The 57,671-nt window shown below is 69.0% G+C and carries 45 protein-coding genes (2 of these 45 running past the window's edge); 15 read left to right on the top strand and 30 right to left on the bottom strand.

Annotation, left to right across the window (positions count from 1 at the left end; translation table 11 throughout):
* From AC1DW0_RS19000 to AC1DW0_RS18970, 7 genes are all read right to left on the bottom strand, one after another.
* Positions 1-419 carry the 5' portion of a hypothetical protein gene (locus AC1DW0_RS19000; RefSeq protein ID WP_477947366.1) on the bottom strand. Its footprint begins 94 nt before the window's first position, so the window shows 419 of its 513 coding nt (coding positions 1-419); its start codon is at positions 417-419; the stop codon falls past the left edge of the window.
* A complete protein-coding gene (locus AC1DW0_RS18995; protein ID WP_477947364.1) occupies positions 416-1,552 on the bottom strand; it encodes a hypothetical protein in 1,137 nt (378 codons plus the stop codon). Before AC1DW0_RS18995 ends, AC1DW0_RS19000 begins: the two co-directional genes overlap by 4 nt.
* Complete coding sequence (locus tag AC1DW0_RS18990; RefSeq protein WP_477947362.1) at positions 1,545-3,056, bottom strand: GspE/PulE family protein; 1,512 nt, start codon at positions 3,054-3,056, stop codon at positions 1,545-1,547. Before AC1DW0_RS18990 ends, AC1DW0_RS18995 begins: the two co-directional genes overlap by 8 nt.
* Complete coding sequence (locus AC1DW0_RS18985; RefSeq protein ID WP_477947360.1) at positions 3,053-4,249, bottom strand: type II secretion system F family protein; 1,197 nt, start codon at positions 4,247-4,249, stop codon at positions 3,053-3,055. The genes AC1DW0_RS18990 and AC1DW0_RS18985 overlap by 4 nt, the downstream gene beginning before the upstream one ends.
* Complete coding sequence (gene gspG, locus AC1DW0_RS18980) at positions 4,249-4,671, bottom strand: type II secretion system major pseudopilin GspG (RefSeq protein WP_457352291.1); 423 nt, start codon at positions 4,669-4,671, stop codon at positions 4,249-4,251. Before gspG ends, AC1DW0_RS18985 begins: the two co-directional genes overlap by 1 nt.
* Before the next feature lie 127 nt (positions 4,672-4,798).
* A complete protein-coding gene (locus AC1DW0_RS18975; protein WP_457352289.1) occupies positions 4,799-5,413 on the bottom strand; it encodes a PEP-CTERM sorting domain-containing protein in 615 nt (204 codons plus the stop codon).
* Positions 5,414-5,551: 138 nt separating this feature from the next.
* Positions 5,552-6,925: a TIGR03790 family protein gene (locus AC1DW0_RS18970; protein ID WP_457352287.1), complete on the bottom strand. Its 1,374-nt coding sequence runs from the start codon at positions 6,923-6,925 to the stop codon at positions 5,552-5,554.
* Between the two features lie 536 nt (positions 6,926-7,461).
* Here AC1DW0_RS18970 and AC1DW0_RS18965 point away from each other — a divergent pair.
* Positions 7,462-8,223 carry a TSUP family transporter gene (locus tag AC1DW0_RS18965; RefSeq protein ID WP_457352285.1) on the top strand — a complete coding sequence of 254 codons (762 nt, stop codon included), beginning with the start codon at positions 7,462-7,464 and terminating at the stop codon, positions 8,221-8,223.
* A 36-nt stretch (positions 8,224-8,259) separates the two neighbouring features.
* Positions 8,260-9,078, top strand: coding sequence for an HDOD domain-containing protein (locus tag AC1DW0_RS18960; RefSeq protein WP_056200578.1), 819 nt, complete (start codon positions 8,260-8,262; stop codon positions 9,076-9,078).
* A gap of 230 nt (positions 9,079-9,308) precedes the next feature.
* On the opposite strand, the gene AC1DW0_RS18955 is transcribed toward AC1DW0_RS18960, so the two are convergent.
* The 6 genes from AC1DW0_RS18955 to AC1DW0_RS18930 all read right to left on the bottom strand — a co-directional run bounded on the left by AC1DW0_RS18955 (position 9,309) and on the right by AC1DW0_RS18930 (position 15,870).
* Positions 9,309-10,295, bottom strand: a complete 987-nt coding sequence (locus AC1DW0_RS18955; protein WP_056200581.1) for a GGDEF domain-containing protein — start codon at positions 10,293-10,295, stop codon at positions 9,309-9,311.
* A 116-nt stretch (positions 10,296-10,411) separates the two neighbouring features.
* On the bottom strand, positions 10,412-11,302 hold the full coding sequence (locus AC1DW0_RS18950) for an amino acid ABC transporter substrate-binding protein (protein WP_457352282.1): 891 nt from the start codon (positions 11,300-11,302) through the stop codon (positions 10,412-10,414).
* A gap of 100 nt (positions 11,303-11,402) precedes the next feature.
* Positions 11,403-12,509: a GGDEF domain-containing protein gene (locus AC1DW0_RS18945; RefSeq protein WP_477947355.1), complete on the bottom strand. Its 1,107-nt coding sequence runs from the start codon at positions 12,507-12,509 to the stop codon at positions 11,403-11,405.
* Positions 12,506-13,414, bottom strand: a complete 909-nt coding sequence (locus tag AC1DW0_RS18940; protein WP_457352278.1) for a pseudouridine synthase — start codon at positions 13,412-13,414, stop codon at positions 12,506-12,508. The genes AC1DW0_RS18945 and AC1DW0_RS18940 overlap by 4 nt, the downstream gene beginning before the upstream one ends.
* Before the next feature lie 3 nt (positions 13,415-13,417).
* Complete coding sequence (locus AC1DW0_RS18935; protein ID WP_457352276.1) at positions 13,418-14,416, bottom strand: TIGR02285 family protein; 999 nt, start codon at positions 14,414-14,416, stop codon at positions 13,418-13,420.
* Between the two features lie 152 nt (positions 14,417-14,568).
* Positions 14,569-15,870 carry a UDP-N-acetylglucosamine 1-carboxyvinyltransferase gene (locus tag AC1DW0_RS18930; RefSeq protein ID WP_056200595.1) on the bottom strand — a complete coding sequence of 434 codons (1,302 nt, stop codon included), beginning with the start codon at positions 15,868-15,870 and terminating at the stop codon, positions 14,569-14,571.
* 241 nt (positions 15,871-16,111) lie between these two features.
* Here AC1DW0_RS18930 and AC1DW0_RS18925 point away from each other — a divergent pair, with 241 nt between their 5' ends.
* Entirely contained in the window at positions 16,112-18,022 is a 1,911-nt protein-coding gene (locus AC1DW0_RS18925) for a TOL_0244 family TonB-dependent receptor (RefSeq protein ID WP_457319868.1), read from the top strand.
* Positions 18,010-18,558, top strand: coding sequence for a TOL_0243 family YfiR-like periplasmic protein (locus AC1DW0_RS18920; RefSeq protein WP_477947352.1), 549 nt, complete (start codon positions 18,010-18,012; stop codon positions 18,556-18,558). The genes AC1DW0_RS18925 and AC1DW0_RS18920 overlap by 13 nt, the downstream gene beginning before the upstream one ends.
* 11 nt (positions 18,559-18,569) lie before the next feature.
* Here AC1DW0_RS18920 and trhO read toward each other — a convergent pair whose 3' ends face one another.
* Complete coding sequence (gene trhO / locus AC1DW0_RS18915) at positions 18,570-19,355, bottom strand: oxygen-dependent tRNA uridine(34) hydroxylase TrhO (protein ID WP_457352272.1); 786 nt, start codon at positions 19,353-19,355, stop codon at positions 18,570-18,572.
* 33 nt (positions 19,356-19,388) lie between these two features.
* On the bottom strand, positions 19,389-19,754 hold the full coding sequence (locus AC1DW0_RS18910) for a VOC family protein (protein WP_457319865.1): 366 nt from the start codon (positions 19,752-19,754) through the stop codon (positions 19,389-19,391).
* 88 nt (positions 19,755-19,842) lie between these two features.
* Here AC1DW0_RS18910 and AC1DW0_RS18905 point away from each other — a divergent pair, with 88 nt between their 5' ends.
* Together AC1DW0_RS18905 and asd are read left to right on the top strand one after the other, a co-directional pair.
* Positions 19,843-20,151, top strand: coding sequence for a helix-turn-helix domain-containing protein (locus AC1DW0_RS18905; protein ID WP_056200609.1), 309 nt, complete (start codon positions 19,843-19,845; stop codon positions 20,149-20,151).
* A gap of 29 nt (positions 20,152-20,180) precedes the next feature.
* Entirely contained in the window at positions 20,181-21,017 is an 837-nt protein-coding gene (gene asd / locus AC1DW0_RS18900; protein WP_457352270.1) for an archaetidylserine decarboxylase, read from the top strand.
* Here the strand turns inward: asd and AC1DW0_RS18895 are convergent.
* From AC1DW0_RS18895 to AC1DW0_RS18860, 8 genes are all read right to left on the bottom strand, one after another.
* On the bottom strand, positions 20,959-23,256 hold the full coding sequence (locus tag AC1DW0_RS18895) for a putative bifunctional diguanylate cyclase/phosphodiesterase (protein ID WP_477947349.1): 2,298 nt from the start codon (positions 23,254-23,256) through the stop codon (positions 20,959-20,961). The genes asd and AC1DW0_RS18895 overlap by 59 nt on opposite strands.
* Positions 23,257-23,356: 100 nt before the next feature.
* Positions 23,357-24,760, bottom strand: a complete 1,404-nt coding sequence (locus AC1DW0_RS18890) for a glycoside hydrolase family 30 protein (RefSeq protein ID WP_457352266.1) — start codon at positions 24,758-24,760, stop codon at positions 23,357-23,359.
* 7 nt (positions 24,761-24,767) lie between these two features.
* Positions 24,768-25,823 (bottom strand): ABC transporter ATP-binding protein, encoded by a 1,056-nt coding sequence (locus tag AC1DW0_RS18885; RefSeq protein WP_457352264.1) that lies wholly within the window; start codon positions 25,821-25,823, stop codon positions 24,768-24,770.
* Complete coding sequence (locus tag AC1DW0_RS18880) at positions 25,820-26,674, bottom strand: carbohydrate ABC transporter permease (protein WP_457319855.1); 855 nt, start codon at positions 26,672-26,674, stop codon at positions 25,820-25,822. The genes AC1DW0_RS18885 and AC1DW0_RS18880 overlap by 4 nt, the downstream gene beginning before the upstream one ends.
* Complete coding sequence (locus AC1DW0_RS18875) at positions 26,671-27,549, bottom strand: carbohydrate ABC transporter permease (RefSeq protein ID WP_457352262.1); 879 nt, start codon at positions 27,547-27,549, stop codon at positions 26,671-26,673. Before AC1DW0_RS18875 ends, AC1DW0_RS18880 begins: the two co-directional genes overlap by 4 nt.
* Positions 27,550-27,551: 2 nt before the next feature.
* Positions 27,552-28,784, bottom strand: coding sequence for an ABC transporter substrate-binding protein (locus tag AC1DW0_RS18870; RefSeq protein WP_457352260.1), 1,233 nt, complete (start codon positions 28,782-28,784; stop codon positions 27,552-27,554).
* A 133-nt stretch (positions 28,785-28,917) separates the two neighbouring features.
* The gene (locus tag AC1DW0_RS18865; RefSeq protein ID WP_457352258.1) at positions 28,918-30,282 is read right to left on the bottom strand and encodes a GH1 family beta-glucosidase; all 1,365 of its coding nucleotides are present in this window, start codon (positions 30,280-30,282) and stop codon (positions 28,918-28,920) included.
* A 60-nt stretch (positions 30,283-30,342) separates the two neighbouring features.
* On the bottom strand, positions 30,343-33,090 hold the full coding sequence (locus tag AC1DW0_RS18860; protein ID WP_157281853.1) for a TonB-dependent receptor: 2,748 nt from the start codon (positions 33,088-33,090) through the stop codon (positions 30,343-30,345).
* 218 nt (positions 33,091-33,308) lie between these two features.
* On the opposite strand from AC1DW0_RS18860, the gene AC1DW0_RS18855 reads away from it, so the two are divergent.
* The 6 genes from AC1DW0_RS18855 (at position 33,309) to AC1DW0_RS18830 (ending at position 42,832) form a co-directional block, all read left to right on the top strand.
* Entirely contained in the window at positions 33,309-35,237 is a 1,929-nt protein-coding gene (locus tag AC1DW0_RS18855; RefSeq protein ID WP_457352255.1) for a glycoside hydrolase family 3 protein, read from the top strand.
* Positions 35,238-35,268: 31 nt separating this feature from the next.
* Positions 35,269-36,291 carry a LacI family DNA-binding transcriptional regulator gene (locus AC1DW0_RS18850; RefSeq protein ID WP_056200633.1) on the top strand — a complete coding sequence of 341 codons (1,023 nt, stop codon included), beginning with the start codon at positions 35,269-35,271 and terminating at the stop codon, positions 36,289-36,291.
* 36 nt (positions 36,292-36,327) lie between these two features.
* Positions 36,328-37,611 carry a tryptophan--tRNA ligase gene (locus AC1DW0_RS18845; RefSeq protein WP_477947343.1) on the top strand — a complete coding sequence of 428 codons (1,284 nt, stop codon included), beginning with the start codon at positions 36,328-36,330 and terminating at the stop codon, positions 37,609-37,611.
* Between the two features lies 1 nt (position 37,612).
* Entirely contained in the window at positions 37,613-38,197 is a 585-nt protein-coding gene (locus AC1DW0_RS18840) for an ECF-type sigma factor (protein WP_056200637.1), read from the top strand.
* Positions 38,197-41,007 carry a serine/threonine-protein kinase gene (locus AC1DW0_RS18835; RefSeq protein ID WP_477947341.1) on the top strand — a complete coding sequence of 937 codons (2,811 nt, stop codon included), beginning with the start codon at positions 38,197-38,199 and terminating at the stop codon, positions 41,005-41,007. The genes AC1DW0_RS18840 and AC1DW0_RS18835 overlap by 1 nt, the downstream gene beginning before the upstream one ends.
* A 124-nt stretch (positions 41,008-41,131) precedes the next feature.
* The gene (locus AC1DW0_RS18830) at positions 41,132-42,832 is read left to right on the top strand and encodes an AMP-binding protein (protein ID WP_457352249.1); all 1,701 of its coding nucleotides are present in this window, start codon (positions 41,132-41,134) and stop codon (positions 42,830-42,832) included.
* A gap of 48 nt (positions 42,833-42,880) precedes the next feature.
* Here AC1DW0_RS18830 and AC1DW0_RS18825 read toward each other — a convergent pair whose 3' ends face one another.
* Both AC1DW0_RS18825 and AC1DW0_RS18820 read right to left on the bottom strand, forming a co-directional pair.
* Positions 42,881-44,491, bottom strand: a complete 1,611-nt coding sequence (locus AC1DW0_RS18825) for an outer membrane protein assembly factor BamB family protein (RefSeq protein ID WP_477947339.1) — start codon at positions 44,489-44,491, stop codon at positions 42,881-42,883.
* A gap of 185 nt (positions 44,492-44,676) precedes the next feature.
* A complete protein-coding gene (locus AC1DW0_RS18820) occupies positions 44,677-45,582 on the bottom strand; it encodes a LysR family transcriptional regulator (protein ID WP_477947338.1) in 906 nt (301 codons plus the stop codon).
* 158 nt (positions 45,583-45,740) lie between these two features.
* On the opposite strand from AC1DW0_RS18820, the gene AC1DW0_RS18815 reads away from it, so the two are divergent.
* Complete coding sequence (locus tag AC1DW0_RS18815) at positions 45,741-47,921, top strand: malate synthase G (protein WP_477947336.1); 2,181 nt, start codon at positions 45,741-45,743, stop codon at positions 47,919-47,921.
* 55 nt (positions 47,922-47,976) lie between these two features.
* A complete protein-coding gene (locus AC1DW0_RS18810) occupies positions 47,977-48,480 on the top strand; it encodes a hypothetical protein (RefSeq protein ID WP_477947335.1) in 504 nt (167 codons plus the stop codon).
* A gap of 4 nt (positions 48,481-48,484) precedes the next feature.
* On the opposite strand, the gene AC1DW0_RS18805 is transcribed toward AC1DW0_RS18810, so the two are convergent.
* A complete protein-coding gene (locus AC1DW0_RS18805; RefSeq protein ID WP_477947333.1) occupies positions 48,485-50,311 on the bottom strand; it encodes a putative 2OG-Fe(II) oxygenase in 1,827 nt (608 codons plus the stop codon).
* Positions 50,312-50,409: 98 nt separating this feature from the next.
* Positions 50,410-53,334 carry a TonB-dependent receptor domain-containing protein gene (locus AC1DW0_RS18800; protein WP_477947331.1) on the bottom strand — a complete coding sequence of 975 codons (2,925 nt, stop codon included), beginning with the start codon at positions 53,332-53,334 and terminating at the stop codon, positions 50,410-50,412.
* Between the two features lie 344 nt (positions 53,335-53,678).
* Between AC1DW0_RS18800 and AC1DW0_RS18795 the strand changes: the two genes are divergently transcribed.
* Positions 53,679-54,911: an NAD(P)/FAD-dependent oxidoreductase gene (locus tag AC1DW0_RS18795; RefSeq protein WP_477947329.1), complete on the top strand. Its 1,233-nt coding sequence runs from the start codon at positions 53,679-53,681 to the stop codon at positions 54,909-54,911.
* Positions 54,912-54,970: 59 nt separating this feature from the next.
* On the opposite strand, the gene pcaF is transcribed toward AC1DW0_RS18795, so the two are convergent.
* The 3 genes in view from pcaF to AC1DW0_RS18780 are tightly spaced (each overlapping or abutting the next) and all read right to left on the bottom strand, a layout consistent with a single transcriptional unit that may run on beyond the window.
* The gene (pcaF, locus tag AC1DW0_RS18790) at positions 54,971-56,173 is read right to left on the bottom strand and encodes a 3-oxoadipyl-CoA thiolase (RefSeq protein ID WP_477947327.1); all 1,203 of its coding nucleotides are present in this window, start codon (positions 56,171-56,173) and stop codon (positions 54,971-54,973) included.
* The gene (locus AC1DW0_RS18785) at positions 56,170-57,582 is read right to left on the bottom strand and encodes an FAD-dependent oxidoreductase (RefSeq protein WP_056200665.1); all 1,413 of its coding nucleotides are present in this window, start codon (positions 57,580-57,582) and stop codon (positions 56,170-56,172) included. Before AC1DW0_RS18785 ends, pcaF begins: the two co-directional genes overlap by 4 nt.
* A protein-coding gene (locus tag AC1DW0_RS18780; protein ID WP_457389863.1) for an enoyl-CoA hydratase-related protein crosses the window boundary here: on the bottom strand, positions 57,579-57,671 show its 3' end. 705 nt of this gene lie beyond the right edge of the window; 93 of the gene's 798 nt are visible here — the last part of the coding sequence; its start codon lies off the right edge, out of view; the stop codon is at positions 57,579-57,581. Before AC1DW0_RS18780 ends, AC1DW0_RS18785 begins: the two co-directional genes overlap by 4 nt.

Genomic DNA, 57,671 nt, shown 5'->3' with positions numbered 1-57,671 from the left:
CTCAGCGCCGGATCGTGTTCCAGCGCGGCGCCGATGAAGCGGCGCACTTGGCGGTAGCTGCCGGTCACGGGCATGGTCACGCGCAGCCTCTCCAGCCCCTCGCTGGTGGACAGCCGGTGCTCGGTGCGCGCGCCGTTCAGGTCCAGGCGGATGCTGAGCTCCAGCAGGTCGGCCAGGCGCTGCTGGCGGGCGCTGGAAGGCGGCAGCGTGGCCTGCCATTGCTGCACGCTGACCGGCGCCGATGCTGCCGCCATGGCGGGCCGGGCCTTGGCACGCAGCTCGCGGGCTTCGGCCTGCAGCTTGACGGCTTGGGCGTCCCAACGCTGGCCGAGCACGACGGCGGCCACGGCGAGCGCCAGCGCGGCGAGGCCGGCCAGGCCGGGCCATCCGAGGGCCTTGATGAGAGCGGGCCGCTTCACGAGCCGCCTCCGGTCGCCACGCGGGCATTGATCTCGAAGCGCTGGCCAACCAGGCCCGTCTCGGCGGCCGAGAAGCGCGACAGCACGACCTGGCGCCAGCCCGGCGTCGTGCCAAGCTGCTCGGCCAGCTGCAGGGCCAATAACTTGTCGGGCGTCAGGCCTTCCAGGCGCAACTCGCCGCGGCCGGCGCTGGCGTCCAGGCCCAGCCAAGCGATGGTCTTGGCCTCAGCGCCCGCGGTCTCGACACGGGTCAGCAGTGGCTCCCAGGGCATGGCCAGCAAGGCGCGGGCTTCATTGGCCGAGCGGTTCTCGGCCGGTTCGGCGCGGCCGCGCGCGGCGGGCTTGGGTACCGATGCCGGGCGCAGCGTGGCGACGCGGTCGCGCGCGGCCTGGGCGACGTCGAGGCCGCGATGGCTGTCGACGGCACTCCATGCGGCCGTGGCCAGCACCAGAGCGCCGGTTGCGGCCAGCGGCCAGGCCAAGGGCGAGCGGCCGCTGCGCGGCAGGAAATCAGGCTGCGGCGTGACGGGGCCGGGCTGGGGAATGAGTTCGTCGGCGGGCGTGCCGACGGCGAGGGGCGCGTCGCCACCGAGATCGGCGATCTGCTGTACGCGGCGCGACTGCAGGCCGGTGACATGGCCGCGGTCGAGCTGGATGACGACGGCGATGTCGCCCTCATGCCAGACCGCGCGGCCCGAGCCGGCACGCGTTGCGGCGGGCAGCGACGCCAGCCAGGTGGCCCAGGCCGGCCGCACGGCGGCGAGGCGCACATTCGCAGTCTCGGCCTGGGTGCGCAGTGCGGCCAGGTCCAGCCCATGCAGAGCGGACGCGCCAGCCGTCTCGCCCAGCTTCCAAGGCGCAATCGCAAAGCGTTGCGCAGCGCTGCCGAAGTAATGGGCGAACTGCTGCTGGGCATAGGCCTGCACGGCGTCCAGATCGGCCAGCGGCAAGCCCGGCTCGGTGACCAGCTCGTGCAGGGCACGCGCGCTGACGACCACCTCCACGGCCGTGCCCGGTAGATCGCGGCACCAGGCCGCGAACTCGTCCCCGCCGGGCGTGACGAAGAGCCGCCGCGGCTTGGCCAGGCGCGCGGAAACTTGCTGGCGCAGGCGCTGATGCAACGATTCACTCATCGAGGGTGACACGTTCCAGCTCCTCGAAAGTGGTGTCGCCGCGGCAGACCGCCGCCAGCGCCATCTCGCGCAGCGACTTCATGCCGCGGGCCTTGGCGGCCGCCTTGATCTCGGACATCGGCGCGCGCGCGGCAATCAAGTCGCGCAGGCCGTCGTCGAGCTTGAGCAACTCAGCCACCGCGCGCCGGCCTTTGTAGCCGGTGCCGCGGCAGTGGCCGCAGCCCTCACCCTTCAGGAAGTTGCCGTTGATGACGCCATGTCTTGTCAGGGTCGCGGCATCGGGCGTGAACGGCCGGGCGCAGTGCTTGCACGTCAGGCGTACGAGCCGCTGGGCCAGCACGGCGTTCAGCGCCGAGACCACGTTGTAGAGATCCAGCCCCATGTGCATGAAGCGGCCGATGACATCAAACGCGTTGTTCGCATGCACGGTACTGAACACCAGATGGCCCGTCAGCGCGGCCTGCACGGCGATCTGCGCGGTCTCGGCGTCGCGGATCTCGCCGACCATGACGCGATCCGGGTCGTGGCGCAGGATGGAGCGCAGGCCGCGCGAGAAGGTCAGGCCCTTCTTCTCATTGACCGGGATCTGCACAACACCGGCGAGCTGGTACTCGACCGGGTCTTCAATCGTGATGATCTTGTCGGCGCCGGTGTGGATCTCGGCCAGCGTCGCGTATAGCGTCGTCGTCTTGCCGGAGCCCGTGGGGCCGGTGACCAGCAGCATGCCGTGGGGCTGGCGCGCCTGGTGCCGGATGGCAGCGCGCTCGTCGTCGCCAAAGCCCAGCGAATCCAGCGTCAGCGAACCGGCGCGGGCGATGGCGGCGCGGTCCAGGATGCGGATGACGGCGTCCTCGCCGAACACGCTGGGCATGACAGAGAGGCGGAAGTCGATCTCGCGGCCCTGCACGCGCAGCTTGAAGCGGCCGTCCTGCGGCAGCCGGCGCTCGCCGATGTCCAGCTCGGCCATGACCTTGAGGCGCGACACCAGCTGCTCGGCCACCTGCGGGCTCTCGACCTGGCGCACCACGGCCATGACGCCATCGACACGGAAGCGGATCATCGCGCCGCGGGCCGTGCATTCGATGTGAATGTCCGACGCCGTGTCCTGCAGCGCGTCGTAGATGGTGGCGTTGAGCAGGCGCACGACGGGGCTGGCCTGCTCGCTCAGCGCCAGCGCCGACAGCTCCTCGGTGTGGTCTTCCACAGCGGTCAGCGCATCCTCGACGTCAGACAGCGCGCGGAAGTCGGCCTCGCCGGCGCCCAGGAAATGCGTCACCGCCTCGCTTGAGGCACGCTGCCAACCCACAGGCGCATTCAGCCGCGACTCGACGCTCTGCAGCAGCATCGCGTCCTCATCGCGCTCGGCGAGCAGCACGCGCCTGTCGTCGGCGCCCACGGCGAGCACCGCGCGCCAGCGTTGGGCCTGGGCCTGCGGCCACTGTTCGAAGTCCAGGTGCCAGGGGCCTTGCTCGGCCGGCAGCCAATCCGCCAGGGAGGTCGTCATTGGACTTGCTCCACGAGCTGGAAGATCGGCAAGTACATCAGCACGATGATCCCGCCGATCAGCACGCCCATGATCAGCATCAGCGCCGGGTTCACCAGGCGCGACAGCAGGTCGGTCAGCCGCGCTGCCTCTTCGTCGTGGAAGGCGGCAGCGCGCTCCAGCATGGCCGCCACCTCGCCGCTGCGCTCACCCACGCGCAGCATGCGACGGGCGACCGGCGTGGCCAGGTCCTGCGAGTCAAAGGCGGCCGACAGGCGCTCGCCGCGCTCGATCTGCGCAGCTGCGGCCTGCACTGCGGCGCGCCACGGTGCGGCGACCACGTCGACGACGATGCGCAGCGCCGCCAAAGCCGGCACGCCCGAGGCCAGCAGCATGGCGAGAGACCGGTAAAGCCGCGCCAGCGCCAGCACGCGCAACCGCGGGCCCAGGCCGGGCAGCGTCCACAGCGCCGCCTGGGCGCGCTGGCGCACGATGGGCTGGCGCAGCAGCGTGAAGATCGCAAAGCCCACGGCTGCGATCCCGCCGATGACGAGACCGGGATGCGCGCCGGCCGTCTGGCCGAACTCGATCAGCACACGCGAAGCCCACGGCAGGTCGGCGCTGGTCTGCTCCAGGATGCCGGCAAAGCGCGGCAGCACGTAGAGCAGCAGGAAAAGAATGACGAGGGAGCCGACACCGAGCAGCATCAGCGGATAGACCAGGGCCGCGACGAGGCGCGAGCGCAGCGCATCGACCCAGGCCAGGTAGCGTGCATGCTGAGCCAGCGCGGTCGACAGCTGGCCGGTCTTCTCGTTGGCGGCGACGATGGCGCAGATCAACTCGTCGAAGGCCTGCGGCTGCTGGCGCAAGGCAACGGACAGCGGTTGGCCCTGCTCGATCTGGGTGGTGACGGCGTCGAGCGCCGCGCGCACGCCGGGCTGGCCTTCCTTCTCGCGCAGCGTGCTCAGCGCTTCGAGCAGGGCGATGCCGGCATCCAGCAGCACGGCCAGTTCCTGGCTGAAGAGCTGCAGCGGGAATTTGCTGTTGCGGCGCCAGGGCTTGGCGCTCTCGGTGGCGGCAGCGATCTCGCGCACCTCCAGCACATGCTGGGGCGACACACCCAGCACGGCAGCGACGGCAGCGCGGTCGGGCGCCTCCACGCGCTCGGTGCTGACGGCACCGGCGCGCAGCACACGGGTTTGGAATTGGGGCATCACCAGGACGTCAGATCGGCGTCCTCACCCTCGCCGCCGGGGCGGCCGTCCTTGCCGAAGCTCAGCAGGTCGTATTCGCCATGCTCGCCGGGGCTGCGGTATTGGTATTCGTTGCCCCAGGGGTCCTTGGGCACGGCCTTGGAGAGATAGGGCCCCGCCCATTTCGGCTCGTCGGCAGGCCGGGTGACCAAGACGGCCAAGCCCTGCTCCGTGCTGGGGTAGCGGCCGACGTCCAGGCGGTATTGGTCGAGCGACTTGGTCAGCGCGTCGATCTGGGCGCGGGTCGCCTTGACCTCGCTCTTGCCGATCTGGCCGAAGAACTTCGGGCCGACGTAACCGGCCAGCAGGCCGATGATGACCATGACGACCAGAAGCTCAAGCAGGGTGAAGCCACGTGGGCGGGCAGGACGGGGTCGGAACATGGGGAGGCAGGGTACAGCGGGAGGGCGACTGTTCACCGGCGGGCGCCGTCGGGCAATCGGGATTTGACCGACCCGCATTCTCGCCGCGCCCCGCGCCCGCTCGGCAAGGCCGGCGCCGGTCGTCTGCCTACTGGGCGCGACCGCGGTCGCCGCGCTTCGCCAGCCCACACAGCAGGAGCACTCCGAGAGCCGCCAGCCACCACGTCCCAGGCTCGGGAACGGCTGCAGCCGCCGGGGCGAAGACGGCGAAGGCCACGGTTTCGTTGGTGAGCCAGATGCTGCATTGACCCGTCAGGACCGCGCTGGCATCCAGTACGGCACAGGCGCCCTGAAAGGCACCCTGGGGGTTGCCGTTGAAGTAGTCGTAGGCCACGGGCAAGTGCAGGATGGTCTCGTACCGGGGATCGCGGCCCACGTCGAAGAACTTCGTGTCGGCGCTCGTCACACCCAGCTGCCCGTTCAGCGTAGACGTGATCGCCAGCATCGCCGCGTTGGCGAAGTTTGAATCTGCCCATGAGGCGAGCTGGTGGTCGGGGTCGACAAACAGCTCGGAGAACTTGCCCACCGACACGGTAAGGTCGTAGTGCTGACCCAGGATCAGCAGATCCTTGATGCCGGTGACGCACCGGAAGCTGGTCTGGCTCGCGCAGGTGGACGCCTGGATGGCCGTGTCGGCCTTCGCGGCGATGGGCGACAGGCCCAGCACCAAGGCCAAAGCAAAGATGAAACGCTGAAGATTCATGGAACACTCCCCGAAATAGACGCTTTGGCGGGCGCGCGCGTCTTGTTCTTTACATTGTCTCCGCGTTGCCGCCTCGAGCTCGGGCGATTGATCACCGCCCCTCCGAATTGAGGGCCGGGAAACCACCCAAGCTGGCAGTCAGGGCGACTGCGCAATCGTGCAGGTGGTCGCGGCGTTGTCCGGGCAGGGCCCCTGCCAGCGGATGCGCGTGGCCGCAGCTGGCGGCAAGGGCGAACGGCCGTCCAGCGCCTGGCCCCGTACGCCGGTGAAGCTGGCCAGCGTCGTCCAGGTTGAGCCCTGCAGGTATTGCAGGCTGTAGCGACTGCCCGGCCGCAGGCTTCGTGTCTTGATCTGGTATTCGCCGGCGACGATGGCAAAGCTGGGCGTATCGCGGAAGGGCTGGGCCAGCGGCTCGCCGACAAACAGCCCCTGCCCCGGCCACTGCACCGCCTTCCAGTAGGCCTCGACGGCCGTCGCGCCGCGCCAGTACTGGTCGATGAGGACCGAGGCGCGCGAGAACTTCTGCTGCAGGTTGCAGGGCTCCTCCACCGTGCCGTAGCTGGCGGTTGCACCCGCGTCCAGCCAGGCCGTGATGGGCATCTGGCCGCCGCCCGAGGGCAGCACGCCGCCCGTTGAGGTCAGCGTGTCGGCCAGGGCACCGGCGCGGAATTGCAGCGACGACAGATTGGCGACGCTGCTCAACCCCGTCAGGTAGAACAGCATGCCGCTCTTGCCGGACAGCGCATTGGCGCTGGCCGGGCCGGCGCTGTTGTCGACATAGTTCAGCGCCAGGGCGCCGCTCCAGGCCGCCGGCAGGCCGGCGAAATCGTTCCAGCGCGCGCTGCGGTCGTCGTCCGTCGTGCGCACCAGCCAGCCCTCGCCGGCTGGCCGGCTGCCATCGGCCGCAACGCCGCGGTTGATCAGCGCCTGGGCGGCCGCCAGCGTGCGTGCACCCAGCAGCATGGAGGGGCGCATCTGCAATTCGGCTTGCGGCCGGCGCGCCTCGCTGTCATAGAGCGGCGAGGCGGCCGTGTTCGCGCAGGCCTCGGTCAATGGGCTGGGGTTGCAGTAGCGCGTGTCAAAACCGAAAGCCATCGCGCTGGTGATGCCCATGCTGCAGGCGCCAGTGACCCGGCTGGGGGCAGCCCAGGTCAGCAGCGTGGCCTGGATGCCGGCCGGCAATCTGGCATCGATGTCGGATTTCAACAACGCAAAGTCGGCCGCGGAAATCGCGTCCTGGGCTGTATTAACCCTTACGCGGATCAGATTCGCCGCCGGCACGCCACGCGCTGCCAGATAGGCGGCGCCGACGGCCTCGCTGAGGACATCACCCTCGGCCACGATGACGGCCAGGTCGGCCGGCGTCAGGCCGTTGGCGGGCAGGGCCAGCGTCAAGGTCTGCCCCATGCCACCACCCCCGCCGCCGTCCCCTCCCGTGCCGCCGCCTCCGCCGCCGCAGGCACTCAGCAAGGTCATCAACAACGGCGGCAGCAAGCGGTTCAAAGGGCTCATGGGGGCCATTCTTGCAGCGCAGGTCGACCGTTAGTTGCGCACAATTTTGGTGCCCGTCCGCACCTTTCGCGGCCAGAGAACCCGGGCTTACCCCAGTGTCGTGCACCGTGGCGGGGCAATACATTTTCAGCACTCGACGCGGTTCCGGGCTCTGGTTCAGGACCGCCGGGCGGGTTGTGAGGAGACAAGACAAGCGCCAAGCGCACATGGTTGCTTCGTAACCCCGAAGACAATCCACCGGCCACCAAGGCACCCCTTGGTGGCCGTTTTCTTTGTGGGGCCGAAGGCCCCTCGCCTGGTCTCGCACGCTGAACGCGGCGTGCCCAGTCGGTCTTGCAGACCGCGCTGCGGCAGTGCCGCAGCTCTTCGGCAGGCACATCGCGCCCACTGGGCGTAATGTGTCCGGCCTCAGCCCCCGAGGGGACGGCGATTGACCGGGCATCAAGCCCGGTCAACATCGCCCGACGGGCCGGCTCGGGAGCGGCCCAGCGCTCGGCCCGGCGAAGGCACGACGGCCGCCTGATGGAATCAAAGACATGCTCGAACTCGCCACGGTTGCCCTCGCCTCCCTGCTCGCAGGCTTCATTGACGCAGTAGCCGGCGGCGGCGGCCTGGTGCTGGTACCGGCGCTGTTCAGCACCTTCCCCAATGCCGCACCAGCCACGCTGCTGGGCACGAACAAGGGCGCGTCCGTGTGGGGCACCGGCTGGGCGACGCTGCAATATGTGAAGCGGGTCGACCTGCCCTGGAAGCGCCTGATGCCGGCGGCGGTGCTTGCCGGCGTGGGCAGCTTCGCCGGCGCCTGGGTCCTGACCCTCGTCAGCGCCGACGGCCTGCGCAAGGCCCTGCCGCTGGTGCTGGCGGCGGTGCTGATCTACACCCTGGCCAAGAAGGACCTCGGCCGCGAGCACACACCGCGTTTCACGGGCCGTGCCGAGGTGCTGGTGGCCGGCGGTATCGCGCTGGCCGTGGGCTTCTACGACGGTTTCTTCGGGCCCGGCACGGGCAGCTTCTTCGTCTTCCTGTTCGTGCGGCTGCTGGGTTACGACTTCCTGCACGCCTCGGCGACGGCCAAGCTGATGAACCTGCTGACGAATGCGTTCGCGATCGCCCTGTTCGTCAGCAAGGGCCACATCTGGTGGCAGGTCGCGGCGGTGATGGCGGTAACCAACGTGGCGGGCAGCCTGCTCGGCACCCGGCTGGCCCTGAAACATGGCGCCGGCTTCGTGCGCGGCGTCTTTGTCATCGTCGTCGGCGCTCTCATCCTCAAAACAGCCTGGGACGCCTTCTTCCGCTGATCTACCATCAAGCATTCCCTAGCGCCCTTATTCACCATGCCCGTCGATCCTCAACTGCGCAATCTGGACATCGAGATCCCGACCCAGCCCGAGGTCCTGGTCAAGCTCTCGCTGCTGATGGCAGCCGAGGACATCGACCTGCAGGCCATGTCCTCCCTGGTCGAGACCGACATGGCCCTGGCGGCCGCCGTCATGAAGGCGGTCAACTCCTCGCTGTACGGCCTGCGCGGCCGCGTGCAGACCGTGCACCAGGCGCTGACCTACCTGGGTATGCGCGAGGTCGCGGCCATCACCTTCGAGATGGGTCTGCGCGCCGCCTTCCCAGCCGCAGCCGAGCTGGAGCAAGTCTGGTCGCGCGCCTCGCAGCGTGGCCTTCTGATGGGCCGCATGGGCCAGATGCTGGGCGTCGACCCCTGGGCCGCCCACTCGGCCGGCCTGTTCGAGGAATGCGGCAAGGCGGTGCTCTATCGTCATGCGCCGACGCACTACCCGGCCATGCTGCGCGCCGCCCCCCGCGATGCCGAACTGGTGGAGCTGGAGAGGACGGCTTTTGGCGTCAGCCATGACGCCCTGGGTGCGGCCCTTTGCGAGAGCTGGGGCCTGGCCCCGGCGGCTGTGGCCAGCGTGCGCTATCACGTCGAGATCCAGGCCTCGCTGACCATGCCGGAAAGCCTGGCCCGGCGCAGCGTCGCCGCCATCTCGACGGTCGCCTGGGCCCTGCTCGGCCATCCGGACCAGCTCGATGAGATTGCCAGTCAGATCGCACCCCAGGCGCAGCTGGACGAGACCCTCGTGTTGCGCGCGGCCCGCCGCGTCAACGAGCAACTGCTGGCTGCTCAAGAACACGGTCGCTGAAGCGTCCGGGCCGAGCGCCGGGCCGCTCCCAAGCCGGCCCGTTTGGCGATGTGCTTGCGGCTCGAAGCCGCAAGCATCGCCGTCCCCTCGGGGGCTGAGGCCGGACACATTACGCCCAGTGGGCGTGATGTGCCTGCCGAAGAGCTGCGGCACTGCCGCAGCGCGGTCTGCAAGACCGACCAGGTTGGCGCGCGTTCAGCGCCGCCAGACTGGGCGAGGGGCCAGTGGTTTCAGGCCGCGAGGCTGAGCCGGTCTCGCCCGGCGTGCTTGGCGATATAGAGCGCCTCGTCAGCCGCCTGCAGCAGCGCTTGTGCGCTCAGATACGGATGGGCCGGGCTGGCCGCCGCCAGGCCGACGCTCAGCGTCAAACTGCCCTGGCCATCCGGCAGGCGCAGCGCCCGCAGTTCATCCCGCAATGACTCCAGCACGCCCTGGGCCTCGGCCATGCCGAAGCCGGGCAGCAGAGCGACGAACTCCTCGCCGCCCAGGCGGGCGACGACATCGGTGTCGCGCTTGAAGCGCTCGCTCAGCAGGCTCGCGACGCGCTGCAAGGCCGTATCGCCGACGGCCGTGCCATGGATGAGGTTGAACTGCTTGAACTGGTCCAGGTCCAGCACCGCCAGCGCCAACAGGCCTCGCAGCCGCTGGGCCCGCTTGAATTCACGGCGCAGGGCCTCGTCGAAGGCGCGTTGGTTGGCGATGCCGGTCAGCGCATCGATGCGTGCGAGGCTGGCGAGCTCGCGTTGGTTGGCCTCCAGGGCGCTGTGGGCCTCCTGCAGCAGATGACGCTGCTGGGCCAGCTCGCGCCGGAGCTCGCGGGCGGCCTGGTCCTGCTGCCACAGCGAGCCGCGGGCGCGCAGCATGGCGTGGCCGATACGGTCCAGCTCGGCGGCGAGGCCGGGCGTTGGCACAGCGGCTTCGGGCGTCAGCGGCACCGGGGCAGATTCCATCGCCTCGCAGCCGGCCGCCAACCGGCGCAACGGCCGCAGCAACAGGGCCTCGATGAGGATGAGCTGGGCGGCGCTGAGCAGCAGCACCAGCCAGGCCGTGCGGGCCAGCCCCTCGGCCGGAGACTCGTAATTCCCCAGGCTCCACTCGAAGACAGCGACGATGGCAGCGGTCAGCAGGGGCACCGCGAGCGTCAACCGCAGCCGCAGCGAACCCAGCCGGCGCGTGCTGACGTGGTTCAGGGGTTCGGCAAGGGAATCGGTGCTCATCGGTGAGGCGGACTGCGGAACAAATTGTCACGGCCGCAGCGCGCCCTGTGCGGGCTGTTGTCTCGGGGTTTGTCAGGGGTCGCGACGCCTCGAGAAACCCAGGTGGCTTCGCTCCCTCAGTAGGGCACCTGATCCGACGGGTACTTCCAGAAGTCCTTGAGCAGGTAATTCATCGGCAGGTTCAGCGCCTTGTTCTTGGGCGGAATCGGCTTCATGAACCAGCGCTCGTAGATGGCGTGCGCCTCATGGCTGGTGATGAGGCGCTTCATCTCGTCGTCAACGATGGCCTTGAGCTCCGGGTCGTTCTTGGGCAGCACGATGGCCAGAGGCTCGATGGTCAGGAACTTGCCGACGACGCTGAACTTGGCCGCATCGGGCCGCGCCGAGACGATGCCGTAGAGCAGCACGTCGTCCATGACGAAGCCATCCGCCTGGCCGGCGGCCAGCATCTCCATGGCCTTGGCGTGGTCGGGGGCTTCGATGATGTTGATGTGCAGGGCGCGCTCGTTGTTGGCCTGGGTGATGGACTTCAACGGCGTCGTGCCCTTGGTGGAGACCAGCGTCTTGCCGTCGAACTGGGCCAGCTCAGCAATGCCGCTGTCAGCCCTGACGAGGTAGCGCGCACCGGTGATGTAGTGCGGCACCGTGAAGGCGACCTTCTCGCGGCGCTCGGCGTTGTTGGTCGTCGAGCCGCATTCCATGTCGGCCTTGCCGTCGGCCACCATCTGGATGCGGTTGGCCGGCGTCACCAGCAGGAACTGCGGGTTCAGCGTGCTCATCTTCAGCTTCTTGCGCACGCCTTCGGCAAGCTTGAGGCAGAGATCCACCGCATAGCCGACCGGCCGGCCATCGGGCAGCAGATAGCTGAAAGGCACGGACGACTCGCGATGCGCCAGCACGATGCGACCGCTGGCCTGGATGCGCTCCAGCGCCGGGCCGGCTTCGGCCGTGGCAGCAGCGCCGAGGCCGGCGGCGAGGGCGAGGAGGAGCGGCGACAGGGTTTTCATGGCCGAGCCATTGTGATCCAGACCCCTGGAATTGAGCCATGCGAAGTTGGTGTCGGTTGATGCTTGCGGCCCCCGGCCCAACAAGCCGCGGCGGCATCGTTCACGATGCGGCGGCAGTGGCGGCGCCAATATCCTCTGTCACCGTGCGGTTGCGCCCCGCCCGCTTCGCTTCGTAGAGCGCCTTGTCCGCCGCGGCCAGCAGGTCGGTGAAGCTCGTGGCGCTGGCCGGCAGCATGGCCAGGCCGACCGATAGCGTCGCGCCGACGGTGCCACCATCGGGCGTCACGAAGGGCGCCTCCTGCACCATCAGGCGGATGCGCTCCGCCACCTCGCAGGCACCCGTCAGGTCGGTGCGTGGCAGCAACACGATGAACTCCTCGCCGCCGTAGCGCGCCGCCAGATCGCCGGTGCGCAGCGAACGCAGGATCAGCCCGCCAACCTGGCGCAGCACCTCATCGCCGACCGGATGGCCGTGGCCGTCGTTGATGGCCTTGAAGTGGTCGATGTCCAGGAACAGGCAGGCCAGCGGGTATCGATGGCGCACGGCCTGGCTGAACTCGATGAGGCTGCGGTGGTCGAAGTAGCGGCGGTTGTGCACGCCGGTGAGGCCGTCCGTCATGCCGGCGCGGCGCAGGCGCTCGCGGTTGAGCATGCTCTCGATGGCTATTGCCGCGATGGCCGACAGGCGGTCGAGGAACTTGGTGCCCGAGGCGGCGTCGTAGCGTTCGGGGTCGCGCGAGCCCAGGTGCAGGCTGCCGATCAAGAGGCCCTGGCGGATCAGCGGCAGCAGGGCCGCGGAACGCACGCCGGCTTGCATGTCGAAGGCCTTGGCGAGCAGCGCCTCGTCCGGGCCCGGGCCCGGGCCGATGAGGCGGGCCGTGCGCGCGGCGCCGAACAGGTCCTTCAGCGGGCCATGGCTGTCCAGCAGCCGCGGCGCCTTGATCATGGGCAGGGCCGGCAGGGCGCGGCGCAGCTCTTCCTCGGGGTCCAGAAGCCAAAGCTCGGCGGCGTCCAGGCCGAAATCGTCGCGGCAGTCGACCAGCAGCAGGTTGACCAACTCCTCCATCGAACTCACCGCGATGAGGCGGCGCTCCAGCGCGTCGAAGCGATCCAGCTTGCGCTCATTGGCCTTGGCGGCGTCAAGCAGGGACTGCAGCTGGCGGCGCAGTTCCTGGACCTGGGCTTGGGGATTGGGCGGCGCGTTCATTCGGGCGCGATTGTGAGGGCCGCGCGTTCGAAGCTCCGCGGCTGGCCTGTAACGGGGTCCATGAATGCAATCGCCCGCGCCACCAGCTGCAGCGGCGCGTCAAAGCGCGGCGGGTTCTCGTGAGGCTGCAGCACGGGGTAGATGCGATCGCCGACGAGCGGCAGACCCAGGGCATTCATCTGCACGCGCAGCTGATGCCGCAGGCCCGTGCGCGGGCGCAGCTCGTAGCGGGCCAGGCCGCCGGGGAGAGCCTCGACCAGGTCCACCCAGGTTTCGGCATTGGGCTCGCCGTCAACGACCTGCATCTGCATGAAGGCCTCCGTGTCGGGCTCCACGAGGCGGTGGCGCACGACGCGCGGCCAGGGGCCGGGGCCGAGCGGCGCAATGGCGTCGTAGACCTTGGCGACGGCGCGGTCGCGGAACAGGCGGTGGTAGGCGTCGCGCTCGTCACGGCGGAGGTTGAAGACGACGAGGCCCGCCGTTTCGCGGTCCAGCCGATGCACGGGATTGAGGTCCGCCAGGCCGGTGGCGTGGCGCAGACGTGCCATCAGCGTCTGCCGAGCGTAGATGCCGCTGGGCGTCACCGGCAGGAAATGCGGCTTGTCGGCGACAAGGAGGTGCTCGTCCTGGAAGACGATGCGCTCGCCGGCCGGAATGTCGGGCTCGACGTCCAGGTGGCGCCAGTAGTAGACGCGCCGATCGCCACGGTAGGGCGAGTCGACGACCGCGTGGCCGACGTCGTCCACCACGTCGCCGCGCGCGAGGCGTTCCGGCCAGTCGACCACGCGCGGCAGGCGCTCGGCGAGGAAGGCGGCCATGGAGCCCCAGGGCCCGGCGGGACAGAACACGGCACTTGCCGCGACGCCTTCGCGCAGCGGCAGGACCGGCTTGGGCGGTCTCGCCACGGCCTATTCGATGCGCGGCCCGCCGCGGGCGCGTTCGTCCATGTAGGCGTTCAGCCGCTTCATGTCCTGGGGCTCGGCACGGTTGCCGCGCCATTGACGCACCCAGGCCTCGCGGTTGGGCTCCCGGGCGAGCTTGCGCACCGCGGCGTCGATGGCCTCGATATGCCGCCTGCCCTGCGGCGTGCGGCTGCAGGAGACCGTGGCCAGCAACGTGCTCAGGCCCTCGGCCACCGGCAGCGCCACCAGGGCGCCGGGGTCGCCGACGCGGGCCAGGTATTCCTTGACGACGCTGGGGTACTCCAGCGTGTAGTCCATGCGACCGGCGCGCAGCATGTCCAGCAGCTGGGTGCTGAGCTGGGCGCCGACAGCCAGCCGTGGCACGACCTGGTGTGACAGCAGGCTGTCGATCTGCGCGCCGAAGGCGCGGTCCCGTGCCAGCAGCAGGCGCAGGTCCTGGCGCTTGAGCAGGTCGGCCAGCACGAGGCGGCCGTCCCCGGGCCGGGCCTGGGACAGCTCGGCCAGCCGCTGGCGCGGCACGATGACATGGATCTCGCGCGAGATCAGCGGCGGGTAGAGGTGCGAGAAATAGAGCCACTGCAGGCGCTCGGGCGTGCGCACATGCAGGGTCGAGCACAGGGTCTCGCCGCGGCGGCTCTCGGCCTCATAGCGGGCGGTGCTGGCCTCGACGAACTCATGCCGGAACTCGGGCATGCGCGCCAGCAGCACGCGCATGAAGCCGTCCACCTCGCCGTGGCCCAGCTCGGCCACGCTGCGCGGCGGCTGGCCCTGCACGAAGCTGAAGTGCGGCGGCACATCCTGCGCCACCCAGCGGATGGTGTCGGCGGGCGACGCAACAGAGGACGCTGCCGCGGCCGTGAAAACCAGTGCGGCTACCGCCAACGCCCCACGCACTTCAGCGACCCCGTTTTTCGGGCCGAGCGCTGGGCCGCTCCCGAGCCGGCCCGCCATGGCGATGTGCTTGCGGCTCAATGCCGCAAGCATCGCCGTCCCCCAGGGGGCTGAGGCTGGACACATGGCGCCCAGTGGGCGGCATGTGCCTGCCGAAGGGCTGCGGGCTTGCCCGCTGCGCGGTCGGCAAGACCGACCGGGCGCGCCCGCGTACAGCGCGGCGCGACTGGGCGAGGGGCTCCATTTCAATCTCCCTCGACCCACTCCATGCGCGCCCCGAGTTCGCCGATGTGCTCGACGAAATTGGGGTGGGCGCGGCGGATCGGCGTCGCGTTCTTGATCACGCTCTTGCCGGGAATGCTGGCCGCCACCATCAGCAGCGCAATGGCGACGCGGATGATGTAGGGGCTCTCGACCTCGGCCGGGCTCAGCGGCTTGCCGCCGAAGGTGATCATGCGGTGCGGGTCGCTCAGGAAGGCGTGGGCGCCGAACTTGGCCAGCTCGCTGGTCCAGCCCATGGCGCCGTCATAGACCTTGTTCCAGAACATCACGCTGCCTTCGGCCTTGACGCCCAGGGCCACGAAGATGGGCAGCAGGTCCACCGGCACATAGGGCCAGGGCGCGGCTTCCACCTTCTGCAGGATGTTGCGGGTGAAGGGCTCCTTCACCTTCAGCGGGCCATTGGTCACGCAGCGGCTCCAGCCGTCCTCGTGGACGATCTGCACGCCGAACTTGGCGAAGGTGCGGTCCAGCAGCGGGAACATCTCCGGCGCGCCGTTCTTGACCTGCACGTTGCCGCCGGTGATGGCGCCCAGGGCCAGGAAGGTGACGATCTCGTGGAAGTCTTCGGTGAAGGTGTAGTCGGCGCCGCCCAGCTCCTGCACGCCGGTGATCTTCAGCTTGGACGTGCCATGGCCCTCGATCTTTGCGCCCAGCAGCGACATGAAGTTGCAGAACTCCTGCACATGCGGCTCGCTGGCGGCATTGGTCAGCGTGGACACGCCGTCGGCCAGTGCCGCGCACAGCACGAAGTTCTCGGTCGTCGTGACGGAGGCGTAGTCGGTCCAGTGATGGTTGGCCGTCAGCGGGCGGTGCACGCGCAGCACCAGGCCGTCGGGCAGGCGCTGGACCTGGGCGCCGAAGCGCTCGAACACCTCGACGTGCGGATCGATCTCGCGTGCACCCAGCGTGCAGCCCTTGACGTCGTCCTCGATGCGGGCGGCGCCGAAGCGGGCCATCAGGCCCGGCACCAGCATGATGGAGGAGCGCATCTCCTCGGGCAGGCGGTCGGTGGCCGGGTCGAAATGGGTGTCGCGGTGGTGGACGTCGAGGATGCCGGTCTTGAAATCCAGCTCGACCTGCGAGCCGAGCTTGCGGAAGACCTCGACGATCTTCTTGACGTCGGTGATCTCGGGCACACCGCGCAGGCGCACCGGCTGCTTGGTCAGCAGCGTGGCGCAGAGGATGGGCAGGACGGCGTTTTTGTTCGCCGAGGGAATGATGCGGCCCGAGAGGGGCGTGCCGCCGTGGACGATCAGATGAGACATCGAATGAGGGGATTTCGGTGCGCGCAAGCGGCGCGCGGTGGCATTGTCGGCGTTTGCGGCGCGGCGCATCCGCCGCCGCCCGGAAGCTTTGTTCCGAACTGGGGGAATCAATCTTCCGCCGCGGGGTCCGGTCGCGGGTCTATCCAGCGGCGCCGACGACGCCGCATCCAGCGGACAGCGTTGTTATGCTGGCGCGACCAGTCCGGGTCATTTCAGACCTCCGACGACAGGGAGGTGATCCGTGCGCCAGCCAACTGACGAGGACAAGCCTCGCCCCACCCGCCGCCGAGCCGGCGGCAGCGCCGTGCTGCTGGCGCTGCTGGCCGCCCCCGCAACGGCGCAGGACCTGAGCGATCTGTCGCTGGAGCAGCTGTCCAACATCGAAATCAGCTCGGTGTCGCGGCGTATCGAGAAGCTGGCGCAGGTGCCGGCTTCGCTGTACGTGATCAGCGCCGAGGCGATACGCCGCTCAGGCGCGCGCAGCCTGCCCGAGGCGCTGCTGCTGGCGCCCAACCTGCAGGTCGCGCGGCTCAACGCCAACCAGTACGCCATCAGCGCCCGGGGCTTCAACGACTCGGTGGGCAACAAGCTGCTGGTGCTGATCGACGGCCGCACGGTCTACGCGCCCTATTTCTCGGGTGTGCAATGGGACCAGCAGGACGTGCTGCTGGACGACGTCGCCCGCATCGAGGTCATCAGCGGCCCGGGCGGCAGCGTCTGGGGCACGAACGCGGTCAATGGGGTGATCAACATCATCCGCCGGCCGGCCGCGGACACGGGGCTGCTGCTGCGCGCCGACGCCGGCACCGACGAGCGCTCGGCCGCGCTGCGCCTCGGCGGCAAGCTGCCGCTGCAAGGCGACTGGCGCGCCTACGCCAAGCTGCTGCAGCGCGATGCCACCGAGACCGAAGCCGGCGTGGCCGTGACGGACAAGTCGCGACGCTGGCAACTGGGCTGGCGCGCCGACTGGCTGAGCGGCGAGGACGGGCTGACCGTGCAGGGCGACGTCTACCGCGGCGATACGGCAGACCGCCTGAGTGGCACACGCAACCTCGGCGGCGTCAGCACGTCGGGGCAGAACCTGCTGGCGCGCTGGACTGGCCGGCTGGACGGCGGCTCGCGGCTGCGCCTGCAGGCCTACTACGACCATGTGCGGCGCGAGGACACGATCCTGTACAGCCCGCGCTTCACGGTGCTGGACCTGGAGGCGCAGCACAGCTTGGCCTGGGGCGCGCACCAGATCGACTGGGGCGGCGGCTGGCGGAGCTCGCGCGACCACATCGCGCCGGGGCTGGTGTTCGGCTTCGTGCCCGAAAGCGCGCGGCAGCAATGGCACAACCTGTTCGTGCAGGACGAGCTGACCCTGGCGGACGGCTGGCGGCTGACGGCGGGCACGAAGTTCGAGCACAACGACTACACCGGCTGGGAGACGCTGCCGTCGCTGCGCCTGGCCTGGTCGCCGTCGGCGCGCTGGCAGTGGTGGGCCTCGCTGTCGCGCGCGGTGCGCGCGCCGGCCCGGCTGGACCGCGACCTGCGCCTGCCGCCCAAGCCGCCCTTCATCATCGCGGGCGGGGCCGACTTCGTGTCGGAGGTCGCGCGCGTGGTCGAGCTGGGCCACCGCGGCCAGCCGAGCAGCACGCTGAGCTATGCGCTGACGCTGTACCAGCATGACTGGCAGAAGCTGCGCAGCGGCCAGCCGCCGCCCAACGCCGTGGTGCAGAACATGATCGCCGGCAACAGCTGGGGCCTGGAAGCCTGGGCGCACTGGCAGCCGCTGCCCTGGCTGCGCTGGAGTGCCGGCTTCAATGCCCTGCAACAAGATCTGGCCGTGCAGCCGGGCAGCCGCGACCCGGTGGGGCCGTCCGCGCTGGGCAACGACCCGCCGCGGCAATGGCAGCTGCGCGCCACGCTGCAGCCGGCGGATCGCCATGAGCTGGACGTGGCGCTGCGCCATGTCGCCGCGCTGCCGAAGCCGGCCGTGCCCGCCTACACGGTGCTGGACTTCAACTACGGCTGGCGCGCCACCCCCACGCTGGCGCTGACGCTGGGCGGCCGCAACCTGCTGCATGGCCGCCATGCCGAGGCCAATGCTGCGCCGGGCCGCAGCGTCTTCGGGCCCGAGGCCTACGCGCAACTGCGGTGGACCCCGTGACACCGGCGCGGCGCAGGCCGCTGCTGGCCTTCGCGCTGGGCTTGCTGACGGCCGGCATGAGCCATGCACAGACCGACGATGCCGGCGGCGAGGTGCGCATCAAGGCCGAGTTCCTCTACAAATTCACGGCCTACGTGGACTGGCCCGATGGTGCGCTGGGCACGGCCGATGCGCCCTTTGTCATCGGCGTGCAGGGCTCGGAAGCCATGCTCGGCGAGCTGAGCCAGACCCTGCAGGGGCGCACGGTGCAGGCGCGGCCGGTGCAGGTGCGGCGCGTGCGCGCGGCCGATGCCGACCCGGCCGTGCACCTGCTATTCCTGGCTCAGGGCGAGACGGCCAGCGCACGGCGCGGGCTGCTGCTGGTCAGCGAGGGCGCTTCCGGCGAGGCCTCGCCGCGCGCCGGCGCCATTCAGTTTCTGGTCGTTGGCGGGCGCGTGCGTTTCGATGTGCTGCTTGACGGCGCGGAACGCGCTGGCCTTCGCATGAGCTCACGGTTGCTGTCCGTCGCTCACAAGGTGCATGCGGCGGCGCGCTGAAGCTGCGGACGTCAGTCCTCGGGATCCAGCCGCCGCGCCCGCGCCAGCCGCCAGGCGTCGGCCGGGTCGCTGAAGACTTGCTCGGCCGTCGTGCCCGTCTCGCGGCCGGCGGCATCGATGGCGATGCGCTTGTCGAAGACGTAGCACTCGCCCTGCCAATCGGCTGCGGCGTCGGGAAAGGCTTCGAGGAAGCCCAGGATGCCGCCGTCGAGCTGCGCGACCTTCAGACCCTGGGCCTGCATCCACGCTGCTGTCTTCTCGCAGCGGATGCCACCGGTGCAGTACATCGCGACCGTCTTGCCCTGCCATTCGTCGCGGTGTGCCTCGACATAGGCCGGGAAGTCGCGGAAGTGGGCCACGCCGGGGTCGATGGCGCCGCGGAAGCGCCCCAGCTTGAACTCGAAGGTGTTGCGGTTGTCGAGGACGACGGTGTCGGGGTCGGCCAGCAGTTCGCGAAAGCGCTGTGGGCTGACATGGGTGCCGGTGTCCTCGCCGCTGACACCGGGAATGCCGAAGGCGACGATCTCGCGCTTGACGGAGACCTTGAGCAGACTGAAGGGCAAGCGCTCGCAGGCGTTGTGCTTGCAGTGCAGGCCGGCGAAACCCGGCTGCTGCTGGAGCAGCGCTTCAAAAGCTGCCACCACCTCGGCCGGGCCAGCCACCGCGGCGCTCAGGCCTTCCCCGGCCACCAGGATGACGCCGCCCAGACCGGCGGCGGCCTCGCGCAGCCAGGCGGCGAAGGCGGTGGGGTCGGCGACCGGCGTGAAACGGTAGAAGGAGCTGTGGACCAGGGGCATCGGCGCGGATTGTCGCGCCCGGCTGCCGGGGCCTCAGCTGGAGGACAGCACGAAGACGTTGCCTTCGGAGTCCTTGAACTTGGCGAACGTCCCCCAGGGCTGGGCCGTCGGCGGCGCGACGAACTCGACGCCGCGCTGCTGCAGCTGCCGGCAGGTCGCCTCGACGTCGTCGCAGGCGATGGCGCCGTTGAAGAAGGTGCCGATGCGATCCTCGTGGCCTTCGGGCGTGAACAGCACGACGCGCGTGGCCGAGTGGCCGACGCGCAGCTCGATCCAGCGCTTGCCCGGGCCCATGGGCTGGTCGGTAGCAACGGCGAAGCCGAGCTGGTCGCGGTAGAAGGCCAGCGCGCGGGCCGGGTCGGCGACGGGAACGCCGATGAATTTGACGTGGGTGATCATGGTGGCGGCTCGAAGCTGTTGGACGTGGCGCCCATTCTGGAAGCGCCCGGGCGGATCGCGTCCGATGGCTGCTATAGCATTGATCGCTATGCACAAACCGATCGCCCACCAGATCGACGCCTATGTCGTCGACACGCTGATGGCCGACCTCTGCGGCCATGACCGGCGGCCCTCGGCCTTTCTCGTCTACCTCTGCCTGGCCTGCGAGGCCCAGCGACGCCGCGCGGAAGCCGTGCCGCTGAGCCTGCAGGAGATCGCCACGCGCACCGGCCTGGCCAAGTCGACCGTGCAGACCGCCATCCGCCACCTGAAGCGCCGCGGCCTGCTGGACGCCGATCAGGTCGCGACGACGGCGGCCCCGCTGCGCCGGGTCGTCATGCCGTGGCGCGACTCCTAGAATCCTCGACCGCAATTCGGCCCCTTCCCATGTCCGACCGCCTCAAAGTCCTGCCCCAATACCTGATGCCCAAGCAGGCGATGACACGCCTGGCCGGGCATTACGCGTCCAAGCCGCTGGGTGGCGTGACGACCTCGGTCATCCGCCGCTTTGTCGGGCGCTACGGCGTCAACATGGCCGAGGCGGCCGAGCCCGACATCACGGCCTACAAGACCTTCAACGACTTCTTCACCCGGGCGCTGAAACCCGGCGCGCGGCCGCTGGCCGATGCTTCGCTGATCTGCCCGGTGGACGGCTCGATCAGCCAGGTGGGCCGCATCCAGGGCGACCAGATCTTCCAGGCCAAGGGACAGGCCTTCACGACGACGGCCCTGGTCGGCGGCGACGCGCAGCTCGCGGCGCGGTTCAAGGACGGCCTGTTCGCCAACCTTTACCTCAGCCCCAAGGACTACCACCGCATCCACATGCCGGCCGCCGGGCGGCTGGTGCGCATGGTGCATGTGCCGGGCGAGCTGTTCTCGGTGAACCCGACGACGGCGCGCGGCGTGCCGGGGCTGTTTGCGCGCAACGAGCGCGTCGTCTGCGTGTTCGATGACGACACCTTGGGTCGCTGGGTGCTGGTGCTGGTCGGCGCCACCATCGTCGGCAGCATGGCCACGGTCTGGCATGGCGTCATCAACCGCGCCGGCCCGGTACGCGAGTGGGACTACACACCTGGACAAGCGACGCTGGCTCAGGGCGACGAGATGGGCCGCTTCCTGCTCGGCTCCACGGTCGTCATGCTGTTCGAGAACAGCGGCCTGCAGTTCAACCCGGCGTGGCAACCGGGAGGCTCGGTCCGGATGGGTGAGCTGATGGCGAGCTGAGAAGCGCCGCAGCTGCAGCGGGCGCCAGGGGCTTGGCCAACAGCCAGCCCTGCAGATGTGTGCAGCCCAAGGCCTCGACCTCGGCGGCCTGCGCCTCGGTCTCGACGCCTTCCGCCACGATGGCCAGGCCCAGCGCCTGGGCCAGCACGCAGGCCGCGCGCACGACGGCGCCGGCGGACGGCTCGGGCAGCGGGTCGATCATGCTGCGATCAAGCTTGAGTGTGGTGATGGGCAGGCGGCGCAGCAGGGTCAGCGAGCTCTGACCGGTGCCGAAGTCGTCGAACGCGACGCCCACACCGGCGTCGCGCAGCCGGGCAAGCTGGGGCAGCACACGGTCCATGTGCGTCATCGCGGCGGTCTCGGTGATCTCGACCTCAATCAGCGTCGGCGCCAAGCCATGCGCGCGCACCAGGTCCAGCACCCAATCGGCAAAGCCGGTGTCCTCGAACTGCAGCGGCGACACATTCACGGCCACCGGCATCACGGCCAGGCCCTGCTGCTGCCAGGCACGCAGTTGCTGGGCCGCCTGGCGCAGGATCAGCGCGCCGAGCGGCACGATCTGGCCGGTGCGCTCGGCGGCGGGAATGAAGTCCGCCGGGCTGACGCGCCCGCGCCCGGGGCGCTGCCAGCGCACCAGGGCCTCGAAGCCCGCCAGGCGGCGCGTGCCGGCCTCGAATTTCGGCTGGTAGTCGAGCTGGAACTCCTCGCGCTCGATGGCCGCGGCCAGGGCCTGTTCGATCTCCAGCAGGCCGCCCGCCGCTGCCGACATGCCGGGCCGAAAGGCAACGACGGCCGCGCCGGCCTGCTGCTTGGCCTGGTGCATGGCCACATCGGCCGCACGCAGCAGGGCCGCGCCGTCCCGGCCATGGGCGGGAAAAAGCGCGATGCCGACCGACAGGTGCACATACAAGGCCCGGTGGGCAACGGCAAAGGGCGCGTTCATCAGCGCCAGCAGGCGCTGGCCAACCAGCAGGGCGCCCGCGTCGTCATCGACGCCGGGCTGCAGCAGCAGGAACTGGTCTTCGCCCAGTCGTGCCAGCAGGGCCTCGGGCGGCAGGGCCTCGCGCAGGCGTGTCGCGATGGCCTGCAGCAGCGCGTCGCCGGTCTCGTGGCCCAGGCTTTCGTTGACGAGCTGGAAGCGGTCCAGGTCGGCCGACAGCAGCGCGAATCCCGGGCTGCCGGGCACCGTCAGCTCGGCCAGGCGGGCCAGGGCGGCGTGGCGGTTGGGCAGGTCGGTCAGCTCGTCATGCAGGGCCTGGCGGCGCAGCGCCTCGATGGCGCGCTGGCGCGCGGTGTCGTCCAGCATCAGCACCAGCAGGGCCGGCCCACCCTCCCATTCGATATAGCTGGAGCTGCCACGCAGATAGACGGCCTGGCCATCGCTGCGGTAGCGCTCGCCCTCCCAGGCGATCTGGCCGCTGCGCTCCTGCAGCAGGCGTTGGTAGCGGGCGCGCGCGGCCTCGATGTCGGAAGTGGCGATCAGCGGGCCGATGGGGCCGATGTCCTCCACGCGGTCGAAACCGAACATGGCCAGCGCCGCCGGGTTGGCATAGACGGCCCGCGACTCGCGCACGACAAGCAGACCCTGCATGGACTGCTCGTAGAGCTGGCGCAGCTGCGAATTGACTCGCTGCGTCTCGTGATGGGCGCGGCGCACCGACAGCAGGATCAGCGCCATGGCCAGCACGGCCTGCACATAGGTACCGAGGATGTGGGTGATGGGAGAGCGGGCCAACGGGTCCAGCAGCGGGCCGCTGAGGTGCACCAGGCCGGAGGCCGCAAAGCAGCCGGCGACGAAGCGCTCGCCGGTCGCCCCATCCCGCCACAGCCAGGCGGCGGCCAGCCAGGCGCCGGCGGTCAGGATCAGGGCAGCGGCAACGACGGCATGGCGCTGCTGCACCAGTGCCAGCGCCAGGATGAAGCCGAGCAGGGACGCGAACAGCGGCGCGTTGCGCCGCCAGCGCCAGAGCCGGCCGCGGTAGCGCGCCGCGCCAGCCAGTTGCAGAGACAGCGAGGCGATGACGGCGGCCGTCGCCACGGTGGCCTGGAGCTTGTAGTGCACGGACTCCGGGTCCGGCGGCACGAGGGCGATGCCCAGCGTGAGGCCCACGGCGAGCAGGACATGGCTCCAGCCCCAGTCGCTGATGTGGGGATGACCAGGCTCCAGCCGCGCCAGCACCAGCAGCGCCACGCCAAGCAGGGCGATCAAGCTGGTGCTGATCAGCAGGGATCCCGTCATCGGCCCATCCTAGCCAGGATGGGCCGCGCCACGTGACATCAGTCACGCGCCGAGTCGTTAGAACTCAGGACGGATGTCACGCGCGGCCAGCGCCCAGCGGTCACCAGGTGAAGGTCACGACGCCGCTGGCCGGCAGCTCGTAGCTGAAGCGCCGGCCCGGCGCCTGCACCGTGAAGCGGCGGGGCGCGCCGGCGGAGTTGCTGACGATCAGCGCCGTGCTGCCATCCGGGTTCGTGAACGCGACGTGGTCCAGGCCCGTCTTCTTGCCCTCGCCGCCTTCCGAGTCGATGCGCCGTGCGCCCTGCTGCACGAAACGACTGGCGTGGCCGAAGGCGTAGTACTCGATGTTGCGCGTGACCTTGCCGGTCTTGGGGTCGATGGTGACGACGCCACGGCAGTCCTTGCAACCGCCCAGGTGCGGGCCGTATTGCGGGTCCAGCGCCAGGTTCCACATCAGCACGCCACGTGCGCCGTGGCGGGTGCTGCCGATGATGAGGTTGCGCGTGATCCAGGGCAGTGTCTCGGCCCACTGCGGCTTCCATTCGCCGCCGGAACACTCGGTGAACCAGACGTCCAGCTCCGGGAAGTGCTGGGCCACCTGCGACTGCGCGGACACATCGCCCGCATAGCAATGCCAGGCCACGCCCGACACATATTGGCGCGCCGTGGCATCGGACAGCATGGACAGCGGGCTCCACGGCTCGTCCCAGTTGTGATCCCACTCCAGGATCTGCGTCTTCAGGCCTTGGGCTTTGAGCAACGGGCCGAGGTGCTGGCCGACGACGGTCGCGCGCGTGGCCGGCGTCATGCGCATGCCGGGGTAGTCGGGCGGCTCGAAGTGCGGCTCGTTCTGCAGCGTCAGCGCAAAGATGGGCACGCCCTCGGCGCGCATGCTCTCGACGTAGCGCACCATGTAGCGGGCAAAGGCGCCGTAGAACTCGGGCTTGAGCTGCCCCTGCACGAGGCTGTCGGTCGTCTTCATCCAGCCCGGCGCGCTCCATGGCGAGGCCATCACCTGCAGCTTGGGATTGAGCGCCAGGGCCTGCTTGACGGCGGGGATGACGTCGGCGCGTTCGGTGTTGAGAGAGAAGTTCTTCAGCTCGGGGTCGGTCTGGCCCGGCGGCATGTCGTCGAGACTGTAGTGGCGGCGCGAGAAGTCCGATGCGCCGATCGTGAGCCGAGTCAACTCGAAGCCCAGGCCCTTACCGTCATTCCCCTCCCGCGTGAACAGCTCGCGCATCAGCGCGTCGCGCTGGGGCTCGCTCATGCCGTGGCGGATCAGCCAGGCCGAGCCCTCGGTGATGGCTGCTCCGAAGCCGGCGATGCGCTGGTGCTGGCGCTTCGGGTCGATGCGGATCACGGCATCGGCCTTGTTGGCGGACTTGCTCACTTCGCTTGGCGCCAGCAACTGCTGCTGGTCGGCGGTCGTCAGAAAAGCCCGCACAGGTTCGGCGTTAGCAACGCTGGCGAGCGCGGCTGTCAGGGCGAGCAGAAGGATCTTCATGGCGGTTTCAGCTCAGGCGTTGTTCACTGGCGGCGTCGAAAACACTGAGCGCCGACTCGTCGATGTCGAAGGCCAGCTCGTCGCCGGCCAAGATGCGGCGGCCGTCGTGCACCAGGACCGAGAAGCCCTGCTCGCCCAGCTTCATCCAGACGACCTGGTGGTTGCCCATGGGCTCGACCAATTGCACCGTCGCGCGCCAGCGGCCATCCGACTGCAGGCGCACGTGCTCGGGCCGCACGCCGAGCACGAGGCTCTGGCCGGCCTTCGCACGCCCCTCAGCCAGCCGCAGAGGCAGCGCGCCTTCAAGCGAGCGGCCGTCGGCACCGACCTGGGCCGGCACCATGTTGATGGCGGGCGAACCGAGGAAGCCGGCGACGAAGAGATTGGCCGGGCGCTCGTAGACCTCGCCGGGCGTGCCGATCTGCTGGATGACGCCGCTCTTCATGACGACGATGCGCGAGGCCAGCGTCATGGCCTCGACCTGGTCGTGGGTCACGTAGATCATCGTGTTGCCCAGCGTCTGGTGCAGCAGCTTCAATTCGCGGCGCAGCTCGGCGCGAAGCTTGGCGTCGAGGTTGGACAGCGGCTCGTCGAACAGGAAGACGCCGGCCTCGCGCACCAGCGCCCGGCCGATGGCGACGCGCTGGCGCTGGCCGCCGGACAGCTGAGCCGGCTTGCGGCTAAGAAGCGGCGTCAGCTGCAGCATGTCGGCCGCGCGCTTCACGCGGCGCTCGATCTCGGCCTTGGGAATGCCGGCCACGCGCGGGCCGAAGGACATGTTGCGCTCCACCGTCATCGTCGGGTACAGCGCATAGCTCTGGAAGACCATGCCGATGCCGCGCTCGGAGGGCTCAGCGTCGGTCATGTCCTGGCCGCCGATGTGGATGCTGCCTGCGCTCACGTCGATGAGGCCGGCGATGCTGTGCAGCAGCGTCGACTTGCCGCAGCCCGAAGGGCCGAGCAGCACGAGGAATTCGCCCTCGACGACCTGGAGGTCCAGGTTCTTGATGACCTCGTTGTGGCCGAACTTGATGCTCAGACCTTGGATGTTCACGCCACTCATTTGACTGCGCCCGCTGCAATGCCGCGCACGAACCAGCGGCCGGAAATCAGATAGACCAACAGGGGCACGGCGGACGTCAGGATCGTCGCGGCCATGTTGAGGTTGTAGAGACGCTCACCCGTCGTCGTGTTGATGACGTTGTTGAGCTGCACCGTCATCGGCTGGTTCTCGCGGCCGGCGAAGGTCAGGCCGAGGATGTAGTCGTTCCACACGCCGGTGATCTGCATGATGGCCGCGACGATCAGCATCGGCGTGGACATCGGCAGCACCAGCTGCGCGAAGATGCGCCAGAAGCCGCCGCCATCCACGCGCGCCGCCTTGAACAGCTCGGTCGGCAGGCTGGCGTAGTAGTTGCGGAACAGCAGCGTCATGATGGGCATGGCGAACACCAGGTGCACGGCGACGATGCCGGGCAGGCTGCTGTAGATGCCGATGGCCGCTTCCAGCTTGACGAGCGGATAGATCATCACCTGGATGGGGATGAAGGCGCCCATCATCAGCACGCCGAACAGCCACTGGCCGCCCTTGGGCTTCCACCAGGAGAGCGCATAGCCGTTGATGGCACCCAGCAGGATGGGCAGGATGACCGACGGCACCGTGATGGCCACCGAGCTCCAGAAGCCGCCGCGAATGCCTTCGCAGCTGACGCCCGTGCAGGCTTCGCTCCAGGCGGCACGCCAGGCGCCCAGCGAGGGCGCCGACGGCAGCGCGAAGATCTGGCCGAGGCGGATCTCCTCCATGCTTTTGAACGAGGTCGTCAGCATCACGTACAGCGGCAGCAGGAAGAAGGCCGCGGCGAAGAGCAGGAAGGCGTAGACGCCGATGCGGGCCCAATGCTTGGTGCGCTTCATGCGTGGCCTCCCTTCGCGGCCTGGCGGCTGCGCACGTAGGCGAGCGGCGCGACCAAGGCGAGGACCGTGAGCAGCAACACCACAGCACCCGCCGAAGCCAGCGCCAGGTTGGCGCGGCCGAACAGGTGGTCCATGATGAACTTGGCCGGCACGTCGCTGGCCGTGCCGGGGCCGCCCTGGGTCATCGCGACGACGGTGTCGAAGACCTTGACGACGCCGGTGGCCAGCAGCGTGAAGACGGTCGCCAGCGTCGGGCCCATCATGGGCAACACGACGGACAGATACACGCGCCAGGTCGGAATGCCGTCCAGCCGCGCCGCCTTCCAGATCTCCTCGTCGATGCCGCGCAGGCCGGCGAGCATCAGCGCCATCACCAGCCCCGCACCCTGCCAGGTGCCGGCGATGACGACGGTGTAGATGACCATGTCCTGGTCAACGATCCAGTCGAAGCTGAAATCCTTCCAGCCCATCTGCTGCATCGCGTTCTGCAGGCCGCTGTCGGGGTTGAGCACCCATTGCCAGACCAGGCCGGTCGCGACGAAGGACATCGCATACGGGTACAGGAAGGCGGTGCGCAGCACGCCCTCGCCGCGCACCTTCTGGTCGATGAAGACGGCCAGCAGAAAGCCCAGCAGCATGGCCGCGACGATGTAGAGCACACCGTAGACGGCGAGGTTGTGGATGGCGAGCTGCCAGCGATCGTTGTCGAGCAGGCGTTCGAACTGCTGCAGGCCGACGAAGTCGTCCTTGGGGAAGGTGCGCGAGCTGGACACGGAGGTGCGCAGCGTCCACAGCACCGTGCCGACATAGCCGACGAGAACGATGACGGCCAGGGGCAGCAGCGCGCCCCAGGCCGCGAGGGAACGGCGTTTCATCGTCAGGACTTCAGCGCGTTGACGATGTCCTTCTGGACCTTCTCGACCGGAATGTTGCGGTTCCAGTAGCTCGTCAGCACGTCCTGCAGGGCGCCGTTCTGGTCGGGCGTGATGTAGATCTCGCCGTTGCCGAGCTGGCGCGACTTGTCCTTCATCGCGGCCACGCCCATCTGGGCGCACATGTCCATCTGGCTGACGTCGACGTCGGTGCGGATGGGGATGGAGCCCTTCTTCATGCTGAAGGCGACTTGCGTGGCGGGCTGGGTGATGACGCTGGCCAGCAGCTGCTGGGCCTTGACCTGGTCGGGCTTGTCGGTCTTGGGGAAGACCATCACGTCGCCCTGGATGATGTAGGGCGCCTTGGGGCCGAAGCCTGGGGCGCAGCCGTAGTCCTTGCCGGCCTCCTGCTTGGCCTGGGCGAACTCGCCCTTGGCCCAGTCGCCCATGATCTGCACGCCGCCGCGGCCGCTGATGAGCATGGCGGTGGCGTCGTTCCAGTTGCGGCCGGGCGAGCCCTTGTCGGTGTAGCCCTGCAGCTTCTTGTAGGCCAGCAGCACCTTCTTGAAGTCCTCGCCCAGGATGGCCTTGGGGTCGCGGTCGCGGAAGATCTTGAGATACAGGTCGCGGCCGCCGTAGTGGGCCAGCACGGCCGTGAAGACGATGCCGTCCTGCCAGGGCTGGCCGCCATGGGCCAGCGGCACAAGGCCGGCGGCCTTGAGCTTGTCCAGCGCCCCAAACAGCTCATCGAAGTTCTTGGGCTCTTCCGCGATGCCGGCCTTCTTGAAGGCGGCCTTGGAGAACCAGAACCAGGTCATGTTGTGGATGTTGACCGGCGCGGCGTAGTAGTGGCCGTTGACGCGGATGGCGCTCAGCACGGTCTCGGGCAGGAACTTGTCCCAGCCGTCGCGCTGGGCCACCGCGTCGACGTTGTTCAGCAGGCCCTGGTCGACGATGTCGCGGAACTGCTGGGTGGTGTTGAACTGGGCGGCCGTGGGCGGGTTGCCGCCGGCGATGCGGTTGATGGCGACCGAGCGAGCCTGCTCGCCCAGGGCGACAGCCGTGTCGACCCAGATGCCGCCCTGGGCCTTGTAGGCCTCGGCCAGGGTCTTGGCGGCGGCGGATTCGCCGCCCGAGGTCCACCAATGGATGACCTCGGCTTTCAGGGGTTCAGCGGCGTTGGAAGCGGTTGCAGCCAGCAGCGCAACCGCGGCCAGGGCGTGGCGGGGGAACTTCATCTTGTCTCCGGATCTTTGAGGGCGGCGAGGCGCAGTTTGCCCCGGCGCGGCTTGGCGCGCCTGAGGGAGGACCCTGTAATATTTCATTTAGAAACCGCCTGTACCCTTTAAATAAGGGGCGACATGCCGTTAATTATTCGTTCAGGAACTGGCCGTACCAGAGGCCGCTGTCCTTCAGCGTGCGCTTCTGGGTGGCGTAGTCGACATAGGCGATGCCGAAGCGGCGCAGATAGCCCTCGGCCCATTCGAAGTTGTCCAGCAGGCTCCAGGCGAAGTAGCCCTTGACCGGCACGCCGGCGTCCAGCGCCTGCTTGACCGCACTCAGATGGCGCTGCAGATAGGACAGGCGTTCGGCATCGTGCACATGGCCGTCGGGCGTCAGCACATCTTCGAAAGTGGACCCGTTCTCGGTCAGCTGGATGACGGCCGGGTTGTAGTCGCGCTGGATGCGGGTCAACAGGTCCACCAGCCCCTGTGGCGAGATCTCCCAGCCGAAGCCGGTGCGTTCGACGCCCTCGCGCTCCACCAGGCTGGCACGCATCGGGCCACCGGCCGGATCGGCCTTGACCATCTCGGGGAAGTAGTAGTTGACGCCGAGGAAGTCGGTCGCGGTGGCTATTGCCGCCAGGTCGCCGGCCTCCACCTTGGGCGCGGCATTTCCGGATGACGCGAGCAGCGCCAGCGTGTCTTCGGGATAGCCGCGGCCGAACAGCGGGTCGAGGAACCAGCGGTTGCGCAGGCCATCGTGGCGTTTCAGCGCGGCGGCGTCCTCGGCGCTATCGGATGCGGCGGTGATGGGGTGCAGGCTGAGCGTGATGCCGACTTGGGCGCCGGCCGAGTTCTTGCGGATCAGCGGGATGGCCTGGCCATGCGACAACAGCACGTGGTGGCAGGCCTGCATCGCATCGGCCAGGCTCTTGCCGCCGGGCGCATGCACGCCCTCCCAGTAGCCCATCATGCAGGAGCACCAGGGTTCGTTGTGCGTGATCCAGTGCTTGACACGGTCGCCCAGGCGGCGCGTGACGATGTCGGTGTATTCGAGGAAGGCGCCGACCGTGTCGCGCGAGAGCCAGCCGCCTTGCTCCTGCAGCGGCTGCGGCAGGTCCCAGTGGTAGAGCGTGGCCCAGGGGTCCAGGCCGCGCTCCAGCATGCCGTCCACCAGCCGGTCGTAGAAGGCCAGGCCCGCTTCGTTCACGGCGCCCCGCCCTGCAGTTCCGTTTGGAAGAATGCGCGGCCAGGCGATGGAGAAGCGGTAGGCGTTGACGCCCAGAGCCTTCGCCATGTCCAGGTCCTGCGGGAACAGGTGGTAATGGTCGCAGGCCACCAGCGCGTTGGAGCCGTCGCGGATGCGGCCGGGCTCGCTGCAGAAGCGGTCCCAGATGGACTCGCCCTTGCCGTCCTCGCGGCCGGCGCCCTCGATCTGGAAGGATGAGGTGGACACGCCCCAGCGGAAGTCGGCGGGGAAGTCTTGGCGTTTCGGGGCGGTGTGGGAGCTCATGCTTCGAATGGGAGGCGCCGGCAGCGCGGCCGGCGCGGGTTCAGGGAACTGGGAAATCGATCAGAACTTGTACGTGCCGCCGATCAGGAACTGGCGGCCATAGGACGTGTATCGCTCAGGCAAGGTAGCGTTGGGATCGACGGAACCGGTGGAGACACCGACGCGGGTGCGATAGGGCTCGTCACGCAGATTGTTGACCTGCAGCGTCAGCGACAGACCCTTGAAGAGGCCCGATTCGAACGCGTAGCCGATCTGCGCGTCGATGATGGTTTCACTGGAGATCATGCTCGGCACGTTCTCGCCAAAGGTGCCGCGCACCGTCGTCACGAAGGGCGAGCGATGGCGGCTGCCGATGCGCGCCGAGATACCGTCGCGTTCGTAATAGACGGTGAAGTTGGTCGCCTTGCCCGACAGACCATCCAAAGGTTTGCTGACGTCATTGCCCTCGTGCAGCGAGCTGCGCGTGTCCGAGTAGCTCAGGCTCACACCGATGCCATCCAGCGCGGGGCTGATCAGGCCGCCGTCCAGCGAGCCACTCAGCTCGGTGCCGGCGATCATCCCGCCGCCGCCGTTGGACTGGGTAGTCAACGTGCCGATGTTGCTGTAGGGCGTGAAGGCCGTCGGGTTGGGAAAGCCGGTGAAGTCGAAGTCGATGGACTGCGAGTAGACGAAGTTCTTGATGTTCTTGTGGAAGACCGCGGCCGCCACATAGCTGCGCTTGCTGAAGTAGTGCTCCACGGACAGGTCCACCGCGTCGGCGCGCCAGGGCTCCAGCTTGGGGTTGCCGCCATTGGCCGACCACAGATGCGGCTCGGTCGTGCTGACGCTGATGCCCGCGAAGCCGGCGCGCATGTCCTCCATGTTCGGCCGCGCCAGCACCTTGGCCAGGCCGAAGCGCACGATGGTGTTGGCAGTCACGTCGGCAGCGATGTTGAGGCTGGGCAGCGTGTCGGTGTAGCTGGTGCCGCCGGTGGCAGGTTCGGTCGCGTTGGTCTTGCCGTTCCAGAACAGGCCGTCGCTCCACTGCTTGGCATGCACGACGCGCAGGCCCAAGCTGCCGTGGATGGGCACGCCCCAGTCGAACTCGAAGCCGAGCTTGGCGTGGGCGGCCGTGACCTTCTCGTGCACCTGCCAGATACGGCCCGGTGCCTGGTCGGCCGAGGTGGGCACCACGTCGTACAAGCTCAGCGCGCTCGGCAGGTCGAAATTGACCATGCGGATATTGCTGCCGGCAAAGCCCAGGTCGGTCGGCGAGCGCAGCAGCGCGGACGGAATCAGCATCGGCGCGCGGCCGTTCTTGAGGTTGTAGTTCACCTCGGTGCGGTTCATGTCCTTGTCGCGCTCGGAGTAGTCCAGCCCGCCCTCGATGTTGCTGAGCCAGCTGTCGAAGTTGCGGCCCGCCGTCAGCTTGAGCGCCTTGATCTGGTCGCGCACCTTGGGAAACTGGCTGCGGCCGTCGCGGCCCCAGTTGGCGGGGTCGGTCAGGTAGACGCTCTTGCCGTCGCCGAAGTCGAAGGTCGGCGCGAAGGTGGAGCGACCGTCGCCGGTGACGATGTTGGCCTGCCCCAGGCTGACACGGCTCAGCGAGCCCGCCTGCACTTCCGCGTTCTGCTCGTCGCGCTTGGCCTTGGACCAGCTCAGGTCCCCCACCAGCTTCCAGTCAGCCAGCTTCAGCTCGTTGTTCCAGCCGATGGCGCGGATGTCGTCCTGGCGCTTGTTGAAGGTCGTCAGCGCCACCGGCGTGGTGTTGTTGACGATGCCACTGGTGACGATCTTGTCGCCGTTGACCACCGTCGTCTGCGCATTGCTCCAGGTCGCACCCGACCAGGTCGACATGTCGGACATCACCGTGCGGCGCGCCTCGGTCTGGTCGAACTTGGAGTAGTAGAGGTCCAGCGTGCTGTGGAAATCGGCATTGGGCTTGTACTCGAGCACGCCCATCAGGCCGTCACGCTTCTGGCGCGACGAGGCGGCACCCAACTCGAAGCCCTGCAGCGCGACGGCGTCCGTGGGCACGCCGGGCAGTGGTGCGCCCCAGTTGTTGGTGTTGGCCCACCACCAGCTCTTGTAGTGCTTTTCCTGGTTGGGCGAGTCCAGGTGCGCAAAGCCGACGGCCGCGCCCCAGGTGCGGTCGGCCGACTGCGTCACATACGAGGCGCTCAGGCGGTTGCCGGTGCCGGAGATCTCGGGGTTCAGCGAGCCGTTGGAGTTGCGTTCCACGCGAGCGCCGACGACACCGCGCGAGGTCGCGAAGTCCAGCGGGCGCAGCGTCTTCATGTTGACCGTGCCCGACAGGCCTTGCGCCGACAGGCTGGCGTCCGGCGTCTTGTAGACCGTGGCGGCGTTGATCAGCTCCGACGGGAACTGGTCGTACTCCACCGAGCGGTTGTCGCCCGTGGAGACGATCTCGCGGCCGTTCAGCAGCGTCACGCCATAGCGCGGCGCCATGCCGCGGATGCTGATGACGGACGAGCGCCCGGCCACGCGCTGAGCCGTCAGGCCGGGCAGGCGCGAGATCGCGTCGGCGATGGACACGTCGGGCAGCTTGCCAATGTCCTCGGCCGAGACGGATTCGACGATGGCATCGGCGTTGCGCTTGGTGCTGATCGAGGATTCCAGGCTGGCGCGAAAGCCGGTGACCGTCACGGTGTCGAGCTTCTGCTCGCCCGCCGGCGCGGTCTGGGCCAGTGCCAGCGCCGATGCGCCCAGCAGGCCGACGCAGACGGCAATGGGCGTGAGGCGATTGCGCCGCTGGGGCGAAGTTGGGGCGATGGTGCGCACTGCCGCACGCTGAGCTTGCTTGAGCATTTCTTTCGTCTCCTGGTTCGTCTTGTTCGCTGCTCGGCCGGCTTTTTGGGTGGCGATGCCTCCGCGCTCCTTGGCGGTGTCGGCATCAAAATTGGAACCGGTTCCAAACACGGCGCAAATCTAATGCGCCACAGTCGGGGCTGTCAATCTCGTCGGCCCGGGGGTTGACGTTTTTTTGCTTCACCCACTACCGTCGCGCTCCCAACGGACACTCCACGATGACTCGCTCAACCGCACTTCTCGCTGCCCTGCTTGCCCTGGCGACCATGGCCGGCGCGGCCGAAACCGATGCCGTCGTGCAGGCCTGGCCGGCCCGCAAGCCCGTGCGGGATGCGGCACTCGAGGCCAAGGTCGAGGCCGCGCTGAAGAACTTGACCCTGCGCCAGAAGATCGGCCAGATGACCCAGCCCGAGATCCGCGCGATCACGCCGGAGCAGGTGCGCGAGTACGCCATCGGCACTATCCTGAACGGCGGTGGGGGCTGGCCGGGCCAGGACCGCGCGGCCACGCCGGCGCAGTGGCGCGAGCTGTCCGAAAAGTTCCAGGCCGCGGCCCTGCAGGCCACGCCGGGCATCCCGCTGATCTGGGGCACCGACGCCGTGCACGGCCACAACAACGTGCGCGGCGCCACTCTCTTCCCGCACAACATCGCGCTGGGTGCGACGCGTGACGCCGACCTGGTGCGCGACATCGGCCGCGCCACGGCGCGCGCCATCCGCGCCTCGGGCCTGCACTGGGCCTTCTCGCCTACGCTGGCTGTCGTGCAGGACGTGCGCTGGGGCCGCACCTACGAGAGCTTCGGCGTCGATCCGGCCCTGGTGAAGCGCCTCGGCCAGGCCTCGGTGGAAGGCTTGCAGGACGGCATGAAGGAGGGCCGCGGCGTGCTGGCGACTGCCAAGCACTACGTCGGCGATGGCGGCACGCGCCGCGGCATCGACCAGGGCGTGACGCAGGCTTCGCCGGCCGATCTCGCCAATGTGCACGGCGCGGGCTACCTGGGTGCGCTGGACGCCGGCGTGCTGACCGTCATGACCTCCTTCAGCAGCTGGACCGACAGCGCTGGCTACGTCGAGCACGGCAAGATGCATGGCAACGCCGTGCTGATGACCGGCGTGCTGAAAGACCGCCTGGCCTTCGACGGCCTCATCGTCAGCGACTGGGACGGCGTCGGCCAGGTGCCCGGCTGCACGCCCGAGGACTGCCCGGCCGCCATCAACGCCGGCATCGACGTCGTCATGGTGCCCTTCCACTGGAAGGCCTTCTTCGACAACACCCTGCGGGCTGCCGAGCAGGGCAGGATCCCGATGGCCCGCATCGACGACGCAGTGCGCCGCATCCTGCGCGTGAAGTTCAGCATCGGCATGCAGCCGGCCGTGCCCGCCACGGTCGAGGCGATGCAGGCGCCCGAGCTGGCGCGCCGCGCGGTGCGCGAGTCGCTGGTGCTGCTGAAGAACAAGCCCGGCCTGCTGCCGCTCAAGGGCACGGCCCGCGTGCTCGTTGTCGGTACCGCGGCCGACAGTCTGGCCCACCAGAGCGGCGGCTGGAGCGTGACCTGGCAGGGCCGCGACACGAGCAATGTCGACTATCCGCAAGGCACGTCGCTGCTGGCGGCATTGCGGCAGCGCCTGGGTGCCGCGCAGGTCACCTTCGACGCTGACGGCAGCAAGAGCGACCCGAAGAACTTCGACGCCGTCGTCGCCGTGCTCGCCGAGACACCCTATGCCGAGGGCGAGGGCGATGCGCGCATCACCGAAAACCTGCGCTTCAGCCGTCGCCATCCCAAGGACGCGGAAGTGCTGCAGCGGGTCGCCGGCCGCGGCAAACCCGTCGTCACGCTGCTGTACTCGGGCCGGCCGCTCTATGTGAATGACCTGGCCAACAAGAGCGATGCCTTCATTGCCGCCTGGCAGCCCGGCACCGAGGGCGCCGGCTTGGTCGACGTGCTGGTGGAACCGACCGCCGGCAAGGCCTGGCCGGGCTTCACCGGCCGCCTGTCCTTCCCCTGGCCTGCAGGCCCCTGCCAATTCAGCAGCCACGAAGCCAGGTCCTGGTGGCCGGTCGGGGGCGGCCTGAGTGGCAAGGAAACCCAGGCAAATACCAAGGCCCTGCCCGAGCCGGCAGACCCCGCCCCGATCTGCCCCCTGTGATTCAATCCGCCCCAACAAAAGCAGAGGGCGAATGGCAACGATCAAGGACGTAGCGCGGCTGGCAGGTGTGGGCGTGGGCACCGCCTCGCGCGTCATCAGCGGAAACGGTTCCGTCGCGCCAGCCACGGCCGAGCGCGTGCGCAAGGTCATTGCCCAGCTGAAGTTCCGGCCCTCGCACACCGCGCGTTCGCTGGGCGCGGGCACGTCCAAGCTGATCGGCGTCTACATCCCCTTCCTGCGCGGCACCTACTACACGCCCATCCTGCGCGCCATCGACCTGGTGTTGCGCGCGCAAGGACTGCACATGGTGGTGGCCTTCGGCGAGGGCATCGAGGACGAACGCGTCGAGACCAACGACGGCATGCGCTTTTTGCTGGACCGCGATTGCGACGGCCTCATCGTGCTGTCCAACGCGCTGCAGGACGAAGACCTCAAGGCCCTGGGCCCGGCGGCGCGCCAGGTCGTCGTGCTGAATCGCCATTTCGACCGCATCAAGGACCAATGCTTCACGGCCGACCACGTGCAGGGCGGCGTGCAGGCGGCCCGCGCGCTGCTGCAGCACAAGCACAAGGACATCGCCGTCGTCTCCGGCCCGACCACCTCGCCCGACAACGTGGCGCGCCTGAATGGCTTCATGGGCGAGCTGGCGCTGCGCGGGCTGGACACGTCCAAGATCCTGACCGTACCCGGCGACTTTTCCAATCAGGCCGGCTGGGATGCGGCAGAGGTGCTGCTCAAGCAAAAGCGCCTGCCCTCTGCCGTGTTCTGCGCCAATGATGAGATGGCCATCGGCCTGCTGGCGCATTTCCAGGAACGCGGCGTGTCGGTGCCGCATGAGGTTTCGGTGCTGGGCTATGACGACTCTCCCAGCGCCGAATTCGCGGCGCCGCGCCTCACATCGGTGCACATCCCGAGCCACGAGGTCACGCTGGCCGGCCTGCACTGGCTGCTGAACCGCTGCTACGGGCAGCAGCTGCCCATCTCGCGGCAGTTCGACATCACCGTCACCTGGCGCGCCTCCGTAGCAGCACCCCCTTCGCGCAAACGAAGCTGAGGCCACAATCCGGTTTGGTTACTTTTCACCAAACCCATGCCTCAACGCGTCCTGACCGGCATCACCACCACCGGCACCCTGCATCTCGGCAATTACGTCGGCGCCATCCGCCCGGCGATCGAAGCCAGCCGCGCGCCCGGCGTGGAGAGCTTCTTCTTCATGGCCGACTTCCACGCGCTGATCAAGTGCGACGAGCCGGACCGCCTGGCCCATTCCAGCCGCGCCATTGCCGCGACCTGGCTGGCCGCCGGCCTCGACCCCGAACGCGTCACCTTCTACCGCCAGAGCGACGTGCCCGAGATCCCCGAGCTCACCTGGCTGCTGACCTGCGTGACGGCCAAGGGCCAGATGAACCGGGCCCATGCCTACAAGGCTGCCGTGGACGCGGCCGTGGCTGCCGGCGAGGAGCCCGATGCCAACGTCAGCATGGGCCTGTTCAGCTACCCGGTGCTGATGGCGGCCGACATCCTGATGTTCAACGCGCACAAGGTGCCGGTCGGCAAGGACCAGATCCAGCACATCGAGATGGCGCGCGACGTGGCCCAGCGCTTCAATCACCTGTTTGGCCGGGGCAAGGAGCTGTTCACTGCCCCAGAGGCCGTGACCGATGCCGAGATGGAGCTGCTGCCAGGGCTGGACGGCCGCAAGATGAGCAAGAGCTATGACAACGTCATCCCTCTCTTCGAAGGCGGCAGCGCGGCGCTGAAGGAGGCCGTTGCGCGCATCGTCACCGACTCCAAGCTGCCCGGCGAGCCCAAGGACCCGCAGGGCCAGGCCCTGGTCACCATCTACGATGCTTTCGCGACCACCGAGCAGCGCGCCGCCTTCCGCGCGGCCCTGCGCGGCGGCCTGGGCTGGGGCGAGGCCAAGCAGCAGCTCGTGAACCTGATCGAAGGCCAGATCGGCCCGATGCGCGAGCGCTATGCCCACCTGATGGCCCACCCCGAGCAGCTCGAAGCCACGCTGCAGGCCGGCGCCGCCAAGGCCCGCGCCATTGCGGTTCCCTTCCTGAAGCAATTGCGCGAGGCCTGCGGCCTGCGGCCCTACACGTCCACCGCGACGACAGCCGCTACCAAGACAGAGAAGGCCGCACTGCCGGTCTTCAAGCAATACCGCGAGGCGGACGGCAAGTTCTACTTCAAGCTGCTGTCGGCGGGTGGCGAGCTGCTGCTGCAGAGCAGTGGCTTCGAGCAGGGCCGCGATGCCGGCCAATGGGTCGCCCGGCTGAAGCGCGAAGGTCTTGTGGCCGATGCGCCGGTGCAGCGCGAAGCCAGCGACGCCGCCATCACGGCCGCCCTCGCCGCCTTCCAGGAAGACTGACGTGGCCGACATCACCGAACTGCTGATCGGCACTTCGCGTGGTGACGCGGCGTCCCTGCAGCAGCTCTACGCCCTGCTCTACCCCGAGATCAAGCGCGTCGCCCGCATCCGCCTGGCGCAGAGCGGCCCGAGCGGCAGGTCGGCCGGCCTGAACACCACCGCCCTGGTGCACGAGGGCTTTCTGCGCATGGCCGACCAGCAGGGCCTGCAGGGCGAGACGCGCGGCCAGTTCTTCGCCTACGTGGGCCGCGTGCTGCGCTCCGTCGTCATCGACCACCTGCGCACCGAAGGCCGCGACAAACGCGGCGGGGACGCCGTCATGGTCACGCTGTCCGCGGCCGACGATGTGGCCGCCGTGCAGAGCACGGCCGTCGACATGCTGGGCCTGGACCAGGCGCTGGAGCGCATGAAGGCCCTGGACAACGGCCTGTACGAGCTGATCGAGATGGTGGGCTTCGCCGGCCTGTCCATCGCCGAGGTGGCGGCGGTGCGGGGCCTGTCCACGCGCAGCATCAACCGCGAATTGCTGAAGGCGCGCGCCCTGCTGCAGGAGCTGCTCGGCGACCCGCCGAATTCGGTGTACTGATGAACTCGGGCTTGCAGTCCTCGGACTGGCAGCAGCTGTCGGCGCTGTTCGACGAGCTCGCCGAGCTGCCCGCCGCGGCACGGGCCGAGCGCCTGGCTGCGTTGCAGCCGCCCGCACTGGCCGCGCGGCTGTCGCGCATGCTCGCCTCCTTGCCCGAGGACGAAGACACGGACGCCACCGTCCTCGTCGACATGCCGGGCTACAACACCCGCCTGGTCGCCGCGCTGAGCGAGCCGACGCTCTCCACCACCACACCTGCCCGCCCCGGCGACCGCCTGGGCTCCTGGTGCCTGGCCGAACCCCTCGGCGAGGGCGGCATGGGCCAGGTCTGGCGGGCCGAGCGGGCCGATGGCCTCTACCAGGGCGAGGCCGCCATCAAGCTGCTGCGCGGCGACCGCGCCGGCCCCGGCCTGACGGCCCGTTTCGCCCGCGAGCGCGCCCTGCTCGGCCGGCTGACCCACCCGGGCATCGCCCGCATGCTGGACGCCGGCGAGCAGGACGGCCGCGCCTACCTCGTGCTGGAGTACGTGGTGGGCCGCACGCTGTCCGAGCACGTGCGCGCACACAACCTTGGCCTGGTGGCGCGCGTGAAGCTGCTGCTGGAGGTGGCGCGCGCCGTCGAACATGCCCATGCCCAGCTCATCCTGCACCGCGACCTCAAGCCCGGCAACGTCATGGTGGACGAGCAGGGCAATGCCAAGCTGCTGGACTTCGGCATCGCCGGCCTGCTCGACGACTCCGGCCGTCAGTCCGACCATCAGCTGACACAGATCACCGGCCGGCGCCTGACGCCGGCCTACGCGGCGCCCGAGCAGATCACCGGCGAGGCCGTGGGCGTGGCCAGCGACATCTATTCGCTGGGCGTGATGCTCTACGAACTGGCCAGCGGCGACCTGCCTTTCGGCAAGCGCGGCCTGGGCCGCACGGCCCTGGAGCATGCCGTGCTGCACGGCCAGGCCCAGCGCATCACCCGTTCCACACGCACGACCGGCTCGGCCGACAGCGCCGGCGACGAGGCAGGCCCCGGCCGCCCCCTCGATGCGGACCGGGCGGCGGGCGACCTGGAGGCCGTCGCCGCCAAGGCCTTGCGCAAGAACCCGGCCGAACGCTATACCAGCGTCGGCAACTTCATCGACGACCTCGAGCACTGGCTGGCCCAGCGCCCGGTCAGCGTGCGTGCCGAGGACTGGCAGCATCGCGTGCGCCTCTGGCTGCGCCGCAATGCCGCGCTGGCGGTCGGCGCCACGTTGGTGTTCGCGGCCCTCAGCCTGGGCCTGGCCGTCAGCCTCTGGCAGCGGCACGAGGCCCAGGCCGCAGCGCGCGAGTCCGAGCAGGTCACGGGCTATCTGGCAGAGCTGCTCGGCGCGGCCAGCCCCGACCAGAACGGCGGCCGCCAGCCCACCGTGGTGGAACTGCTGGACCGCAAGCGCCAGGAGCTGGCCACGCGCTTCAACGACCAGCCCGAGGTCAAGGACCGTGTCTTCGACACGCTGGTCAAGACCTATTTCGCGCTGCAGCGCTTCGACGTCGCGGCGCCGTTGGCTGAAGCGCGCCTGGCCCACGCCCGCCAGGCCTTCGGTGAGAACGACCCGCGCACCGAGGACGCCGCCGTCTCTCTGGCCGGCCTGCACACCGCCGTCGCCGGCGGCCAGCCCGTGATCGACTTGCTGGAACCGCTGCTGCCTCGCTGGGACAGCCGCTACGGGCCGCTGAGCGAGAAATCCCACAGCCTGCGCCTGCACCTGCTGACGGCCTACGGTCGCCTGGGCCGCTTCGCCGATGCAGAGCGCGAACTGGCGCTGGCCAAGCGCTCCAACGACGCGATCTATGCCAAGAACCCCTTCGAGCATGCGCGCTTCGCGACCTACGAGAACGTGCTCTATGTCTACGAGGGCCGGCTGCGCGAGGCCGAGCGCTCGCTCGAGGCGGCCAAGCCGTTCTGGAACCCGCAGGAGGCCGAGCGCATCCGCCCGGCCCTGGTGCTGGAGCGCAACCTGGCCTTCGTGCGCTGGCGGATGGCGCGCGAGAGCGCGGCCGACGCCACGGCGCGCAGCGATGACTTGATCCGCCGCTGGGACGCCATCGCGCGCCCCGGCAACCACGCCAGCACGCTGATGCGCCAGTTGCTGGCCGTCTACCTGCAGCAACTCGGCGAGTTCGGCGCGGCCCTGGCCCAGCTGGAGAAGGCCCAGGCCGAGACCGAGGCCGCCGGCGCCGACGACGCCGTGACCGGCCTGCTGCGCCGCACCCAGTTGCTGGAGGCCCGCGTGCTGGCCGCCGGCCGCGCCGACGCGGCCAGCCTGCGCGCCGCCGCCCAGGCCCTCGCGGGGCTGGATGCCGCGCCGCTGATCGGTGACGTGCGCCGCGCCGATGGCCTGCTGACGCTCTCGCGCATTGCCATCGCGCCCGGCGCCGGCGAGGCTGGCCAGGCGCTGGCGCGCGATGTCGAGCACCGCCTGAACACGCTGCGTCCGCTGCTCGCCGAGTCCCGCAATCTGGCCAGCCGCATCGATCTCTTCAAGAGCCGCCTGGCCGGCACGCCGGCGGCCTCGCTGGCGGGCACGCGCATCCGCGTGGCCTACTTCGACGGCCTGCCCGAACCTCAGGGCCTGCCCGAGTGGGCTGCCCGCCTGCAGCTGGCCTGCGCGCTGCGCGCGGCCGGCGAGCCCTGGCAGGAGGCGCTGACGCGCGCCGAAGCCTCGCGCCCGACCAATCTCGCCGAGCTGACGCCTGCGCCGCATCCGCTGACCGAGGTGGCCGCACAACTCGCGGCAGGCACGGCCGCCGCCGATTGCGACTGGCGTTTCTAGAGCCATGCCTCTAGGCACTGTGGGTAGCGCGTCACGCCGCAGGGTGTTTACCCGGGGGAAGGGCCGCTTTACAGGCGGTTAACTTTGCGGCTCCCGAAAAGAATCCCCCCGAGGAGACACGCCCATGGCCACCATCGCCGCCGACCAGCTCGCCCTGCAACGCCTGTATCACTGGGAGCGCACCGCCGGCAGCACCGTCACGCTGACGCAGCCGATGGGCGGGCCCGAGGTCCTCGACTTCACCTGGGCCCAGGTCAGCGACCAAGTGCGCCGCATGGCCGCTTTCCTCAAGGCCAAGGGCGCCGCCGAGGGCTGGCCAGCCGACGCCAAGGTGGCGATGCTGTCCAAGAACTGCGCCTGGTGGCTGATGACCGACCTCGCCATCTGGATGGCCGGTTATGTCTCCGTGCCGCTGTACCCGACGCTGGCGGCCGACACCATCACGCAGATCCTCACGCACAGCGAGGCGCGCTTCATCTTCATCGGCAAGCTCGACGGCTGGGAAGGCATGAAGCCGGGCGTGCTGCCGAGCCTGCCCGGCGCCAGCTACGCGCTGTCGCCCGACGACGTGAAGAAGAACTACGAGGGCTGGGACGCCATCTGCGCCCGCACCGAGCCGCTCAAGGGTGAAGTCACGCGCGGCGCCGACGAGCTCTGCACCTTGATCTACACCTCGGGCACGACGGGCAACCCCAAGGGCGTCATGCACAACTTCGGCGCCTTCGCCTGGGCCATCGGCGCGGGCCTGGACCGCTTCCCGATGAGCGCCAGCGACCGCATGATGTCCTACCTGCCGCTGGCCCACGTGGCCGAGCGCGTGCTCGTCGAGCACAGCTGGCTGAAGGTCGGGCTCAAGGTGTTCTTCGCCGAATCGCTGGACACCTTCACCGCCGACCTGCAGCGCGCGCGGCCCACCATCTTCTTCAGCGTGCCGCGCCTTTGGGTCAAGTTCCAGCAGGGCGTGCAGGCCAAGATGCCGCCGCAGAAGATGAACAAGCTGCTGCGCCTGCCCATCATCGGCGGCCTGCTGCGCAAGAAGGTCCTCAAGGCCCTGGGCCTGGACCAATGCCGCATCGCCGTCGGCGGCGCCGCACCCATGCCGGTGGCGCTGCTGGAGTGGTATGGCACGCTGGGCCTGCACATCAACGAGGGCTATGGCATGACCGAGAACCTGGCGCTGTCGCACATGACGATGCCGGGCAAGAACCAGCGTGGCACCGTGGGCCCGGCCTATGGCGGCGTGCAGACCCGCATCGATCCCGCCAACGGCGAGCTGCAGATGCGCAGCCCGGCGCTGATGATGGGCTACTTCAAGGAGCCGGGCCTGACCGCCGACGCGCTGACCGCCGATGGCTGGCTGCACACCGGCGACAAGGTGACCCAGGACGGCGACGGCTGCGTGCGCATCACCGGCCGCGTGAAGGACCTGTTCAAGACCAGCAAGGGCAAGTACGTCGCCCCGGCGCCCATCGAGGACAGGCTGGGCATGAACCCCAACATCGAGGCCTGCTGCGTCGCGGGGGCCAACATGGGCCAGCCGCTGGGCATCGCGATGCTGTCGCCGCAGGGCCTGCAACGCGCCAGCTCCGAGGCCGAACGCACGGCGCTGATGGCCGAGCTGAGCAAGCACCTGGACGACGTCAACGCCCGTCTGGACCCGCACGAACAGCTCGACACCCTGGTGCTGATCAAGACGCCCTGGACGGTGGACAACGGCTTCATCACGCCGACCTTCAAGGTCAAGCGCAACCGCATCGAGGAGGCCTATGCGGGCAAGTTCGATGCGTGGGTGGGCAAGCGCGCCAAGGTGTCGTTCGGGGACTGAGCGCGCAGGCCCGCCGCTGAGGCAGCTGGCCTGCGCGAGTGCCGCGCCTCAATCCGGCAACGAGAACGCGTACAGCTTGCTGTTCGGCGTGCCGAAGCCGAAGTTGCTGTAGCCCGAGCCCCAGTAGAGCGTGCCGTCGGCGATGGCCGCGCCCGAAAGGCAGGAACCGCCGCTCGGGTAGCTCCACAGGATGGTGCCGTTCGCACCGTTCATCGCGTACATGCGGCCGCTGGCGTCCAGCGAGCAGGCATAGACGACGCCATTGGCCGTCGTCACCGGACCCGAGGGGCCGCCGCCGATACCGCCCGGCGGCAGCGGGTCCAGCGTCTGCCATAGCGTCGCACCGGTGGCCGCGTCGAGGCCGAACCAGGCGCCTCGCGTCGTCGGCGCGCCGGCGCCCATCGGCATCCACGGCACCCCGTTGCTGTTGGCGTTGGCCGTGTAGATGCGCGTGCCGTCCGTCGCCGAACCCCACTGCAGGCCGCCCGCCGTGCCCCCTGGGCCGGCCTGGGTGACCCAGGCCACGGCGCCGGTGTCCGGGTTGAGCGCCCAGTACTGGCCGCTCTTCTGCCCGAGGCCCAGCAGCTCCACCGGCTTGCCCTTGCCGGCCTTGGACTTGAACAGCGCCGGCGCCTGGCCAAAGTCGTAGTCCGGGCCTGCCGGCGACGGGCAGTTGTCGCCGTCGCCGAAGAAGGGGATGCAATCCACCGTCCAGGCGTCATAGGGGATGGCACGGGTCGCCCAGCGCACGGCCCCCGTCTTCATGTCGAGGGCGAGGACGCTGTCGAAATAATCGTTCGCCGGCAGGCAGGCGGCCTTGGCCACCGGATCGGCACCGGCGGCCGCCACGCAGGCCAGCACGGGCGGCGGCACCGAGTAGTTGTTGCCGGTGGCGATGTAGACCGCGCCGCGCGAGGTATCGACGGCAGGCGAGCTGCCCCAGACGGCGTTGCCGGTGTAGCCGGCCGGCGCGAGCGTCGTCCGCCAGCGGATGGCGCCGGTTTTCAGGTCCAGGGCCAGCATGCTGCCGCGAAAGGACAGCTGGTAGCCCGGCACGAAGGCGGCAAGGGCCTCCTCCTGCGACGCGACGCCGACGAAGACCTGGTCGCCATGGATGGTGGCCGACTGCGTGATGATGGCCGCGAAATGCGGATCGGCCTGGGTGCTCCAGGCCAGCGCCCCGGTGTCCTTGTCGAAGGCCAACACCCGGCCACCAGGGCCGCCGCCCGCCAGGATGGAACCCTGGGTGCCGATGACCACCTTGCCGCCGCCCAGAGCCGGCGTGGCGCGGGCCTTGTCGCGGGGAATGCCCGTTACCGAAGGCAGGTAGACGGCCCAGCGCACGCTGCCATTGCTGCGGTTGACCGCATAGAGATAGCCAGCCCAGTCGGGTACATAGACCGTATCGCCATCGACGGCCGGCGTGGCCGAGACGTCGCCCGCCGTGGTCAGCGCCCATTTGACGGCCAGCTGGTTGACATTGCCGACGCCCAGCTTGTGCTCCGACGCCTGGCTGCGTGTGTTCTCGCGGTCGCCCCCCGCACTGCTCCATTCACTGCCCTGCGCCGCTGCTGCCACCAGCGGCAGGGCCAGCGCCACTGCCGCAAGGAGGGTGCGCGGCGGCGCGGTCGGCTCTCGAAAACAGGTCGTCTTCTTCATGGAAGTTCTCCGTTCCTTGTTTGCGATGCCCGATGAACGGGCCGTGGAACGGGTGGGCATCGCGCAACCCGCCACAGCAGACGCTTGGCGCCACGCGGCGACAAGGCGAAAGGGCATCAGAGGACGCTGCAGCGGGGCAGGCATCGGGGCATACCCGTCGCCGTCCTCTGGGTTGAGGACGATCGCTAGCAGCGCCAGTAATCGGCCCGCCCGTAATGCGCGCGCAGATGCTCCACCCACAGCCTTGTCCTCAGCGGCAGATGGCGTGACTGCGGGAACACGGCGTAGATGCCGTTGGGCGGCGCAGCAAAGGCGTCCAGCACGCTGACGAGGCGCCCTGCAGCCAGGTCGGCCTCGACCTCCCAGGTGCTGCGCCAGGCCAGGCCCATGCCGTCCACGCACCAGTCGTGCAGCACCTGGCCATCGCTGCAATCGAGCCGGCCAACCGGCCGTAGGTGCTGAACGGCGCCGTCGATCTGGAAGGCCCAGCCGCGCACCTGGCTGGCCTCGGAGCTCAACGTCAGGCAGGCATGGCGGCCGAGTTCATCGGGGTGCTTCGGCGTGCCGGCGCGCTTCAGATAGCCGGGGGCGGCCACACACAGCCGCCGGTTGTCGGCCAGCCGCGTGCTGACCAGGCTGGAGTCCGGCAGGTCACCCACTCGCACGGCACAGTCGAAGCCCTCGTGGACGATGTCGATGACGCGGTCGCTGAGGTTGAGCGACAGGCTGAGGTCGCCATGCTCGGCGAGAAAGCCCGGCACCAGCGGCGCAACATGCCTGCGGCCGAAGCCGGCAGGCGCCGTCACGCGCAGATGGCCACTGGCCTTGAGGCCACCGGCACTGACGGCAGCTTCCGCATCGGCCAGCGAGGCGATCAGGCGCTGGCAGTCCTCCAGGAAGGCCTGGCCCTCGGACGTCAGCGTCAGCCGCCGCGTCGTACGCAGCATCAACTTGACGCCCAGGCGCGCCTCCAGCGCGTCCAGCCGCCGGCCCATGACGGCAGGCGCGACGCCCTCGGCCTGGGCCGCCGCTGTCAAGCTGCCCTTGCCCGCGACGAGGACGAAGGACTCCATCTGCTTGAGCTTGTCCATGCCCCGGATTGTGCTGGGCGACAGACGCAAAGACAGCGGTTTCATGAAGGATCTTTGCGTTTTTGTCACAGATGAATGGCGTGCTCCGCAGCGAATCCCGACACGCGACGCAGCTAGATTGGCGACATCCGTTGTTGCCTTCTCGCAGGAGTCCCGCCATGCCTCGCACCACCCTCCACCGCCTGCAGGTCGATGCCGACCTGGCCCGCTTCATCGACACCGAGGTGCTGCCCGGCACCGGCGTTTCGGCTGACGCCTTCTGGGCCGGCTTCAGCCGGATCGCCCATGAGCTGGCACCGATGAACCGCGCGCTGCTGGCCGAGCGCGACCGACTCCAGGCCGAGCTGGATGCCTGGCACGAGGCCCATCCCGGCCCCATCACCGACATGCCGGCCTACCGCGGCTTCCTGCAGCGCATCGGCTACCTCGTCGAGCCGCCCGCCCAGGTGCAGGCGACCACCGCCAACGTCGATGCCGAGCTGGCCCTGCAAGCCGGCCCCCAGCTCGTCGTGCCCATCCTGAACGCCCGCTATGCGCTGAACGCGGCCAACGCGCGCTGGGGCTCGCTGTACGACGCGCTCTACGGCACCGACGCCATCTCCGAGGCCGACGGGGCCACGCGCGACGGTGGCTACAACCCGGTGCGCGGCGCCAGGGTCATTGCCTTCGCCCGCCAGGTGCTGGACCAGGCCGCACCGTTGGCCGAAGGCTCGCACAGCCAGGCGGTGGCCTACCGCATCGAGGGCGACCAGCTCTCCGTCACGCTGGCCTCGGGCGACGTGACCGGCCTGGCCGACGCAGCCACCTTCGCCGGCTACCAGGGCGCCCCTGATGCGCCCAGCAGCGTGCTGCTGGTGCACCATGGCCTGCACCTGGATGTGCGCGTCGATCGCAGCACGCCCATCGGCAAGACCGACGCGGCCGGCATCGCCGACGTGGTGCTGGAGTCCGCGCTGTCCACCATCCTCGACCTGGAAGACTCGGTCGCCGCCGTCGACGCCGAGGACAAGCTGCTGGCCTATCGCAACTGGCTGGGCATCCAGCTGGGCACGCTGACCGAGGAAGTGGCCAAGGGCGGCAAGAGCTTCACGCGCCGCCTGAACGCCGATCGCGTCTACACGGCGCCCGGTGGCGGCACGCTGACGCTGCATGGCCGCTCGCTGATGTTCGTGCGCAATGTCGGCCACCTGATGACCAACCCGGCCATCCTGCTGGGAGGTGACCAAGAGGGCAACGAGATCCCCGAGGGCATCATGGACGCTGTCGTCACGACGACCATCGCGATGCACGATCTGCGCCGCCGCGGCAACAGCCGCACGGGCAGCGTCTACATCGTCAAGCCCAAGATGCACGGCCCGGCCGAGGTGGCCTTCGCCGCCGAGCTGTTCAGCCGCGTCGAGCAGCTGCTCGGCCTGCCCGACAGCACGGTCAAGCTGGGCATCATGGACGAGGAGCGCCGCACCTCCGTCAACCTGAAGGCCTGCATCGCCGCAGCGGCCAGCCGCGTCGCCTTCATCAACACCGGCTTCCTGGACCGCACGGGCGACGAGATGCACACCGCCATGCGCGCCGGCCCGATGCTGCGCAAGGGCGACATGAAGACGTCCAGCTGGATCCAGGCCTATGAACGCAGCAATGTGTTGACCGGCCTGGCCTGCGGCTTGCGCGGCCGCGCCCAGATCGGCAAGGGCATGTGGGCCATGCCCGATCTGATGGCCGCCATGCTGGAGCAGAAGGTCGGCCACCCCAAGGCCGGCGCCAACACGGCCTGGGTGCCGTCCCCCACCGCCGCGACGCTGCATGCGCTGCACTACCACCAGGTCAGCGTTAGCGCCGTGCAGCAGGAGCTGGAAAAGGTCGACTTGGCCGCCGAACGCGAGGGCATCCTGAACGCGCTGCTGACCATCCCCGTCGCCGCCAAGGCCGACTGGACGCCCGAGCAGCGACAGCAGGAGCTGGACAACAACGTGCAGGGCATCCTCGGCTATGTGGTGCGCTGGGTCGACCAGGGCGTGGGCTGCTCCAAGGTGCCCGACATCAACGGCATCGGCCTGATGGAAGACCGCGCGACGCTGCGCATCTCCAGCCAGCACATCGCCAACTGGCTGCGCCATGGCGTCGTGTCGGCCGAACAGGTGCGCGAGACCTTCGCCCGCATGGCCAAGGTGGTGGACGGCCAGAACGCCGGCGACCCGGCCTACCGGCCTCTGGCCGCCAACTCGCAGGGCGCGGCCATGCAGGCGGCGCAGGATCTGGTCTTCAAGGGCGAGGCCCAGCCCAGCGGCTACACCGAGCCGCTGCTGCATGCCTGGCGGTTGAAGGTGAAGGCGGCGCACTGAGCGCAACGGCAGTTGCCCGGTCCTGTTCCGCACGGGCAACTGCTAGGCTTGCCCCATGCGCACCATCACCTTGATTGCCCTTTCCCTCGCTGCCCTGCCGGCCCTGGCGCAGGACGGCCTGCAGCGCTGCCGCGCGATGACGGATAGCGCCGCCCGGCTGGCTTGCTACGACACGCTGGCCGACGCAGCCCGCGTGCCGGCACCACCGGCCAGGCCCGCCGCGCCGGCCGCGGTGGCGCAGACCGCAGCGCCGGTCACAGCCATGGCTACCACGGCGGCACCGGCCCGCACGGGCGAGACCACCTTCGGCCTGCCTGATTCCAAGCGCCCCGAGGCGGTGGAGTCGGTCGAGAGTTCGGTCGGCCCGCGCTTCGACGGCTGGGGCCCCAACTCGCGCATCCGCCTCGCCAACGGCCAGGTCTGGCAGGTCGTCGACGGCAGCTCCGTCGCGCTGCCGGAAGGCCCGCGCAAGGTGAGCGTGAAGCGCGGTGCGCTGTCGTCCTTCTACCTCGACATCGAAGGCCTGAAGACTTCGCCGCGCGTTCGTCGCGTCGAATGAGGCCCTAATCGGGCAGCACGTCGAAGGCTACCGTCAGCCGGTAGGCCTCGTCCTGGAACGGCGTGGTGCCGTGCCACAGATAGGACGGGAACAGCACCAGGCGACCGGGCCGCGGTGCCTCCATGCGCCGTGGCGGCAGGCTTGAGCGCAGCGGCTCGGGCAGGTCGGGCTCGCCAAACTTGATCCAGCCGTCGCGGCTGCCTTCGCGCAGGGCGCTCGGCGGCGTGGCCACGTAGTAGCAACTGCTCAGCCAGCCATGGCTGTGGATGTGGTTGGTGTGGAAGCCGCTGCGGCGCAGCCGCGAACTCCAGCTGTCGGTGAAATGCCAGGCTCCGGGTGAGGTGGGCCGGCGGCCGAGGAAGGGGTGACCGGGCTCGGACGGAAGGTTCGCCAGCCAGGCGCTGATGGCCGTGGTGATCTGGCATTTCAGCGCCTGCACCAGCGGCAGGTCGAGGTCGAAGATGTCGCCGCGCGTTTGCGTGCCGTGGCGCAGTGTCTGGTCGATGGGCGCCTGGGCATCGGTGTGCAGCCGCGTCAGCTCCTCGGCCAGCGCGGCGTTGAAGCTGGCGATGTCGGCCCACCCGGCAGGCGGCTCGATGTCGATGACGGCCGCGCAGCGATCCAGGTCGTTCAGCCAGTCGGCACGCGGGTCGCCCGTCAGCCGCCAGCCCGTGCCGACGAGGGCCAGCGCATGCTGGTTCTCCGGCGCCAGCGCGAAGGCGCGTTCGGCCAGCGCCAGGCCCTCGGCGGATTGGCCGGCGGCGTAGAGGCTGCGCGCTGCGTTGCTCAGCACCGTCACGCTGTCCGGCGCCAGCGAAACCGCCCGGCGGTGGGCGATGCAGGACTCCTCGTGGCGGCCGAGCAGGCACAGAGCCTGGCCGAGGCCGTCGGCATACGCCGCCGTGGCAGGGGACAGCTCCGCAGCGCGGCGATAGGCATCGGCCGCGGCTTCGCCACGTTCCGCGCGCAGCTGCAGCAGGGCCAGCAGGCCGGGCGGCACGTCCGACGCCGGCGCAGCGCGTTCGGCAGCGTCGAGCTCGGCGGTGAAGTCGGCATGCCCCAGGGCCCAACGCAGCTTCGCGAGGTCGTAGAGGCTGAGCGCATGCAGCGGCTGCAGCGCCAGCGCACGGCGGTAGGCGGCCAGCGCCGCATCCGCGCGGCCCAGCGCCTGCAGCGTGTTGCCGAAGTTGTAGTGTGCTTCGGCGACGTCCAGGCCCAGCCCCTGCGCGCGTTCGTGCGCGACGAGCGACTCGGCATGGCGGCCCAGGCGGTGCAGCAGTACGCCGCGGTTGTGGTGCAGCGCGGCGCGGTCGGGCGCGAGCCGCAGCGCGGCGTCCAGCGTCGGCAGTGCGGCGGCCAGCTCGCCGCTTTCCTCCTGAAGCATCGCCAGCAGCTGCAGCGCGTTCGCGTCCTGGGGGCCGAGCCGGGCCGCATCGCGGGCGGCCTGCAATGCGCGCTCGCGTTCGCCGAGATCGCGCCTGAGCCGGGCATGCTCGTAGTGGGCGACAGCCAGGTCGGGTTGATGCAGAACGGCCTGGGCAAAGGCTTCGGCCGCCGCCGCGGGACGTTGCAACATCTCCAGCATCTGGCCGCGCGCCAGCCACACGCGCGGCTGCCGCGCCTGCAATTGCAGCGAGCGCGAGAACCAAGCCTCGGCGTCGGCCCATTGCTTGCGCCGGGCGGCGAGCTGGCCCAGCGCGGCGGGTGCCTCGGGAGCGGCAGGCATCTCGCGCAGCGCGCGCTGCAGCAGGGCATCGGCGGCGTCGAGCTGGCCGGCGGCGAGTGCGCGCAGGCCCTGGCCCAGCGAGGAGGCGGGGTGGATGGCTGCCATGGGACGGTGTGTGGATGAGCGCGAATTGTCCGCGCCAATAAAAACAGGCCCCGAAGGGCCCGTTTGCAAAACACCCCGAGGGGCGAAACCAGACTTGCTTAGAAGTTGGCTTGGACGGTCGCGGTATAGCGGCGGCCAATGATGTCGTAGACGCTCGGGAACGTGTTGCCGTAGTTGCTCGAACCCGGGCCGATGCCGGTGCCGATCAGCGGCGGCTGCTTGTCGAACAGGTTGTTGACCGTCATCGACAGCTTGATGTTCTTGCTGACTTGCCACGAACCATTCAGGTCGAAGTATTCGAAGGCCTTGATGGACTCGTTCGAAGGCAGGAACTTGCCCTTGTTGTTGGCCGCCGCACCGGTGGTCTGCACGTTGGCAGCGCCGATATGACGCCAGTTCAGGCCCAGCCCGTAGTCACCCAGCGTCCAGGACGCCCGCGCGTTGAACCGCGTCTTGGAGTAGGGCGTACCCACATCGACGCCGTAGTAGCCAGCTTGCTCCAGTGTCTGCACGTTCGGCAGCGACTTGAAATCAGCGCGCTTCAGATAGGCCAGCTGCATGCTCAGATCAAGGCGACCCCAGTTGGCCAGGCCCAGCTTCTTCATCGGCAGACGGTAGTTCGCGCCCAGGTCGATACCCGAGAAGTTGTAGAAGCCGAGGTTGGACGACTGGGTGCTCACGCCCTTGCTGCCGGTACCGTTCAGGCCGCCATTCAGCGGATCACGCTGGATCAGCTGGCAGAAGGAGTTGTACGTGAAGCCCGGATTTCCGACGTAGCAGCCATCGATGACCTGGGAAGCCGTCGCGCTCGACACGGCGCCGTTGATCTTGATCTTCCAGAAGTCCAGGGTGATCGACAGGTTGTCGATGAAGTCCGGCTCCCACACCACGCCCAGGGTGGTCGTGTCGGCCTTCTCAGGGCCGAGGTTGGGGTTGCCGCCGCCGGTGTTGTTGATCTGGTTGGACGAGGGGGACGCGACGTTGCCGATCTGGGCCGCCGGCACACCGGTCTGCTGGCACAGGTTGGTCAGCGTGCCGGCCTTGCCTGCGTCAGCGGTATTGATCAGGGCCTGCTGGCAAGGGTCCACACTCTGCGACGACAGGCCTGTCGTCACTGGTGCGTACAGCTCGTTCACGTTCGGCGCGCGGGTGGCGCGCTGGCTTTCGCCGCGCAGACGCAGGCCCTTCATGGGCGCGTAGTCAAATGACTTCTTCCAGCTGCCGTAGCTCTTGGTGCCGCCGATCGAGTCGAACTCGGTGTCACGATAGCCGTAGCCGACGTTCAGCGAGTAGACGAACGGCTTGTTCTGCACCAGCGGCAGGGTGGCTTCGCCATAGACCTCGCGGAACTTCAGCGTACCGCTGCGGTCAGGCGTCGGGGAGCCCGAACCCAGCAGTTCGCCCTGGGTCTGCACGACCGCGTCGGACGCATTACCGCCGAACACCGTGCGGTCTTCGTAGCCAATGGCAACGCCCAGCGGGTTCTTCGCCCACGGGCTCTTGGCGAAGGCGACTTCACCGTTGGCGGACCCGGCCACGACCTTCTGCTCGACGCGGGTGGTCTGGAAGGTCGGCGTGGCGATGAAGGCCAGCATCTCCGGGGTGATGCTGCCGGCAGCGCCGAACAAGTTGATCGGCACGCAACCACCGCTGGTCACGGTACAGGCCGTCGTGCTGAGGGCCTTCGTGGCCTGCTGCAGCTTGGTGGCCGAGAAGCCGTTGCCCGTGCGCTGGGTCTGGTCCGAGCGGCCGGTCTGGAAGTAGGCGTCATAGCTCCAGCCTTCGAACATCGGGATGTCGCCACGCACACCGGCGGTGTACTGGGTCGTTGCGTTGTCGTAGCTGTAGATGCGCGGACCGGCTTCGACGAAGCGGCGGGCAACGTTGGCGCGGAAGGTGGTGGCGCCGCCAGCCACGCACTTCGGATCGTTGGCACCGAGCGCGAACACGGTCGTGTACGCATTGCAGAGCTGCGACCGAACCGCCGGCGTGATGTAGGGGTTGCCGATTGGAATGTCGAGCCCCGCGCCGAAGGTACCCGACGGAGCCAGATTCAGCGTCACGTTGGACTTCGTGTGGAAGATTTCCGCGTAGACCTCGGCGTTGTCGTTGATCTGGTAGCGGCCCATGGCCGTGACCTGCGTGCGGGTCAGCGGTGTTTCGAAGTAGTTCGGCGGGTTGGTGTTGTAGCCATCCGGCGGGCCGGAGGTCACGGCAGAACGCAGCAGGCCGGTGGTGCCGTCGATGACGCGGTTGCCGGCGATGGGTACGGGCATGCCCGAGAACACGGCGGGCACGGCGGTACCGGAGAAGCCGCCAGGGTTGCCGCTCGCCGAGGAGATCACGGTGCCGGCGTAGTCCCGCTCACCCAACTTCAGCGGGTTGGTGCGCGTGTTGCCGATGTGCAGCACGACGTTGCCCTTGCCGTCGGCCAGGTTGGCGCCCATCGTCAGGTCGTTCTTGTAGCGGTTCGCGTCACCCTTTTCGGAGGCGCTGTACAGCGTAGTGGCTTCGACGCCGGAGAAACTGCGCTTGGTGATGAAGTTCACCACGCCGGACACAGCGTCGGCACCGTAAACGGCGGAAGCGCCGCCAGTCACGAGGTCAACACGCTCGAGCAGCGAGACGGGGATAGTGTTGGTATCGACCACGCCGCCAAGGGTGGCGGGAACGATACGGCGGCCGTTGATCAGCACCAGCGTGCGGTTGCTGCCCAGGCCACGCAGGTCGATCGACGCAGTGCCGTTCGAACCGTTGTTCATGTTCGGGCCAATGGCCGGATAGGACGAAGGCAGGCCACGCACCAGCTCTTCAACCGCGACGGGCTGCTTGATGCTGATATCTTCCTTGCCAACCGAGGTGATCGGGCTGCTGGACTCGGCGCCCACGGACTTGATGCGCGAACCGGTGACTTCAATGCGTTCGAGCTTTTCGGTCGAGGCCTCTTGGGCCATTGCCGAGCCGGCGCTCAGCGCACCGATCATCGCCAGCGCGGCTGCGCTTCGGGCGTTTCGTTTAAACATGACTACTCCTTCGTGAGGACGTTCTCAACGCTGTGTTGCAGGTGATTTGGAAATGCGAGTCCCTCGCGGAGAAACGCCTTTTCGCGGCGCGAGTCTGGCGACTGGCAGCATCCGGGCCGATCCGGGTAGGCCCCAATAGACTCTGCAAGCTGCTGTTCCTCGTGCTTTACACAACAGAAACCTAGGGGTTACACCGCCCCAAGCAGGGGGTGTAGGAGGGCATGGGCGTTGTCACATCGCTACACAAATTCCTTGCTCAGCTCACAGTCAGGACGGGAGTCGCAGTGATATGGAGGTCACGGCCGACTTCTAGAATCGCCGACCCCATCGAATTGCCAATCCAATTGACTGCTATTACGGAAGGCACCGGCCCTGCCGCCAGGCTGGCCTGCGACGTCCTCATCATCGGCGCAGGCCCCGCTGGCAGCGCCTGCGCACGGGTGCTGGCTCGGTCGGGCGTGGATGTCCTGCTGGTCGACCAGCACCCGCCCGGCCGCGACAAGATCTGCGGCGACGGCCTGATCCCGGACGCCCACAAGGCCCTGGCCCGCCTGGGCCTGCTGGACGACGTCATGCGGCGCGCCCAGGCCGTGGCCCATGTGGGCTGCATCGGCCCGCGGGGCGGCCGCATTGACGTGCCAGGCTCACTGGCGGTGCTGCCGCGCAAGGAGCTGGACGCGTTGCTGCTGAGCGCCGCCCGGGAGGCGGGCGCACGCTTCGAGCAAGCACGCTTCGAGGCACCGTTGGAGACCGATGGCCGCGTCGTCGGCGCGCGGCTCAAGCGGGGCGATGAGATCGTCGAGGTCGCTGCGCGATGGGTCGTGCTCGCGACCGGCGCCGTGCCCAGGGCGTTGACCGCGGCCGGCATGTGCGAGCGCCACACGCCCAGCGGCGTGGCCCTGCGCGGTTATGTGAAGGCGCCGCAGATGGTCGGCAGGATCAAGGCGCTGGAAGTCGTCTGGGACAAGTCGGTGCGGCCCGGCTATGGCTGGATCTTCCCGGCGCCGGATGGCCACTTCAACATCGGCGTCGGCGTGACGGACAGCCACAAGGATCTCGGTGGCGGCAAGGGCCAGAAGAAGGACGTCAATCTGCGCGCCATCTTTGATGCCTTTGTCGCCAAGTACGCGCCGGCGGCCGAGCTGATGCGGGTCGGTGAGCTGGTCGGTGAGCTCAAGGGCGCACCGCTGCGCTGCACGCTGACCGGCGCCACATGGACGCGGCCGGGCCTGCTCGTCACCGGCGAGGCCGCCGGAAGCACCTACTCCTTCACCGGCGAGGGCATTGGCAAGGCCATGGAGACCGGCATGCTGGCGGCCGACGCCATCCTGGCGCACACCGACGATGCGGCGGCCCGCGCCACCTACGAGGCCGCGTTGACGGCCCTCAAGCCCAAGTTCGACCTCTACGAGCGCGCCAACCGCGTCAACGCCCACCCCTGGCTGGCCGACCTGCTGATCTGGCGCGCCAAGAAGAGCCCGCGCCTGCTCAGGCGCATGAGCGGCGTGCTCAACGAGACCAGCAACCCGGGCAATCTCGTCAGCTTCAAGGGCATCAGCCGACTCTTTTTCGAGTAGTCCTGATCAGTTGGGGACAGAGCGTGGCGCTGCGCGCCAAGGTCCGTCCCGCAAGGTCATCAGACGCGCTCGACGATGAGCGCGATGCCCTGCCCGACGCCAATGCACATCGTGCACAGCGCATAGCGGCCGCCCGTCAGCTCGAGCTGGTTGATTGCCGTCGTCACCAGGCGTGCGCCGCTGGCACCGAGCGGATGGCCCAGCGCGATGGCGCCGCCGTTGGGGTTCACGCGGGCATCGTCATCCGCCAGGCCCAGGTCACGCAGCACGGCCAGGCCTTGCGCGGCAAACGCCTCGTTCAGCTCGATGACGTCCATCTGAGCCAGCGTCAGGCCCGTCAGCGCCATGACCTTGCGCGTCGCCGGTGCCGGGCCGATGCCCATGATGCGCGGCGCGACGCCGGCCGTGGCCATGCCGACGACGCGGGCGCGAGGCTTCAGGCCGTGGCGCGCAGCCTCTGCTTCGCTGGCCAGCAGCAGCGCGCAGGCGCCGTCGTTGACGCCGCTCGCATTCCCAGCCGTCACCGATCCGTCGGGCTTGACCACGCCCTTGAGCCTGGCCAGCGCTTCGATGCTGGTCTCGCGCGGGTGCTCGTCCAGCACCACGCGCAGCGGGTCGCCCTTCTTCTGCGGCACCTCCACCGGCACGATCTCGCGCTCGAAGAAGCCGCGCTTCTGCGCCGCGATGGCTTTCATCTGCGAGGCCAGCGCCATGCGGTCCTGGGCCTCGCGCTCGATGCCGAAATCGGCGGCCACGTTCTCCGCCGTCTCGGGCATGGCGTCGACGCCGTACTGCGCCTTCATCTGCTTGTTGATGAAGCGCCAGCCGATCGTCGTGTCATAGACGGCGTTGGCGCGGCTGAAGGCCGACTCGGCCTTGGGCATCACGAAGGGCGCGCGGCTCATGCTCTCGACGCCGCCGGCGATCATCAGCCCGGCCTCGCCGGCGCGGATGGCGCGCGCGGCGGTGCCGATGGCGTCCAGGCCCGAGCCGCACAGGCGGTTGACCGTGCTGCCAGGCACATCCACCGGCAGGCCGGCCAGCAGCGCGGCCATGCGGGCGACGTTGCGGTTGTCCTCGCCAGCCTGGTTGGCGCAGCCGTAGATGACATCGGCCACTTGAGCCCAGTCGACATTCGCATTGCGCGCCATCAGCGCCTTGATCGGCAGCGCCCCGAGGTCATCGGTGCGAATGGAGGACAGCGCGCCGCCATAGCGGCCGAAGGGCGTGCGAATCGCGTCGCAGATGAAAGCTTGATTCATTTGAGATAGGGGCTCACGCGATAACGCTCGCCGCGATAGTGGTGATCGAGTCGGTTCAGCAGCGCGGCGACCGGTGCCGAGCCCCAGAAGGCCAGCCATTCGAAGGGCCCGGCCGGATAGTTGACGCCCAGCTTCATCGCCGCATCCGCGCCGGCCTCGTCGCAGACGCCCTGGGCGACGGCATCCGCCGCCTCGTTGATCAGCATGGCGATGGTGCGCGCGACGACGAGGCCTGGCAGGTCAGCCACGGCGCGCGGCACCAGGCCCAGGCGGGTCAGCCATTCGGCGGTCTGAGCGTCGCCGGCATAAGCGATGTCGCCGGTCGGCGCCAGTGGCAGATCGAAAACGGCCGTGCCCGGGCCGAAGTCGCGGGCGCGCCGGCCGTCGGTCAGGCGCAATTGGCGGCCGTCGACGGCCAGGCCGACCCAGTCGCTGTCCAGTTCACGCACGGCCTCGGGCAGATTGGCCACGAAGCGCTCAGCCAGGGCGCCACGGCCATGCACAACGAGACGGGCCGCCCGCGGCGGCGCAATGCTGACGGCCGGCAGAGCCGGCGCGCCCTCGGGGTAGCGGTAAAAGCCCCGCCCGCTCTTGCGGCCGAAGAAGCCGGCGTCGACCAACTCCTGCTGCACCAGCGACGGCGTGAAGCGGCGATCAAAGAAGTTGGCCGCGAAGACAGAGTGGGTCACGGCGAAGTTGGTGTCATGGCCGATCAGGTCCATCAGCTCGCAGGGCCCCATGCGGAAGCCCGCGGCTCGGAGGACCGCGTCGATGAGCTCGGGCGCCGCAGCGCGATCCTGCAGCAGCATCAATGTCTCGGCGTAATACGGCCGGGCGATGCGGTTGACGATGAAGCCCGGCGTGGAGCGCGTGTGCACCGCCGTCTTGCCCCAGCGGCCGGCGAGGTCGAAGACGGCCTGCGCGACCTCGGGCGACGTGCCCAGGCCTGACACCACCTCGACCAGCTTCATCAACGGCACCGGGTTGAAGAAGTGCATGCCGACGAGGCGCTCGGGCTTTTGCATGCCGCGCGCCAGCGCCGTCACCGAGATGGACGAGGTGTTGGTGGCGATGACGGCCTCGGGCGGCAGCAGCGCTTCCAGTTCAGCAAACAGCGCGCGCTTGACGTCGAGGTTCTCGACGATGGCCTCGATGACGAGATCGGCCGTTGCCAAGGCCTCGACCGGTGTGATGCGCGCCAGCGCCGCCTGCGCGGCATCGGCCGTCAGCCTGCCCTTGGTGACCAGGCCGTCCAGCATGGCCGAGAGCTTGCTCTTGGCGGCCTCGGCGGCACCGGGGCGGGCGTCGAAGAGCGCCACTTCATGGCCGGCCTGGGCGGCCACCTGGGCAATGCCGGCGCCCATCAGGCCAGCGCCGACGACGAGGACGTGGGAGTCGTTCAGATTCATTCGGGGGCAGTCCAGTTGGGCTTGCGCTTGCCGAGGAAGGCCGCGAAGCCTTCACGGGCCTCGGCTGTCGTGCGCACACGGGCAATGGT

The organism is Roseateles sp. P4_D2 (assembly GCF_056401875.1).
The sequence above is the reverse complement of the archived record's forward strand: the minus strand, read 5'-3'. Positions and strand labels throughout refer to the sequence as shown.

Bases quoted from the DNA above. Each gene is read 5' to 3' on its own strand.
- AC1DW0_RS18995 (WP_477947364.1), bottom strand. From the start codon at position 1,552: ATGAGTGAATCGTTGCATCAGCGCCTGCGCCAGCAAGTTTCCGCGCGC.
- AC1DW0_RS18990 (WP_477947362.1), bottom strand. From the start codon at position 3,056: ATGACGACCTCCCTGGCGGATTGGCTGCCGGCCGAGCAAGGCCCCTGG.
- AC1DW0_RS18985 (WP_477947360.1), bottom strand. From the start codon at position 4,249: ATGCCCCAATTCCAAACCCGTGTGCTGCGCGCCGGTGCCGTCAGCACC.
- gspG (WP_457352291.1), bottom strand. From the start codon at position 4,671: ATGTTCCGACCCCGTCCTGCCCGCCCACGTGGCTTCACCCTGCTTGAG.
- AC1DW0_RS18975 (WP_457352289.1), bottom strand. From the start codon at position 5,413: ATGAATCTTCAGCGTTTCATCTTTGCTTTGGCCTTGGTGCTGGGCCTG.
- AC1DW0_RS18970 (WP_457352287.1), bottom strand. From the start codon at position 6,925: ATGAGCCCTTTGAACCGCTTGCTGCCGCCGTTGTTGATGACCTTGCTG.
- AC1DW0_RS18965 (WP_457352285.1), top strand. From the start codon at position 7,462: ATGCTCGAACTCGCCACGGTTGCCCTCGCCTCCCTGCTCGCAGGCTTC.
- AC1DW0_RS18960 (WP_056200578.1), top strand. From the start codon at position 8,260: ATGCCCGTCGATCCTCAACTGCGCAATCTGGACATCGAGATCCCGACC.
- AC1DW0_RS18955 (WP_056200581.1), bottom strand. From the start codon at position 10,295: ATGAGCACCGATTCCCTTGCCGAACCCCTGAACCACGTCAGCACGCGC.
- AC1DW0_RS18950 (WP_457352282.1), bottom strand. From the start codon at position 11,302: ATGAAAACCCTGTCGCCGCTCCTCCTCGCCCTCGCCGCCGGCCTCGGC.
- AC1DW0_RS18945 (WP_477947355.1), bottom strand. From the start codon at position 12,509: ATGAACGCGCCGCCCAATCCCCAAGCCCAGGTCCAGGAACTGCGCCGC.
- AC1DW0_RS18935 (WP_457352276.1), bottom strand. From the start codon at position 14,416: ATGCTTGCGGCATTGAGCCGCAAGCACATCGCCATGGCGGGCCGGCTC.
- AC1DW0_RS18930 (WP_056200595.1), bottom strand. From the start codon at position 15,870: ATGTCTCATCTGATCGTCCACGGCGGCACGCCCCTCTCGGGCCGCATC.
- trhO (WP_457352272.1), bottom strand. From the start codon at position 19,355: ATGCCCCTGGTCCACAGCTCCTTCTACCGTTTCACGCCGGTCGCCGAC.
- AC1DW0_RS18910 (WP_457319865.1), bottom strand. From the start codon at position 19,754: ATGATCACCCACGTCAAATTCATCGGCGTTCCCGTCGCCGACCCGGCC.
- AC1DW0_RS18905 (WP_056200609.1), top strand. From the start codon at position 19,843: ATGCACAAACCGATCGCCCACCAGATCGACGCCTATGTCGTCGACACG.
- asd (WP_457352270.1), top strand. From the start codon at position 20,181: ATGTCCGACCGCCTCAAAGTCCTGCCCCAATACCTGATGCCCAAGCAG.
- AC1DW0_RS18895 (WP_477947349.1), bottom strand. From the start codon at position 23,256: ATGACGGGATCCCTGCTGATCAGCACCAGCTTGATCGCCCTGCTTGGC.
- AC1DW0_RS18890 (WP_457352266.1), bottom strand. From the start codon at position 24,760: ATGAAGATCCTTCTGCTCGCCCTGACAGCCGCGCTCGCCAGCGTTGCT.
- AC1DW0_RS18885 (WP_457352264.1), bottom strand. From the start codon at position 25,823: ATGAGTGGCGTGAACATCCAAGGTCTGAGCATCAAGTTCGGCCACAAC.
- AC1DW0_RS18880 (WP_457319855.1), bottom strand. From the start codon at position 26,674: ATGAAGCGCACCAAGCATTGGGCCCGCATCGGCGTCTACGCCTTCCTG.
- AC1DW0_RS18875 (WP_457352262.1), bottom strand. From the start codon at position 27,549: ATGAAACGCCGTTCCCTCGCGGCCTGGGGCGCGCTGCTGCCCCTGGCC.
- AC1DW0_RS18870 (WP_457352260.1), bottom strand. From the start codon at position 28,784: ATGAAGTTCCCCCGCCACGCCCTGGCCGCGGTTGCGCTGCTGGCTGCA.
- AC1DW0_RS18865 (WP_457352258.1), bottom strand. From the start codon at position 30,282: ATGAGCTCCCACACCGCCCCGAAACGCCAAGACTTCCCCGCCGACTTC.
- AC1DW0_RS18860 (WP_157281853.1), bottom strand. From the start codon at position 33,090: ATGCTCAAGCAAGCTCAGCGTGCGGCAGTGCGCACCATCGCCCCAACT.
- AC1DW0_RS18855 (WP_457352255.1), top strand. From the start codon at position 33,309: ATGACTCGCTCAACCGCACTTCTCGCTGCCCTGCTTGCCCTGGCGACC.
- AC1DW0_RS18850 (WP_056200633.1), top strand. From the start codon at position 35,269: ATGGCAACGATCAAGGACGTAGCGCGGCTGGCAGGTGTGGGCGTGGGC.
- AC1DW0_RS18845 (WP_477947343.1), top strand. From the start codon at position 36,328: ATGCCTCAACGCGTCCTGACCGGCATCACCACCACCGGCACCCTGCAT.
- AC1DW0_RS18835 (WP_477947341.1), top strand. From the start codon at position 38,197: ATGAACTCGGGCTTGCAGTCCTCGGACTGGCAGCAGCTGTCGGCGCTG.
- AC1DW0_RS18830 (WP_457352249.1), top strand. From the start codon at position 41,132: ATGGCCACCATCGCCGCCGACCAGCTCGCCCTGCAACGCCTGTATCAC.
- AC1DW0_RS18825 (WP_477947339.1), bottom strand. From the start codon at position 44,491: ATGAAGAAGACGACCTGTTTTCGAGAGCCGACCGCGCCGCCGCGCACC.
- AC1DW0_RS18820 (WP_477947338.1), bottom strand. From the start codon at position 45,582: ATGGACAAGCTCAAGCAGATGGAGTCCTTCGTCCTCGTCGCGGGCAAG.
- AC1DW0_RS18815 (WP_477947336.1), top strand. From the start codon at position 45,741: ATGCCTCGCACCACCCTCCACCGCCTGCAGGTCGATGCCGACCTGGCC.
- AC1DW0_RS18810 (WP_477947335.1), top strand. From the start codon at position 47,977: ATGCGCACCATCACCTTGATTGCCCTTTCCCTCGCTGCCCTGCCGGCC.
- AC1DW0_RS18805 (WP_477947333.1), bottom strand. From the start codon at position 50,311: ATGGCAGCCATCCACCCCGCCTCCTCGCTGGGCCAGGGCCTGCGCGCA.
- AC1DW0_RS18800 (WP_477947331.1), bottom strand. From the start codon at position 53,334: ATGTTTAAACGAAACGCCCGAAGCGCAGCCGCGCTGGCGATGATCGGT.
- pcaF (WP_477947327.1), bottom strand. From the start codon at position 56,173: ATGAATCAAGCTTTCATCTGCGACGCGATTCGCACGCCCTTCGGCCGC.
- AC1DW0_RS18785 (WP_056200665.1), bottom strand. From the start codon at position 57,582: ATGAATCTGAACGACTCCCACGTCCTCGTCGTCGGCGCTGGCCTGATG.